Here is a 54,289-nt window from a genome sequence, read left to right as displayed (position 1 = left end):
ACTACTTCATCATCCCTGCCCATTCCTACGGGCTGGGGGTGTCCCTCGAGCGGCTGCAGGTGCCCGACAACATCACTGTCCTCTGCATCGGCAAGTCTTCCTACGCCCGGGTGGGGCTAATTGCCAACCTGACTCCAGCGGAAGCGGGGTGGCGCGGCTACCTGACGCTAGAGTTTTCCAACGCCTCCAGCGCTGACTGCCGGGTGTATGCCAACGAAGGGGTGGTACAGCTGCTGTTTTTTGAGGGGGATCCCTGTCAAATTACCTATGCCGACCGCCAAGGCAAGTACCAGGATCAGCCGCAGCGGGTGGTGGTGGCTAGGGTTTAGCTGTCTGCCCCAGTCTATCGTTCAGACTGGCCGCCCAGCAGGTGTTGGGCAATGAAATCCGTATGCACCTCACCCCGCAAAAAAGCCTCGTGGCGCAGGATCTGCTGGTGAAAAGGGATCGTGGTGGGCACGCCCGTGATGGCGCACTCTCCCAAAGCCCGCTGCATGCGGCGGATGGCCGCTGCTCGGTTGGGCCCCCAGACAATCAACTTGCCCAATAGCGAGTCGTAGTAAGGGGGAATGGTGTAGTCGGTGTAGATGTGGGAGTCCATGCGCACCCCTGGCCCACCGGGGGGCAAGTAGGCAGTGATGGTGCCTGTGCAAGGGCGAAACTGTTGCTTGGGATCCTCGGCATTGATGCGGCACTCAATGGCATGGCCTCGCAGTTGCACATCCTTCTGGCGAAAGGTGAGGGGCTGACCTTGGGCAATGCGAATTTGCTCGGCAATGAGATCCAGCCCCGTCACCATCTCGGTTACGGGGTGCTCTACCTGGATGCGGGTGTTCATCTCGATGAAGTAGAACTGGCCGTTTTTGTCTAGCAAAAACTCCACCGTGCCCGCTCCCACGTAGTTCACCGCCTTGGCTGCTTTCACTGCCGCAGCCCCCATGCGGGCGCGCAAGCTCGGGGTTAGAGCAGGGCTGGGGGCCTCCTCCAACAGCTTTTGGTGCCGCCGCTGGATAGAACAATCCCGCTCGTAGAGGTGCACCACATTGCCATGGCTGTCAGCCAAAATCTGAAACTCCACGTGGCGGGGGCGCTCGAGGTATTTCTCCAAATAGATGCCCCCATTGCCAAAGGCAGCCTGCGCCTCCCCCTGGGCGGTGCGCATCATCTTCCGCAATTCTTGGGGATCTCGGGCCACCCGCATACCCCGCCCCCCACCGCCGGCCGTGGCTTTGAGGATCACGGGGTAGCCGATTTTCTCAGCTAGCCGCAGCGCCTCCTCTTCAGAGGTGATCAACCCGCGGCTGCCGGGGACAGTCGGCACCCCCACCGCTTGCATGGTCTCCCGCGCGGTAGCCTTGTCACCCATCTTGCGCATGGCCTCTGGGGAAGGGCCAATGAAAATTAGGTTGTGGTCGGCACACATCTCGGCAAACTTGGCATTCTCCGCCAAGAAGCCGTAGCCCGGGTGAATGGCATTGGCCCCGCGGGTAAGGGCTGCCGAGATGATGTTGGGGATGTTGAGGTAACTTTTGGCCACAGGGGCTTCCCCGACACAGACTGCCTCATCCGCCAGTTGGACATGGAGCGAGTTCTGATCCGCAGTGGAGTAGACAGCCACTGTGCGGATCCCCATTTCCTGACAGGTGCGGATAATGCGCAGAGCAATCTCGCCCCGGTTGGCAATCAGGATCTTGGTGATGGGCGGCATAAACCCTGAGAGCCAGCAGCCTCAAGCCGACGGATACCACGATGCTAACGTACCCCAGAACGACGCCGGGCAAGAGGTTCTTGCGCCCCCCTACTTACCAATTGGGAGGTTGCTGCCCTGCCAGGCGTTCCATCTCACAGGCCGACGATCTGGGTATTTTCAAAGGTGGAGAGAATCCTGTCCAGATCGCAAGCCTGACGCAAATAGGTGGCGGTGGCGTCGCTGCCCAACTGGATTTCGTCTCCATCTTCGAGTTCTCGAAACTCTACCCGCTCCCCCCGAACGTAGAGGCCGTTAGTGCTGGGGTTGCCGTGGATGTCTCCGTCGATGATCTGGTAGGTAAACCCGTCGGGAGAGGTGGGAGATTCAGTCTTCACCAAAAGGGCGTGGTGGCGGGAGACGTACTGGGAGTCGATGCGAATGCTGTTGCTTGGATCCCGCCCCAGGGAATAGAGCTCAGCTGTCAGCCAGTAAGCCTTAGGCCCTTGGCGATCTTTGACGATGAGCAGGTGATTGAGAGTAAGTTGACGAGGGGACGGAGTCATGGGGGAACAACCACTGGCATAACACGAAACGTAGCACGGGATCCCCGGCTAGGATCCCCTGACCGGTTGGGGGGCAACGCCAGCTCCCCAGCGGGCTAGACGTGTACAAAAGCATTGCGGAGAAAGCAAGTAGATTTTTGTAACAGATCCTCTCATAATAGGATCGAGCAACGCAGACCCTTCCTCAATCAATCCATGAATGGCGCCCCCTCGCCTCTTGTCGACCCGTCCAAAGCCACCAAGGCACCCAAGCTAATCGAGCTGCCGGAGGATGAAACCGAGGCTCAGCTTGGCGATCCCCAGAGCCTGCAGCGGTACGAATGCCGCGCTTGTGGCTATGTCTACGAGCCAACCCAGGGGGATCAGCTCAATCGCATCCCGGCAGGCGTGCCCTTTGAGGAGCTGCCCCCTACCTGGAGATGTCCAGTGTGCCGAGCCGATAAGCGCCTGTTCCAAGCGGTGGGCGCCAAGGGCAAGCCTTCCGGCTTTCAGGAAAACCTGCGCTACGGTTTTGGGGTTAACGTGATGACCCCTGCGCAAAAAAACCTCCTCATCTTCCTGGGGTTGGCGCTGGGGTTTCTGTTTTTGATGAGTTTTTATTTCGTCGAGTAACAAAATGGTGAAGCTCCTGAGACTAGTGCTGTTGGCTGCCTTCTCGCTCCTGCTGATGGCAGCGGGAATGCCAGAGATGAAGGTGGTGCCCTGGGAACAGGTGGAGGTGCCCACCCAGAGCATCCTGCTGGATATTGCCTTCACCGGCACTAACCCTTCTCATGGCTGGCTGGTGGGCGACAAGGCGACCCTGCTGGAGTCCCAGGATGGCGGTCTGCACTGGCAAGTGCGCCAGTTGTCGGCTCTAGAGCCCGAGGCTTACTTGAGATCGATTAGCTTTGCCGGGGCAGAAGGGTGGGTAGTGGGGCAGCCGAAGATCCTGCTGCACACCTTGAATGAGGGAGCGGACTGGACGTTGATTCGCCTTAGCAAGCAACTGCCAGGAGAGCCCCTCTTGATCCACGCCCTCGGCCCTGGCGCTGCCGAAATGGTAACCAATGTGGGAGCCATCTACCGCACAGAAGATGGGGGACAGACCTGGCACGCCCAGGTGGAGGAGCCGATTGGGGCAATCAAAAACATTGCCCGCGGTCCTGGAGGGGAGTACCTAGCCGTTTCCTCGCGCGGCAGCTTCTACTTTTTGTACACGCCTGCAACCCAAGCTTGGAAGCCCTATCTGCGGGAGAGCTCTCGCCGCATCCAGAACATGGGCTTTGGCCCCAACGGCAGTGCCTGGAAACTGAATCAGGGGGCAGAAATTGCCTTTACCGACGACTTTACCTCTGGCAAATGGTCTAAGCCTCTGCGACCTGGGCGAGCCCTTAGCTTTGGCTATCTCGATGCAGCCTACCAAAACGACCACGATCTCTGGGTGGTGGGGGGCGGCGGCACGCTGATCCACAGCCCTGATGGCGGCAAAACCTGGGAGGAGGCCAAAAAGTTGAGCAGCATTCCCGCCAATTTCTACAGCATCGAGTTTTTCGGCCCCGACCGAGGGTTTATCCTGGGGCAGCGAGGCACGCTTCTGCGCTACGTCGGCTACGGCAGCTCCTGATCCCAGGGCAAGGGTGAAGAGAACCGGCAGGGATCCCGCTTCCCCACCGCGGCTGCTGGTGGCAGCCAGTGGCACCGGAGGTCACATCTTTCCAGCCCTAGCTGTTGCTGAGCAGTTGCCCACCTGGCAGATCGAATGGCTGGGAGTGCCGCAGCGGCTGGAGGAGAAACTGGTGCCAGAGTGCTACCCGCTGCATCGGGTCACCATGTCGGGCTGGCAGGGATCCCCTCTGCAGAAGCTGGGCTCCCTAATCCAGTTGGCCCGAGCAACGCGGCAGGTGCAGCAGATCCTCCGGGAGGGACGGTTTGACGCTGTGTTGACCACCGGCGGCTACATCGCTGCCCCGGCCATCTTGGCAGCTCGCTCGCTGGGAGTGCCGGTGCTGCTGCACGAGTCTAACCGTATCCCGGGCAAGGTAACCCGCTGGCTGGGAAGGTTTTGCCAGGTAGTAGCCTTGGGCCTGGCGGAAGCAGCGGAGCATTTGCCAGGAGTAGCTACCCGGGTGGTGGGCACGCCGGTGCGGCCAGAGTTCTATCAGCCTCAGCCCTTGCCTGCAGATCTGCCCATTCCAGAGGGGGATCCTTTGATTGTGGTGATGGGGGGGAGCCAGGGAGCGCAGGGCCTGAACCGCCTGGTGGCCGCCTGTGCCCCAGCCTGGTTGGAGGCAGGGGCCTGGATTGTGCATTTGACCGGCGGCAGTGAGGTCGGGATCCCTTCCCACCCCCGCTACCGCGCTTTTCCTTTTCGCACCGATGTGGCCGCTCTGCTGCAGCGGGCAACTTTTGCCATCAGCCGAGCTGGCGCCCTCAGCCTGGCAGAGTTGTGGGCCACCGCCACCCCCGCCATCTTGATCCCCTATCCGTTTGCCGCCGAAGACCATCAGTATCACAACGCCCTGGCTTTTGTGGAGCGGGGTGGAGGAGTGGTCCTGCGAGAGTCTGAAGAGAATTTGGACTTGCTGCGGCAAACGGCGCTGAGCTGGCTGGCTGAGCCCCAGGTGGTTGCCCAAATGGCCGCTAACTTGAAGGCGACAGCTCCTCCCCCTGCCAGCAAGGCAGTTGCCGGCCTGCTTCAGGAGATCTGCCGAGCTTCCGCCCGTTAACTTTCCCAGGAGGCCAGCCGTGGTACAGCCGAGATGGGATCGGGACCCTTTTGCCGCAGCCGTCGACACCTCAGCCCGGCTGGAGCCTCGTCCTCCCAACACCATCGCGGTGGAATTGCTGTTGGCGCGCCTGGAACAGTGCTTTGGCGTCCCCCAACGTCCTTGCAGCCCCGACGGCCTGCCTCTCTATCCCGACCTCTTGGACGAATTGGTGGGCACAATCCTCTCCCAAAACACCACCGACCACAACAGCAGCCGCGCCTTTCGCGCCCTCAAAGCCGCTTTTCCCTCCTGGGAAGCTGTCTTGGCTGCCAACCCGGCCGAGGTGGCCCAGGTGATCCGTCCTGGCGGCCTGGCCCAACTCAAAGCAGCCCGCATTCGGGAGATTCTGGCTGCCATTGTCCAGCGCCAGGGATCCCTGAGCCTCGACTTTTTGCGGGATCTCGACGACGCGGACGCTCTGGCCTATCTCCTCTCCCTGAAGGGGGTGGGACTGAAGACAGCCGCCTGTGTGCTGTTGTTTGGCCTGGGCCGAGATCTCTGCCCGGTGGATACCCATGTGCATCGGGTGGCCAACCGTCTTGGCTTGGTGCGAACCAGACATCCCGACGACACCTTTGCCCAACTGTCGCCGCGGATCCCGGCAGGCAAGGCTTATTCCCTACACGTCAACCTCATCCGGCTGGGCAAGCGCATCTGTAAGGCGCGCCTGCCCGACTGCGGTCGCTGCCCCCTGCACCACGAATGCCCCTCCGCCCTGCTGCGGCAGCGCTGATCCCTTCTCTGCCGGCCTAGGGGAAGAAGGGATCCCGTTTTCGCTCCCCTCTGAGGCAGGAACTTCCGGCTCGAGGACTTGCCGCACAGATTCAATCTCTTGGGAGAGCAACACCCGCTCCCGATCCAAGAGGCCAACCACATGCTCCGGATCCTCCCGCGAGACTACCGGCAACTGGCGCAGATCGTACTCGTACATCGGCTCGGCAGCCACCGCCACCGCCTCGTCGGGGAAAGTGGTGAGCACAGGCGACTGGCTGACCTGCTCTACCGTCAGTTCGGCCACTTCCCCGGCTCCCCTATGGGCTAAGGCCCGCTCGAGGTCTTCCAGGGTGAGGATGCCCCGCAGCCGATCTTGCCTGTCCACCACCAAAGCGCTGTGGCACTTTTGCTGCAGCAAACGCTCCAGGGCCTCTCGCAGAGGCGTATCCTGTTGCAGCAGCAGAGAAGGAGGCACCATGACCTCTTGAACTGTTAGGCCCTTGGGCTCCTGCCTGCGGCGGGCGGAAGGGTAAACGGCTGGCGGGTGCAAATGCTCCGTTAGCCAAATGCTCAAGCCCACCGCCGCCATCACCGGCAGGGCAATGTGGTAGTCCCGCGTCATCTCAAACAGCAGCAGAATTGCCGTCAGGGGAGCCCGCACGCTGGCTGCCAGTACCGCCCCCATGCCCACCATGGCGTAGGCGGCAGGGGGAGAGAGGGCAAAAGCAGGCAAAACCCTTCCCACCACCTGGCCATAGCCTGCCCCCAACACCGCCCCCAGGAACAGGGCCGGGGCAAAGGTGCCCCCGACAAAGCCGCTGCCCAAGCTCACCGCGCTGAGGAATACCTTGCCCAACAACAGCAAGCCCAACTGGCCAAGGGAAAAGGGCACCCCTTGCAAGATCGACTCAATGGTCTCGTAGCCCACCCCCAGCGCTAACGGGATCCAGAGGCCAACACCGCCGAGGATAGCACCGCCCAGAATGGGCTTGCTCCAGGTTGGCCAGGCCGCCATGCGGCTAAATAGCTGCTTGCCCCCCTCCAGGGCATAGCTAAAGGCCAGGGAGACCAAGCTGGCCAAAAAGCCCAAGCCCAAATAAAGCGGCACCTCCAGCAGACTGTGAAGCTCGTAGGCAGGCAAGACAAAAGCCGGCTGCGTAATGGTTGGCAGCAGGAAGGCCGGCTGCGCTCCCAGCCCCACTTGAGCAATTAGAGCGGAGACCACTGCCGCCAGAACCACCACGCTGACCGCAGAGGTGGTAAAGGAGCGGGCCAGGGCCAGCTCCAAGGCCAAGAACACCCCCGCAATCGGTGCGTTAAACCCCGCCGCCAAGCCCGCTGCCGCCCCGGCAGCCATCAATAGCTGCACCCGCTCCCGCGCAAGACGGAGGTTCTGCCCTACCAGGGATCCCAGCAGGGCGCCGCTTTCCACACTAGGAGCCTCCGGACCCAGAGAGGCTCCCGCCCCCAAGGAGATGGCAGCGGCCACGAGCTTAAGAGGGATCCAGCTTGGCCGAGGGAGGAAGGCTCGGCTAGGACTTACCAAGCTGGAGAGGCTGAAGTTGGGAAGAGGCAGAGCCACCTTCAGCACGCCAATCAAGAGGCCTCCCAAGAGCGGTGCCAAAGCCGGCACCCAGGATCCCAACTGCTCCAGGCCATAGGGTTGGACAGCCTTGGCAAGGTTGCCGAGCAGAAGCTCTTGGAAGAGATGGCGACACCAGCCAATCAAATAGCGAAACCCAACCACCCCTAGGCCCGTGCCCAGGCCCACGGCTGCTGCCAACAGCAGCACCAGATTCTCAGAGGAGAGGCGCAGGCGGGGATCCGCACTCATAGGGAGCCTAACTGGAGGAAGGCAACGTCAGGATCTCCACGCCGGTTTCAGTGACAGCAACAGTATGCTCAAACTGGGCAGAAAGCTTGCCGTCTGCCGTCACCACTGTCCACCCGTCGGAGAGCACCCTCACCTCCCAAGTGCCCTCGTTGATCATTGGCTCAATGGTAAACACCATGCCCGGGCGGAGCTTTTCCCCCTTTCCTCGCTCGCCGTAGTGAGGGATCTGGGGGGCGGTGTGGAACTGCCGTCCCACCCCGTGGCCGACAAAGTCCCGCACCACGCTGTAGCCCTGGGACTCGGCGTACTCCTGGATGGCTGCTCCAATGTCCCCCACGCGGCCCCCGGGTCTTACCGCAGCAATGCCCCGCCGCAGGCATTCTTCGGCCACCTCCACCAGGCGCCGGGCTCGCTCGGAGGGCTTGCCCACAAAGAAGGTTTTGGAGGCATCGCCGTGGTAGCCATCCAAAACGGGAGTGACATCGATATTAATAATGTCCCCTTCGCGCAGGATTTGCTTGGGGCTAGGAATGCCGTGGCAGACAACGTGGTTGACACTGGTGCAGATGGACTTGGGAAAGCCGTGGTAGCCCAGTGGGGCGCTTCTAGCACCCTGGGCCCGCGTCCAGCGCTCGGCCTCGTCGTTGAGCTCTTGCGTGGTTACTCCCGGCTGCACCATCGGCTCCAGGTGCTTGAGCAAATCCGCCGCCAGGCGGCAGGCCCGCCGCATCTTCTCCAGCTCCCGCGGCGAGAGCAATACAATTGGCTGTGCAGCTTGGGCAAGCTGGCTCATGCCTGTCTGGAGGGCAGATCCCAACTGTTGCCTCCAGCGCTGAGAGCGGCGGCCCAGGTTGGTTAACAGCGACCGCATATCTTCCATCGTCAAACCCTTCCCTTCTCTAACACTCCCTCAATTCCTAGGCTGGGACAGGCAGGGATCTCTGCCTGACTTAGCATTGACCGCCTTCTAGCCCCTCACAGACTCTGCCCCCATCGGCTTATTCTCCGCCGCTGGCGGATCCGGCGTACCAGCCACAGCCCAAGAAAATAGCTGGCCAAAGCTCCCCAAAACCCAACAAAGGCGCAGCCAACAAAAAGCGTGCCCGACACCTCCAGGCCCCACTGCATCCAGTTTTGGGGTGCCGCCAGTTCCGCAGGGGCAAAGGCCGTCGTGGATCCCAGTAGCCATTGCCCAACCCGGTAGTTAAACGCATAGATGGGCACATAGGTAAGAGGGTTGCTCACCCAGGTTCCTGCAGCCGCTACCAGCTTGTTGCCCCGCAGGGGAACTGCCAGCAGCAGGGCAGCTAGGGTTTGGAAGCCGAAGATGGGAAAACAACCGGCAAAGACCCCTGCCGCCAGGCCCCGGGCAATTTCTTCGGGAGAAGATTGCATCCGCAGCAGGCGCAAATACAGGTAGCGCAACCAGCGCCTCCAGCCCGCCTCTTGGCGGGGCAAAGTCAGCCTAGGGGGAGATTCCAGATAGGGCATGGCGGATCCCGCTGAACTGGCAAACCAAAAAGGGGGGCTCATGGACAGTCACTGAGAAAAGGTGTTAAGCCTTGTAAATCCAGTGTATCTTTCCCAGTGCCCAAGACAAAAGGCTCTTGGAGAGTCTGCTAGCTGAGCTTGCTCACCAAAGCCAGGAGGAAGTTAAGGCTTAAGTAGGAAACCAGCACCAACAAAAAGAAAAACAGGGCAAGGTTCAACGCAGCTCGCAGGGATCCCAAGTTAGGCTTTTCAGGCGGAGGGGTCATGTCAGCTTAAGGTGTAGGGGTTGGTGTAGCTGCTTGGGGGGAAGCTGAGGATCTTTTTTGTTGGAGGAGCTCTTGCAGGCGCACCCGCACTCGCTGATTTAGGGTGGGATCCTCGTTGGCCAAGGTCATCAGCTCACGGTATTTGGCCACCGTCAGCCCCTGCTTCTCGACAATGCGGCTGGCCTGGGCCTCAGTACGCTGCATAATCTTCTCATACTCAGCTTCGTTTTGGGTTTCTCGCAGCTGGGCGCTAGCTTCGCGAATCAGAGGATCCAGCTCCAACAAAATGCGCGCCAACTGCTCCACCTGCGCGTCAGTGACCTGAGCTGCAGTCAAAGAGGGAGAAACCTGCGGGCTGGGAGCCGCTCCTCTAGCCGGGGTAGCTGTTGCAGTAGGACTGGGGATCGGGGTAGAGCCTTTGGATCCCTGGGCCCAAACGGTCAGGGCACCAAAGCTGAGTCCCAAACCCACTAGAAACGTCAATTTCCTCATGGCCAAAATTCCTTAGTAGACCGAAGACAGCCCGAAACCCTACTGGCACAGTCCTGCCTGGAGACAGGGTAGCAGGAGGTTTGGTCTCTGCACTAAGGGTTTAGCGCAAGGCAGGAGACCTGGACTAGTATCTTGTATAAAGTAGGGGATTGGTTGTAGAATCGTGAGGAAGTCCGCCAAGGATTACTCCTTTCGGCGAAGCTAGGTTTGCCGGTCTACAGTCAGCTGCTCCCCTTCTAAGCTGGGGAGTTGCCCATAGTGGGGCTTGGCTATTTGCTCTGCTGGGGTTGTTCTTTGCATTTTAGGGCTCTTGGGCAGCAATGAAGGTAGGTTGCTGTACAAGACCTCTTAGTGCAAGCTTTTTGCCTCTGCAAAAGATGACGGCAAAAAACGGCGAGGACTATTGATTTTCTTAAGCAATCTTGATATATTCTTTGCGACTGTTTCGTAATCTTTCTGTGGGAGGCTTACATTGGTCAGGAAAAGAAAGCGTAAGAGCCGCCGCCGCTTGGAAGGGCGCAAAATTTTAGATCTTGTTCCTCAGTATAAGCTAGACAGTGGTGAAGAAAAGTCTGTTACTGCGGCTCGAAGGTACATTCAGGAAAACTCTATTCAGCCGCCAGCGCTTATCTTGGTTCGACGAAATGAACATACCGTTGACCGCTTCTTTTGGGCAGAGAAAGGACTATTTGGTGCCCAGTACGTTGAAGAAAATCACTTCCTTTTTCCCAGCTTGCGCTCTCTCTTAGCAAAAGTTGCAGCGGAGAAACCAGAGAGGAAGTCTTCTAAAGCTCTAGCCGCTGCCCCTCAGTAGCCTCTCTAGAAGCTGAGATCCCCCTTTTGGGGGGTTTGTTTTTCAGATCCCTTCTGTTCCTGGCCTGGCAAGCTCTCAAGGTTCTGCAGCGTTAACCTTTTTTGCGGCAGGGCAGCCAAGTGTTTTCTTGATTGAGCTAGCAGTAGACCTTTGCCCAACTAACTTTGAAGATCTGGGCGGCTACGGTGGGGCTGCTCGGCAGAGCTGACAACCTTGAGCTGGAGCGCCGTCTCATTGTGAGAATAGGAGCTAGAGGGCTAGTCTCGCCTCTCACCTAGAAAGCCAATCCTGGGGTAGTAAAGTCAGAACACGGGAACCCGGAGGAGGGACAAAGGCATGAAAGCCATGATCCTGGCAGCCGGCAAGGGAACGCGGGTACGGCCCATTACCTACATGATGCCGAAGCCGATGATTCCCATTTTGCACAAGCCTGTCATGGAGTTTTTGGTGGAGCTGCTGCGGGAACATGGCTTTGACCAGATCATGATTAACACTAGCCACCTCGCCCACCAAATTGAGGACTACTTCCGGGATGGCCAGCAGTGGGGAGTACACATTGGCTTTTCCTTCGAGGGCCATTTTGAGAACGGCCAGCCGGTAGCCGAGCCCCTGGGATCTGCTGGCGGTATGCGCAAGATCCAGGATTTCTCCGGCTTTTTCGACAGCACCTTCGTGGTGCTCTGCGGCGATGCCTTGATTGACCTCAACCTAACTGAGGTGGTCAATTTCCACAAGTCTAAGGGGGCGCTGGCCACGGTAGTGCTGCGGGAGGTGGATCCCAGCCAGGTCTCCAGCTATGGGGTGGTGGTTACTGATGAAACGGGTCGGGTTACGGCTTTCCAGGAAAAGCCAAGGCGAGAAGAGGCCCTTAGCAACACCATCAACACAGGCATCTATGTCTTTGAGCCGGAGGTGTTTGACTATATTCCCCCTGGCCGTCCCTACGACATTGGCGGCGATCTCTTCCCTACTTTGGTCAAAGTCGGCGCCCCCTTCTACGGCGTCAAGGCTGACTTCCAATGGGTGGACATTGGCCGTACCCACGATTACTGGCTGGCTGTGCAAAAGGTGCTGCGCGGGGAGATCAAGGGCGTCAAGGTACCGGGGATCCAGATTCGGCCCGGCGTCTGGACAGGGATCAACATCCGTGCCAACTGGGATCGCATCCACATCGAGCCGCCAGTCTACATCGGGGCCAGCACCTACCTGGCAGACGGGGTAAAGCTCATCGGCCCCACGGCCATTGGCTACGGCTGTGTCTTAAACGAGGGGTGTACGCTGGATGCCAGCCTCATCTTCAACTACACCCAAATTGCTGCAGGGGTAACCCTGCGCCACCAGATGGTGATGGGCCGCTACTGCATTTCCTCAGACGGCAATGCCATCGACACGGAGGAGTCCAACCTTACCTGGCTCATTGGAGATGCCCGCAGCCATGGCAACGGCAAGTCCCAACCCCGCTAGCGCCCTCTACCTCTACGGGATCGTTGCCGCCCCTGGCCCGCGCCACCTGAATGTAGTCGGCTTGGACGGGCAGCCGGTGCGGGTTCACGTGCTCGGATCCCTGGCCTTCCTCTATTCCCAAACCTGCCAGGAGCGTTACCTGGCTAGCCGGGCCAACCTGCTGGCTCATGAGGCCGTTTTGGAAAGCGTCATGAATGAGGGCCATCGCACCCTACTGCCACTGCAGTTTGGCCTAGTAGTGAGCAGTTGGGATCAGGTGGAGCAGGATCTGGTCAAGCCACGCCTGGCCGAGCTCTTGGCCTTGCTGCAGCGCCTAGAGGGCAAGCGGGAGGTGGGGGTAAAAGTCTTCTGGGATCCCGAGCGAGAGCTCCAGTTGGGGTTAGAAGAAAACCCCGCCCTGAAAGCCCGCCGCGACGAGCTGGCTGGCACTCCGCTGGGACTGGAGGCCGTCGTGGAAATGGGACGGGCTTTGGAGCAACTTTTGGAGCAGCGACGCCAGCATATTGCCCACACCTTCACGGCTGCCCTTGCTCCCCTTGCCAGCGATTGTGTGGAAGGAAAGCTGCTTACCGAGAACATGGCCTACAACAGCGCTTTTCTCATTAACTGGGAAGATGAGCCGGCTTTTGCCCAAAAAGTGGAGGAGCTGGATCAAGCTTTTCAGGGACGGCTGCGCATCCGCTACAACAATTTCACTGCTCCCTACAATTTCGTCAAGCTTTGACCGGCCTGTATTCCTCCCCAGGATTGATAACATGGGCTTGCAATTTAGGGCGGAGCCATTTCAGGCCAGATTCATATCGGCATCTGGGGAAGGCTATTCAACATCGTTGCCCAGAGTGATCACTCCCAAGGAGTCTTTCGATGGCCGCAGTAACCGAAGCCAAAAAAGAAGTCCAACAGGAAAAAAAGATTTGGGCTGATGAGGAACTCATGGCGCTGCCTAAAGATGGGCACCGCTATGAGGTTGTCAATGGAAAACTGGTAGACATGGGAAGTGCAGGGGCACTGCATGGAAATCTTACTATCACTCTAAGTTCAGCTCTTTTTGCAGTTGTCAAGGCCAAGAAGCTAGGCGCCCTGTTCGATTCCAGCACCGCTTTCAGGATGAGGAGTGGAAATCTGCGATCGCCCGATATTTCCTTCTTTGCCAGGGAACGCTTACAAGGGATGGCCGAGCTGCCCACTGGCTTTTTGGAAGGAGCTCCGGATCTGGCCGTTGAAGTGCTATCTCCTAGCAACACCGTAGAGGAAATCGAGGGGAAAATTGCCGACTATTTCGAGAACGGTGCCCGCTTGGTCTGGGTCATCAGCCCAACTCAGCGCTACGTGTTGGTCTATCGCTCTGCTCACGAGCCAGATCGCCTGCTAAAGTCCGCAGATATCCTCGATGGGGAGGAGGTGATCCCTGGCTTCCAGTTGCCGCTTGCCGAGCTCTTCCAGAAGCTGTCTTTCTAGCCTGCCCTTAGATTGTCCCAAAATTAAGAGGTGGCGATGGCCACCCCAAGAAAAAGACTTTCCCAGCCAATGTCAAACCAGCGCCGGCACCCGCGCGCCAGCCAGAGCCTCCTTGAGCGCCCGCACCTGGGCCACCATGGCTACCTCGTCCTGGAGGCGGCTGACAGCTTTGCCCACCCCCACCGCCGAGGCCCCAGCAGCGATGGCTAGAGGTACCGTTACCGTCGAGAGGCCGGAGGCGCAGATGACCGGCACGGAAAGTACTCGGCTAATCTCATAGGTGGCAGCTAGGGTGGGGGCAGCTTTCTCAATGAGGCCCAGGGATCCGCTATGGCGCGGCTCAGCGCTGGTGCTGCCCTCGGTTTGGATGAAGTCAGCCCCCAGGTCTTCCAGTTTCTCCGCCAGCTCCGCCTGCTGATCCAAAGGCAGCGTGTGGGGAACGGTTACCGATAGAAGGGTGCGCGGCAGGAGGGAGCGGGTTTGGCGAGTGAGCTCCAAAACCTCTTCTGCGGAGAAGACGCGGCCTGAGGGGTAAAAGCTGTCATAGTTGCCAATTTCGGCCATGTCAGCCCCTGCTTGCACCGCAACAGCCAACTGCTGCGGATTCACTGCCGACACGCAGATGGGCAGATCTACTTGAGCCCGCACCGCCTGCACCAACTCGGGACTGGCAGCAATATCTACCCAGGTGGCCCCTCCCTGCTGGGCAGCACGGGCAATTTTCAGCACGGACTCCAGGTCAAAGTTCTGCAGGCCGCTGATGATCTTGAGGGCACGGCGCTGGGCAAGAGCGTCAAAAAGAGCAGCTTGAGAGGCAGGTGTCATAGAAGCGTCAGGTCAGTTTGTCCAAAGAGACAGAATGGAGAGAGAGCCAAGGAGCCGCTGTCTAGCCACTAGTGTAGGGGTTTTGTCTTCATCCCACAAGGGATCTTCGTTCAATACAATAGGAATCCCTTCCTGTACCTTTGCTATGTATCGCTCCCCCCTGCCTTTTCTGGGCCTGCCCGAGTCGGATCCAGAGGTAGCCCACGCCATTCTCTTGCCTGTCCCCTACGAGGCCACCACCTCCTACGGAAAAGGCACCGCCAAGGGCCCCCAAGCGCTCCTAGAGGCTTCGGCCTACGTGGAGATCTACGACGAGCTGAGGGACTGCCAGCCGGCCCTCCGCCCCGACTGTCGCGAAGAGATCTCCCGCTACTGGACGGCGCCGCCGGTAGAGTTCGAGGGGCTGGATACCCACGAGCTGGCCATGGCCGAAATTCAGCGCCGCGCTGCCGAGTGGGTTAGGCCGGGGCGGTTTTTGCTCTCCATTGGCGGCGAGCACTCCATCACTGGCCCCTTGATTGCTGCCCACTTGGTGCATTACCCCGAGCTGCATGTGCTGCAGATCGACGCCCACTGCGACCTTAGAGATAGCTACGAGGGATCCCGCTACTCCCACGCCTCGGCCATGGCTCGGGTAGTCGAGCAAGTGGGCAGCCGCCTTACCCAGGTGGGGATCCGTTCTATCTGCGCCGAAGACCGCCAGGCCATCCGCAAGTACCGCCTGCACACCTTCTTTGCCCACAGCCTGCACAGCAAGCCAGCTCAGGAGTGGATCCCAGAGGTGATTGCCACGCTGGGAGCCCAGGTTTACCTGACGGTGGATGTAGACGGCCTCGATCCCGCGGTCGTGCCGGCCACCGGCACCCCTGAGCCCGGTGGGCTGAGCTGGTGGGAAACCGTGGAGCTGATCCGAGCGCTGGGGCAGCAGCGGCAGATTGTTGGCGCCGACGTGGTGGAGCTGGCCGTTACCGGGGAGCGAGAAACCGATCGCCGCAGCGCTTTTACCGTCGCCAAGCTGGCCTATCAGATCCTAGCCGCCGCTTTGGGTTAAGCTCCCCTAAAGACTGGACTCTCGGTGTTGCCAGCTTCCTAATGCCCCCAGCCATGTCCTCGCCTTCTTTGCCGCCGCCCCTAGTTGACGAGGAGCTCATCCACAGCCGCATTCAGGCTGTCCGAGCCCAGATCCCAGAGCAGGTGGAGATCATGGCGGTGAGCAAGGGCTACAGCGTCAACCACATCCGCGCCGCCTATCGAGCCGGGATCCGCCACTTCGGCGAGAGTCGGGTGCAAGAGGCAGCCGTCAAACAGGCGCAGCTGCAGGATTTGACCGACATTGTCTGGCACCTGATTGGACACCTCCAGACCAATAAAGTAAAGCCAGCCCTCAAGCAATTTGCCTGGATTGACAGCGTCGACAGCCTGCGCCTGGCCAAGCTGATTGACCAAAAAGCGGGGGAGCTCCACCTCACCCCCAAGCTTTGCCTGCAAGTGAAATTGGCACCGGATCCCAACAAATTCGGCTGGCTTGTCCCCGACCTGCTGCAGAGCCTGCCTCAGCTCAATCAGCTGCTGCAGGTGGAAATTGTGGGCCTGATGACCATTCTGCCGCTCGGCCTTAGCTCAGAGGCCGCCTTGGAACTGTTTCGTAAACTCGCTGAGCTTGCTGAGTCCATTCGGCAAAGCGGCTACGAGCGCCTGCAGCTACGCACCCTCTCGATGGGGATGTCCGACGACTACCTGCTGGCAGTGGCGGCAGGCTCCAACTTGATTCGGCTGGGACGCGCTCTGTTTGCCAATGCCGAGCGTCGGTAGATGCAAACTTTATGAAGCCCTTGAGTTGTGATTAAATTCTTCTGAAGCTGTGCCCCTCTAGGATTGCTCTGCAGGGCTCTTTAGAGGGGGAGACCTGCGTTACTTGGCTGGCGTTGGCAGCTTCTTGCCCAAAGGCCTCCTCAGTCTCTTGAAAGAGAATATGAAGGACGTTTCCTAGCTTGGGCCTCTGCTCAACAAGATCGCGGGTCTAAACGCCGAGCTTGCTGTAGATGTAGGGTAGGTAGTGAGGATGCAAGGGATGAATGTCAGTGGAATCTGGAGCAGGGTAAAGGACTTTGTGGGCTTAAATGATCCCGCGGATAACCTGGAGGAGTACTCTGAATCGGAGATGGAGGGGCAGGACGACTACCAACTTCTCTACGAAAGACACCGTTCTGCATCGGCCACCTCTAGTGAGGAGGAGGTAGAGCACCCCTGGCGGGGACGGCGGCAGCGCTCAGTAGAAGCTGGCGAAGGGCCTGTCCATCGGGAAGAGTCGCGTGGCCATCGGCGCAGTCAGCCTCCTCGGGAGCGCTCAGGAGGGAGTAGTATGGGGAGCAAGGTGATTGGATTGCCTGGCGTCAGCCAGCCGACCAATGAAGTAGTGGTGCTGGAGCCGCGCAGCTTTGATGAAATGGCCCAGGTTATCCAATACCTGCGCGAGCGCAAAACGGTGATCATGAACTTAAGCCTGATGGATCCCGCCGAGGCGCAGCGTTCGGTGGACTTTGTTGCCGGCGGCACCTACGCTATTGACGGCCATCAGGAGCGTATTGGGGAGAATATTTTTTTATTCACCCCCAGCACCGTCACCATCTCCACCCCCAGTAGCCAAGTTATGCAGCCGCTGCAGCGCCCTTTGCAAAGCCCTACCCCTCTCTGGCCCAGCGGCTATGAGCACCTGCAGGCGGTAGGCCAGCACTAGCTGCGATGGAGCAACCGCTGCTGAGTGTCATTGGGGGCGGAGCTATGGGATCTGCCCTGCTGCGCCGCTGGGTGGCGGCAGGGGTTTATTCTCCAAAGCAGATGGCGCTGCGGGAGGTCGATAAGGACAGGGCCACCGCTCTCCAGCAAGAGCTTGGCATTCGTCTATTGGCCGATCCCTCGGAGGCGGGGGAGGCCGAGATTTTATTTTTGGCCGTCAAGCCCCAGGTCTTTCCGCAGGTAGTGGCAGAGATAGGGCAGCCGGCGGCCACAGAGTTGGTCATTTCTATTATGGCCGGGATCCCTTTGCAGCAGTTGCAGCAGGCTTTTCCCCGGCAAAAGGTGGTGCGCACCATGCCCAACACACCGGCACTGGTGGGGGCAGGGATCACGGCTATCTGCTACGGGCCAGGGGTGACGCCTCAGCAAAGGGATCTGGTGGAAAGGTTGTTTCGGGCTGTAGGCCAGGTGGTGACGGTGCCGGAGAGCCAGATGGATGCGGTAACCGCCCTGTCAGGATCGGGGCCAGGGTATTTGGCAGTGATCCTGGAAGCGCTCATCGACGGCGGCGTAGGGGTGGGCCTACCGCGCCCCATCGCCACCCAACTGGCGGTGCAGACCCTGGCAGGCACTGCTGCCCTCCTGCAGCAGGAGCAGCTGCACCCCGCCCTGCTCAAAGACCAGGTCACTAGCCCCGGCGGCACCACCATTGCCGGCCTCCAAGTCCTGGAACAGGCAGGGGTGCGAGGGGCCCTAATGCAGGCGGTGCGGGCGGCCTACGAGCGCTCCCGTCAGCTCCAGGGATCCTAGCGCCTGCCACAGCGGGCGGGTCATCCAGCTCCACCCCACCCTGAGCTGGTGCTCTAGAGTGGGCAGGCGGAAGAGGTAGGCAACTCGCCGCGCTAGGTAGCCCAGGGGGCCGGTTAGGGTAAGGCCGCCCAAGGCCGAGACTACTGCCGTATCCGCCCCTAGGCTGAGCATCTCCCCCAGCGAAAAGTAGCGAAACGGCAACAGCGGCCGCTCCTGGGTGAGCAGAGCCCACAGGTTCCAAGCGCAGTAGCCCGCTTCTTGGAAAGCTGCCTGTGCAGTTGCAGGTACGGGCTGTCCTGTGGCATCCACCACCGCTGCTCCGTCGCCCAGGGCAAATACTTCGGGAAAGGTGGGCGTTTGGAGAGTGGGCAGAACCTGCAGGCGGCCCCGCTCGTTTTTGGGCAAATCCAAGTTAGCAATGGCCGCCGCTGGTTGGGTGCCGACTGTCCAAAGCACAGCATCGACCAAGTCAACAGCCATCTCCTGAGTTGCCAGGCGCTGCCGCTGCAGACGAAAGGGAGGAGCGCCGTTTTCTCCCGTAGCCTCGATCCCAAGTACCTTGGTCTGCAGCTCCACCTGCACCCGCCGTTGGGCCAGCGCCGCCTGGGCTGCCTTCCGGCTTGAGGGAGCAAAACCCGGCAAAATCTGGGATCCCACCTCAATAAGACGGATCTGGCCGCGCGATCCCAGCCGGTCAGCCAATTTGCAGGCTAGCTCTACGCCGCTGGCCCCCGCCCCCACAATAGCTAGGTAAATGGCCTGAGCCGGATCCCGCGCTTCTAGGGTCTGCAAGTGGGCCCGCAGCCGTTGGGCATCGGCTAGGGTGCGGAAGGGAAAGGCAAACTCCGCTGCTCCCGGCACGCCCTGCAGAGGAGTTTCCCCTCCCAGCGCCAGCACCAGGGCGTCGTACTCCAAGGTCTGCCCCTCTGCCAGGAAGACGCAGTGGTCTTGGAGGTCAACCGACTGCACCGCGCCGCGGCGAAACGCTACCCCTTCCGGCAGCAAATCCTGGAAACGGGGGGCCACCTCCCACTCTTCCATCTCGCCGGTGAGCAGCTCGTAGAGCAAAGGAGCAAAAACAAAGCGCTCCTGACGATCCACCAGGGTAATCTGCGGCGGCTCCGGCCAAGGCCGGCGGATGAGCTCCAGGGCTGTATACAGCCCGCCAAAGCCGCCCCCAAGGATGCAAATGCGACGCATGCTTCGAGGGTTGAAGGTAACATCAGCTTAACAAACCGACCGGGATCCAGCCTCAGGGCTCTGCGTTGTGCAGGGGAACAGCCGCTGGCGGCGGAGAGACCGTTGCCGCATTGACTCTGCAGGGTAGGATGCTGTCCAAAAAGCTAAGGATTCCCCAAACCAGGCCGACGCTGGCCACCCAAAAGAGCCACAGCCCACCCGCCCAAGGAGGTGGCAGATCCAGAGCCACCCCCCCGATTAGCGGCCCAACGGCAAAGCCTGCTGCCCAGCAGAGGGAGTTGATCGATAGATAAACCCCCCGCAGATGCTCTGGGGCCAAATCTGCCACCAGCGCCGAAGCTGAGGGGTTGTAGCTCGCCAGGGCCAAGGAGAGCACCGCCAAGGCCAAGGCCGCCATCCCTATGGCCGGCATCGCTCCCAACTGTGCTGCTGGGCCGCTGAGCCAAACCAACCCAAATCCCAGCCCCCACATCAGGGCGGATCCCTGTAAACCCTGGATGCGGGTGAGGCGGTTCAGCCGGCGGGCCACTGGTATCTGCAGCAGGGCAACGATGGCTCCGTGCAGAGCAAACAACGGGCCAATCTGCACCTCAGGGATCCCAGCTCCCTTGCGCAAGTAAAGGGGCAAGCTGCTGCTGAGTTGGGCAATGTAGGTGGTGAAGAAAATGTTGGCCAGGGCGAACACCCATAGGGGGCGATCCCGCAGGGCAACTTTCCAGCCTGCCAACAGAGGCTCTGCCGCCGGCTGAGCTACTCGAGTCTCCTGAACGCAAAGCCAGAGCAGGGCTAGAAAAGCCAAGTACGTGAGGCCCTCGATAACAAACAGGAGGCGGTAGTTCTTCGTCAGAGCTACCAGGACGCTGGCCATGGCGGCGCCAAGGCTCAGGCCCAAGTTATCCCCCAGGCGGTTTAGGGCATAGGCTTCGTTGCGCTGCTCGCGCGTGGTTAGATCCGCTACCACTGCCTCCACCGGCGGCCAATAGAGGCCCTGCCCAAACCCTGCCGCCAGGTTGGCCAGGGCAAAGCTCCAGAAGCCATGGGAAAGGGCAAAGCCAAAGGAGCCCAGAGCGGAAATGGCCAGCGAGAGGATCAAAGTGGAGCGGCGGCCCCAAGCTCCGTCTGCCATGGATCCCCCGAGGAGGCGGCCAAGCACGCCAGCAAAGGCCATCATGCCCCGGCCCAAACCTACCTGAGTGGCCGTTAGCCCTACCTGATTGACGAAAAAGAGGGTGGTGTAGAACAGAGTAAAACCGGTTCCAGTTTGGGAGAGCAGCCGACCAATAAAGATCAGCCAGAACTGAAAGCCGAGCTGTGGCCACCAGTAAGGGATCCGCATAGGGGAGGCAACGGGAGACAGGTTACCTAGCCTAGGGGATCCCAGTCGCTGACGCCAGATCCGGTTCAGCAGGCAGAAAACTGAGTGGGAGCCAGCGGCTCCTCTTCCAGGGATCCGGTGGAAACCGCAACCAACTCCCCCAAATTCAGGTATTCGCTCAGCAGCCGCGCCAGCCGGTACACCCAGTAGTCGAGCTGGGCCAAGTCATTTCCCATCGCCTTCGTCACCACCAAACACCTGCTTTCCCAAACTGCCTGGCAGCACTCTCTCGACCTAAACCCCGCCGGCTCGCCTTTTCTTTTGGTCGGCCCACCCATCGGCACCGAGACAGACCTTGGGGGCCAGGGCTTGGAGGGCTGGCTGCAACAAACTGTAGCAAAAATTAAACAAGCATTGAGAACCAAGACCCGCCGGCCAGCAAGGCGGCTTGCCAACCCCTAGCATCCGTGGGCCAGCAGGAGAGGATCCAACTGGCTGTTACCTGACAGCCACTGGCGACTTGGCTGCCACAGCGCGCTCTTCCTCTTCTTCCTCAGGAGGAACAGCCACAAACTCGATGTGGTTGAGCAATGTTGTCACGAAGGCAAAGAGCAGAAAAGGCAGGGAGATGACCAAGATCAACGCGATGGTGAGGAAGGCGTAGAGAGGGCTATTCATCAGAGAGAGGGCGGCGCCCAGGCCAGCAAAAATCACGATTAGCCAAACAATGATCTGGCCGTAGATATCCCCAAAGGAGAGGGTACAGATAAAGCGGTAGCGGGTGTGGGTGTTCATGGCAATTCCTCGGGATAGCCTGGCTGGCTTGATCCTGACCGGGAACCAAGCCTTAGCCTCACGGGTGGATATGAGTATCTTGAGATTTTAGACGAGAGAAGGGGAGACGCCTCTCTTTCCTAAGAAATGTCTCAAGAATCGGCTGAGCAAGCCGGATCCTCCGTCTTCCCGAAGACAGGATGCTATCGTCGAGATCGCAGACTCTTTCTGGTAGGCAGCAGCCATGTGTATTTGTATTCACTGCTACTACGTGGATCGCTGCACCACCTATCACGCCGTGGAAGCGCAGCACCAACAGCCCCACCTCACCCTGACGCCAGATTTTGAGCCGCAAGGGCCCCAGATCAACGTCAACATCCGCAACGGCGGCACTGAGATGGAATGGGATGTGGTGGCCTGCCAGAGCTTTCGTGAGGAGCGGAACAAGTGGGCAAGGCTCCGCCCCCACGAGGTCGTTCCCACTTAAAATCTAGAGATGGCCTAGATGCCAAAAGGGTTCTCCGCGCCTGGGGGCTTGAGACTTAGGTCTGCTGCAGGCAAAAGCCTTAGTTCGTTTATTTCGAGAGATTGGGAAGACTACGATGCTAACCGCAAGCCCGACAGCACCACCAACGGATGCTCGTCAACGGGTAGGCCAGTTTATGCGGTATCTCCAGGACGAGATCTGTGCTCGTCTGGAAGCGCTGGATGGCAAAGCCAAGTTTCGGGAAGACAGCTGGGAACGCCCTGGAGGGGGAGGCGGTCGCTCGCGGGTCATCCAGCAAGGAGGCGTGTTCGAGCAAGGAGGGGTCAATTTTTCCGAGGTATTTGGCTCCCAGCTGCCCCCTTCGATTTTGAAACATCGCCCCGAGGCAGCGGGGCATCCCTTTTACGCCACCGGTACCTCCATGGTGTTGCATCCCCGCAACCCCTATGTGCCGACGGTTCACCTCAACTACCGCTATTTCGAGGCGGGGCCGGTTTGGTGGTTTGGCGGCGGCATGGATCTCACCCCCTACTACTTGTTTGAGGAGGATGCGGCTCATTTTCACCGCACCGCCAAAGCGGCCTGCGACCGTCTGGATCCGGTCTACTACCCAACTTTCAAGATCTGGTGCGACCGCTACTTCTTCTTGCCCCATCGGGGCGAGGCCCGCGGCGTTGGCGGCATTTTCTTTGACTATCAAGACGACCGGCCCGGGCTGCTCTACCGCCCTGAGGGTGAGGCAGAGGCGGATCCCGAACAGCTTGTGGCTGAGCCGCTGCCACTCCAGGCGCGGGTGGGATCCCGCAGTTGGGAGCATCTCTTTGAGCTGGTGCAAGCCTGTGCCGAGGCGTTCTTGCCTGCCTATGTGCCGATTGTGGAGCGGCGGCAGGGGATGGAATGGGGGGAACGGGAGCGACAGTTCCAACTCTACCGGCGCGGGCGCTATGTGGAGTTTAACCTCGTCTACGACCGGGGCACGGTCTTTGGTCTCCAGACCCAAGGTCGTGCCGAGTCGATCCTGATGTCGTTGCCGCCATTGGTGCGCTGGGAATACGGCTACGAGCCGCCGCCCGATAGCTGGGAAGCCAAGCTCTACGAAGTGCTGCGCCAGCCTCGGGATTGGGCCTAGGCGGTATTGGTCTCAATTTTTGAGGATCGCGTTGTCTTCCCCTCTGCCCCTTGTCTACCGCTTTCAACCGCCCCGCCAGGCCGGGCCGGGATCTGCTCCTGTGTTGGTGATGCTGCACGGGATCGGCAGCCATGAGGGGGATCTCCTCCAGTTGGCCCCTTACTTGGATCCCCGCCTAGCGGTGATTAGCCTAAGGGCGCCGCTTCCCTGGGGGGCGGGTGGCTTTGCCTGGTTTGAAATGGCCTGGACGCCGGAAGGGCTGGTGGGGGATCCCGAGCAAGCCCGCCGCAGCCGGGAGCTTGTCAGCCACTTTCTGGAGCAGGTTCTGTCCCAGGGGATGGCCGACATTTCTCTAGATCCGGCCCGGGTCTATTTGCTGGGGTTTAGCCAGGGGGCGATCATGAGCCTATATCTGGCTCTAACCCGGCCGGAGAAGCTGGCTGGCGTAGTGGCCATAAGCGGTCGCCTTTCACCGGAGATCCTAGCCGAGGCGGTGGAGCCAGCCCGGATGCAACACTTGAGCGTCCTCGTGGTTCACGGCACCGCCGATACCGTTTTGCCTGTGGCTTTCGGCCGCCAGATCCGCGACTACTTTGCCTTGCTGCCCCTGCGCTTGACCTATCGGGAGTACGAAATGGGCCACGAGGTTTCCCCAGAAAGTTTGCGGGATATCCAAGGGTGGTTGCAAAGTCAGCTGGACAAAAGCTGTGGCCCTCCTTGGAGTTGAACCCTGGGCAAGGGCTGGGAGCCGTTGGGATCCCCTACAATAGCGGCAAAGTTTTTGCCCCCTGAGGGTCTCAGTGAACGGCGGCCAGCCTCCCTACGACATCCTCATCCTCTCCAACGGCCCCGGCGAGCTGCTCACCTGGGTGCGGCCAGTTGTCCTAGAGTTGCGTCAGCAACTGCCCCAGGCGCGTCTTTCCCTGGTGCTCTCTCCTTGTCCGCACGCTTCTGGGCAAGAGGTGAAGATAGCAGAGGAATTTATCCAGGTCGATCGGGTTCAGGATCCCGATTTTTTTCTAGCTTTTTTGCTCACGGGTCAGACCGAAGAAGCCTGGGATTGGGCCAAGCGGGGGGTGGTGCTGTTCCTAGGAGGGGATCAGTTTTTTGCGCTCTGGATTGCCCGCCGTCTGCGCTACCGTCTGGTAGTGTATGCGGAGCGTCGGCCCCGCTGGCGACCCTGGGTAGACGTTTTTGCGGTGCGGACGGAGGAGATCAAACGCCGCTACGACGGGGGACGCCTCTTGGGCCACCGCTGGGCTGCCAAGATGCAGGTGGTCGGGGATCTGATGGCCGATGGAGTGGCCAGTGCTGTCTACTTGCCGGGGATCCCTCTTCCCGGCTGGCTCAGCAGTCGCTTTCTCCCCCCGCCGGCTTCTAGCGTTGCTCCTGAAGCGACGGCAGGCTTTTCCACCCTCCTCCAGCCCCTCCCCGATCCCATCGAGGAGCCGGAATCGGGGCAAACGGCACCGGAAAGGGTGGAACCCCCCCCTGCCGACGAAGCCTTGCTGCCGCGTGGCTGGCAACGTCTTGGCGACCGCAACCGCACCCACTACCAGGTGGGGCTGCTCCCCGGCTCCAAGCCAGCCAAGCTCTCCCTGGGAGTGCCGCTGGTGCTGGCGGTGGCCGATGAGTTGCGCCAGTTGTTGCCCAACGTCCGCTTCGTGATCCCAGTGGCTCCTGGCCAGACCCCTCAGTCGCTGGCGGCTTACGCCCATCCCAAGCTCAACCCCGATATGGCCGTGATCTACGGCACCTCCGCCACCCTGGAACAAACCAACCTAGGCTCCCACTTCGTCACTCCCTTTGGCACCACGGTACAGCTGTGGACCCGTTTCCCCGCCTATTCTGTGCTAGCCAATTGCGACCTCTGCCTGACTACAGTTGGAGCCAACACCGCTGAACTGGCCTATCTGGGGGTGCCCATGGTGGTGGCGATCCCCACCAACAAGCTGGAGGCGATGCGCGCCTGGGACGGGATCCCTGGCCTGTTGGCCCGCTTGCCTGGCCTGGGCACTTGGATAGCTCGCCTCATCAACACAATTGCCCTGCGGTGGCTGGGTTACCTGGCTTGGCCAAACATCTGGGCAGGACGGGAGGTGGTGCCGGAGCTGCGAGGCCATTTGCGCCCGATCCAGGTAGCCGAACAGATGCGAACCTTGCTGGCAGACCCCCAACGGCGCCAGCGGATGCAGAGGGAATTGCAACAGCTAGGGGGCAGACCGGGTGCGGCCCAGGCCATCGTGCAACTCGTGGCCCAGCAGTTGAGCAAAAGCTAAATGAGGCGACCGAGGCGCTCCCGCAGCTCGGCGGCAGCCTGCTCTAGATGCTCGGGAGTATAGCCGGTGGTCTCTACCCGGACGGCAAGGTGGGTGCCCTGGCTCTCGTGCAGATGGATCCACAGAATGTGGCGGCCATCTTCGGTTTTGCGGTTGGCGGCTTTGACGCCGTTTTTGGGGGCAGCGTAGGCGTTTGGGTCGTAGCGAACCAGATCCACCCAGGGAAGGTCGCGCAGGAGCTTTTCCACCTTGGCCCAGCTGCGAGGGCGGTGGTGGCTACTCTCGCTTCGCAATTGGATGACCTCGGCGCGATCGCGGCCAGAATCTGGCAAGCTTGCCCGCGGGATCCGAGGCTGGACTGGCGGTTGCAGATGGGGCAGATACACCAAAGACTTGTATTGCTCGTGGATGTAGCAGACCGGGATCCCCAGTTGGCTGCCCACCACGGCCATAACCATGGCCTGGGCTTTGAACCCCCCAGTGGCGGCGAAGGTGACGAGCCCTCTAGCGCTCTCCGCCAACTGTTTCAACAGCTCGGCCATCCGCTCTAGGGAGGATTCCTCCAGCTCGTAGTTGATGCCGGGGAGGGGCACCAGGGAAACCCCTTGTTGGCCCAGGGCTTCCTCAAAAAAGAGCTTCAAAATCTGGGCACACTCTTGGCCTTCAGGAGTTTCTGAGTAAAGCAAAATCAAGGCATCCTGGGGGGTGGGGTCCAGCCGGTAGTAGGTGTTGGTTTCGGCGCTGATCAGTTCCAGGTCGGTCTTTCTCATCCAGGCTAAGGCCCGTTCTGGATCCCCAATGGTCTTTTGCCCTAGCCACGGCCGCGGCGGCTGTAGGTTTTTGTCCGGGTTGGTGAGCAAAGAGGTGCCCACGGTCATGATGATGGTCTGCATGAGTTCCCCGCAAATGAAGCCCAAAGCTATAGCTCTTAGCGCCGGCGGGAGTAGGGACGAGGATAGGGCTGACGCATTTGCCGAGCCAGGTACACCTGAAAGGTCTGCGCCACTGCACCCGCCCGCCGCAGAGGGATCTCGGCCACCGGTTCAATGTGTTCAAAATAGTTGCCGTAGGTGGCTGGGATCCCTGCTTTTGGCTGGAACAGCGTGGAGGTGACTAGCAGTCCGTCTTTTCCCAGCCAGTCTTCCGGCTGAGACCAAAAGGCAAAGCCCCGCGGATCTTCATCTAGGCAGGTGAGGGGCTTCTCCGTCAGCGGTGCCAAGGCCATGCCGATCTGCCCGCCCAGGAAGTAGGTATTGGTGAAGATGAAGTCTACTGCCTCCAGGGCCTGAGTCAGGCGGGGATCCGTCTGAAACTGGCGGCGCAACTGCTCAATTTCAATGAGCTGAGTGGAGGGATCCCGTTCCACTGGCCACAGGCCCAAGCCGCCGGGCGCCTGCAGCAACCCGTAGCGCACATGGGCTAGCCCCACCCCCACCAACAGACCCACCGCCACCGCCGTCCCCGCCAAGAGCCGCTTTGCTCCTGGCCATCCTTCCCAGCGGGATCCTAAAAGCAGGCTCAGCACCCAAAACCCCGGCATGGGCCAGGTGGGGAGGATGGGGCGGTAGCCCCCCATCAAGGTAAAAGCCAGCACTAGCGGCAGCCCACAGGCCAGGATTAAAAGGTGCCTCAGCTCCTGATCCGCGAGGCGTCTTCTCTGGAAGAGAGCTAGCCCCAGCCGCCCGCCCTCAGCCAAGCTCAGCCCCAGCAGAGGGATCCCCAAGGTTGGGAAAAGATAAAAAACTTCCTGCAGCACCGTCAGAGCCAGATCCTGCAGGCGGTAGCCTGTCTCCGGCACCGCTCGCCCCCCTTGGAAGCGAAAGGAGATCCAATCCTGCTGGGCGTTCCAGAGCAACACTGGGCTAAAGACTGCCAAGAACCCCAGCGCCGCCAAAAGCGCCCAGCCGGATCTAAAGGCACAGCGGTGGGCCGGGCTGAGCAGGCAAAAGAGCACCAGGCCAAACCCCAACGCCAGGCCGTGGTATTTGCCCAGAGAGGCCAGCCCCACCAACAGCCCAATCAGCGCCAAGCGCGGTCCCGGTCGGTAGCGAGCCGACCCGTAGACCCCCGGTTTGGGAGCCGGAAAAAACTCCTGGGCAGCCACCCACAGCGTTGCCGCCGTAAACAACGTCAGCGGGCTGTCCGGCAGGGTTAGCACCCCAAACCCAATCCAGAAAATGGGTGCGATGCTAACGGTTGCCAGGCTAATCAGCCCCGCCTGCACCGAAAAGAGCCGCGCTCCGGTGAGGTAAAGCAACAGCGAAGAGCCGCTGTAGGCCAATAGGGATCCCAGTCGGATGGAAAAAGCCGACACCTGACCTGTCAAAACAGGCCCCAAACCCGTCGTCCAGGCCACCAGCGGCGGATGGTCAAAATAGCTCCAGTCCAGATGACGAGTGTAGAGGTAGTAGTAGGCTTCGTCAAAGCCTGGCGGCAACAGAGCCGCGACCAGACAGCGCAGAAGCAGGCTCAGCCCCAGAATCCACAGAACAGCCCGCGGCAGCACAGGGGATCGCTTTGAGCGCGTGGGCAGATGCCATTATCTCAGCTTTGGCAAATCTTGCCTCCCCCACCTTCCCCAAAAACCAAGGGGGGTCTAGTCTAGGCCTAAGGCGTTGTCTCCGGCAGCCTTACTGGACACCTCAAAAGCTGGCCCAATTGTTCTGCTTCCGCCCTTGCCTTGCTATCGTCAGTACCAAAACTCAGGTACAACAAGGGTTCTCCTGCTTGCAACTGCACCTCCACCGAAAAAAGGTATCGCCATCAGAGTCTGTTGTGCTCTGAACCACAACTTGCTGCACGTCTCTGAAGGAGTAAGTTTTCCTCCTCCTTATCCCAAAGGGAGTGAGGTACTCCTCCAAGATCTGGTCTAGGGAGCGGTCAAAGGTCAGCCGGCATCTCGGCAGCGCAACTGTTCGCAATAGACCTAAAAGAAATAACATTCCTGAGAGAAAAAGCACAATCAGAAGTACAGACAAACTTCCTAAGTTGAGAGTATTGCCGTCCACCAATAGCTGACTCTCTGCACTCACCCGAAACGATTGGATCTTTGTTGCCAGTTGTCGGGCTTTGCTCTCGCTGGCGGTTGACCAGGCTTCCTTTTCTCCTGCAGAAGTTATGAGAGTGACGTAGTAATAGGTTCTCTTGTCTCCCTCAAAGTCTATTTGAACTTCAGTTTTGGTTCTGGCCCCTCTTACGTTATAGTAAGACCTGACCCATTTTGGTAAGAGCAGTGGCTGGAAGACCACTTCGCAGTTGACCATATCCTGATCAAGGCGATAGCAAGTGAAGCTGCGATCTACCAGAAAACGCCAAGTCAGGGAACAAAGACACAGCACCAAAAAGAGAGCAAAGATAGCACTAACCGACAAAACTCCAAGCCCCCTTAGATAAACACGCTTGCTGGGGGTCTGCTCCACACACCTCATCTCCATAGGCTTACCTCCGTCGGGATCCTAGGCTTTGCCCTCATTATTGCTTGCTGCCGTGATACCTGACCGTTTTCCACAATTTTGAGAGCGGAGTTTGGTTTTTTATGCCCAAATTAGACTGAGATCCAGGGCAAAGCCAGGGAGGAGAGGATCCCCCTGCAGGTAAGCTGGGCGCTCCAGGACTTGTAATGGCTGGCTAGGACGATAGACACGGGTCAATTAGCCAGCCCAGTTAGTGCAGCTTGACTTGCAAAGCAACTAGATCGCTCGGAGGGATCGCAACTCCAAAACAAAGCTCCCTAAGCGCTCCCGGCAGCATCCAGCAAGAGGTGAAGGGTCGAAGACCAAGCGATTTTCCTTTTCAGCTTTTGGGGATCAGCCGCTTCGGACAGGCGGCGCGGATATGGGACTTGCTCAGGTCAGGCATGAGGGCCAAGGCTCGTTCGGCATCAATTTGTGCTTCGCACACTGCCTCCAGCACCTGCTCTGCCAGCAGGGAAAGGGGCATGTCAGCAGTCTCCTCTGGATTGGTTTTTTCAGAGATTTGCCGAACTCCCTGGGGCGGAGGGGGTAAGGTCGGCTCTGCTCGGGGAGGCAAGGTAGTGGAGGTGCCCACTGTCAGTTGGGTTTCGGCAAAGGTTGCGCCAATCCTCCCCAGCAGTAGGGATCCCAGCAGCAACACCAGCCCAGCCATCCCCTGTGCTGGCCAACGCCTTGGTCTCTGGGCAAGGCTACGGCTGCCCACCCCCTTGTCCAAGCTCCTACCGAGCCCCCGGCTGCTCATTTCACCCCTCCAAGACCACCTTCTTCCTCAAGCCTCAGGATATCCAACAGACTCAGAATTTGCAGTAGGCTAGGCCTTGGTCAACCTTTCCTGCTATGGCACGTCTATCCCAAGAGCTAGCCCGCTTAGCCGGCCTTGCTAACAGCTCGGAGCAGGCCGAGGGATCCCCACCAGAGGCGATCCGCATTGAAGAGATTCTCAAACTGGCGCGCGAGCGCAGCTTTGGCTTGTTTTTGGCAGTGCTGTCTTTTCCCTCGGCTTTGCCTCTGCCCGCTCCTGGCTATTCCACTCCCTTTGGCGTGGTTATTCTGCTGCTGGCCCTACAAATGCTGTCAGGGCGAGCTACTCCCTGGCTGCCGCCATGGGTGCTGCAGACATCCATTGAACGGAAGCAATTTCAAAAATGGGTGCAGGTCGGGATCCCTTGGTTGCAGCGCCTTGAACAAGTCGCCCGCCCCCGTTGGAACCCAGTCTGCACCAGTCGCCTGGGCCAGGTCTGGCTAGGCACCTGGATTGGTTTGATGGGCATTTCCATGATCATCCCTGTGCCCGGCACCAACACCCTGCCAGCGATGGGGGTATTCGTCACCGCCTTCGGCCTCCTGGAAGAAGATGGGATCCTCTGCAGCTTGGGATCCCTGATCTGTGTGGCAGCGGGGCTGCTGACCACTTCCATTTTGGTAGGCTTGGGGCTGGGGGGAACGACCTTGTTGGATTGGCTGCGAAGATAGCGCCCTACCAGCCTCTCTCCCAGAGGGAGTTGGGGATCCCAGCTTCACTGACAAGCTGTATCGCCTACACCTTGCTGCAATCTAGAGCTCCGCGCCGCTAGCGGGAGATCCTGGCTGAGGTGTTCAACACCCCTACCTCTGGCGGCGTGACATTGCCGCAGCCCCCAGCACTGCTTCTGTAGCAATGGGGCGAGATTGAGGGATCCAAAAAGCTCGGCCTGGAGCGCCTCGGCAGGCGGCATGGGTTAAATGACCTCGCCCTCGGACGTGATTCTCCCCTTGAGTTTGCCGGCTCGTTTTTCAGCTTCCTCAAGAACAAGAGGCAGTTGCTCCAACACCTCGCCAGGGTACTTCTCCAACACTCTCAAGGAGAGGGCGACCCGCCCCTTGGTCTCATCCACATCGATGACCACTGCTTTGATGGGCTGCCCAGGCTGGAACAAGTCGGAGAGAGAGGCAACAAAGCGTTGGCTGACCTGCTTGATGGGCAACAGCCCGCTGGCCCCTTCCTCCAGCTCTACAAAGACGCCAAAGGGCTTGAGGGCGCTGACCTTGCCCCGCACCACTTGGCCGGTGGTATAGCTCCCCAAGCTCTCCACTTGTCGGGCCACTCGCTGGGAGAGCACCAGCTTGTTGGCTGCGGGGTTGACCTCCAGCAAACTGGCAGTGAGGAATTGGCCCACTAGCTCCTCCAGAGCTTCCCGCTGGATGAGATGGGAGCGCGGAATGAAGCCGCGCAGGCCCTGCACATCCACCACCACCCCGCCCTTGTTGATGCCAATCACCGGCGCTGTGACCACCTCGCCTCTGGCTTGCTTTTCGGCCAGCTCTTCCCAGAGCCGCTTCAGCCGCAGCCGCCGCACCGAGAGCAGGATCTGCCCTTCTGCGTCTTCTCGCAAGATGAGAAACTCGGCTTCGCTTTTGAGGGGAAACACCTGGCTTAAGTCTTCCTCTGAGCCAATCCCAGCTTCCTTGAGAGGCAAAAAGGCTGGCGACTTGGCGCCAATATCCACCAAAACGCCGTCGCTCTGGTGCTGGAAGATGCGACCTCGCACTACCTGGCCCGGTCGGAAGTCAAGGCTTTGGGCCGCTAGAGCCTGGGCAAAGTCTTCTGCGGAAAAGATCTCGGCAGCGGGCGGGCGGGGGGAGTGCAAGGTCATGGCCAGGGTAGCGATGTGAAGCAGTGCGCTCTAGAATAACCCAAAACAGAGTCAGGATCCCAGCCCTTCCCGCCCACCGTGGACTTTGCTGGCTGCAGCTTAGATGTAGTACATCAGCCTGGCCTGTTGCCCTTGGGCCTGCCGGTCACAGAGATCTTGCAAGGTTGTCTTTTGGAGAATGTCCACTGCCGCTGCTTGGGCCTCTTGCCAAGCCTGCAGAAGCACCTGGCGCTCTGGAGTGAGATCGCTGCTGGGCAAGGTGCGGGAGCGGCTCAGCTCCTCGCCCTCGATGGCCTGAATGACGTCTAATAGGGAAATCTGCCAGGGCGGTCGAGCCAGAAAATAACCCCCTTTGGCCCCCCGCTGGCTGCGCACCAGCCCCTGCCGGCGCAAGGTGGCCAACAGTTGCTCCAGGTAGCGGTCGGGAATGGACTGATGGGCTGCAATCTCCCTAATCTGCAACACCCGGCCGTCGTTGTAGTGCTGGGCCAATTCCAGCAGCGCCAGGAGCGCGTACTCGCTTTTGCAGGACAGCTCCAAAATACCCATCCTTAGCTGTAGGGATGAGATCTATGATATTCCGGTTTTCCGCCGGGGTTTTGTGGGATCCTGCTCTGGGCTGGGATTGGGCTTGTATGGTGGAATAGGCCTCTTTGGATCGATCTATGGTGGGTGCGGGCACCCGGATCCCGGCGGAGCGACTGCAAACTTTGCAGCAGCAGATCGGCAGGCTGATGGCCAACGTCGAATCGGTATTCCAGGGCAAGTCGCAGGTGGTGCAGGCGGTGGTGACAGCCCTGGTGGCAGAAGGTCATGTCCTGCTAGAGGATGTGCCGGGAGTGGGCAAGACCACGTTGGCGCGGGCCATAGCCCGCAGTTTGGGGGCCAAGTTTCAGCGAATTCAATTTACCAGCGACCTCTTGCCGACTGACATTCTTGGCCTCACTCTTTTCAACAAGGAAAAAGGGGAGTTTGAGTTTCGCCCCGGCCCTATTTTTGCCCATGTCATCCTAGCCGACGAGATTAACCGCACCTCGCCCCGCACCCAGAGCGCCCTGCTAGAGGCGATGGCGGAAAAGCAGGTTTCGCTGGACGACCGCACCTACCCGCTGCCCCGCCCCTTCATCGTGCTAGCCACCCAAAACCCTTTGGAGTACCACGGCACCTATCCCCTGCCAGAAAGCCAGTTGGATCGGTTCTTGGTGCGGCTGTCGATTGGCTACCCCAGCCCTGAAGTTGAGCGATCCCTCCTGTTGCATCGGCAACAGGCGGATCCCGTGGAGGCTCTGCAGCCCGTGCTTTCACTGGCCGAGTTACGGGAGATTCAGGCGGCGGTGGATCAGGTGTACTTGGAGGGATCCCTGGCCGACTACCTTCTCCAGGTAGTCCAGGCTACACGCACCTCCAAGCTGCTGCGGGCTGGGGTCTCCACTCGAGGAGCGTTGGCTTTGGCAAGGGCAGCGCGAGCCAGGGCCCTCGTAAAGGGACGCGGCTTCTGCCTGCCCGAGGATCTACAGGCCTTGTTCGTGCCGGTGCTGGCCCATCGTGTTTCCCTAGCTGGAGGGGGAGAGATGGCAAGTAACCGCCGGCAGGAAGCCGAAGCCATCATCCGCGACATTGTGGCCACGGTCGAGCCCCCGGTTTGATATTCCAGAAGACAGTCGAGGGGGTTGCCCTGCCTGAGGCTTGCGCTTCTCTGGCCCAGGGGCTGGCTAAATTGGGGGCTGGCAGAGCTAGTGGGCCTTTGCGCCGCTTTTATGGAGAATAGGGGATAGATTCTCACGGCTTCAGGATGAGCCAGCTACCTCAGACCACTGCCCATGTGCAGATTACCCGCCGCTCCTGGCAGGAGGGTGCCATTGAAGGGGAAGTCAGCGCTAACGGCTGGGTTTGGCACTTTTGCTGGCGCTTTCGAGGTGGAGGGCTTAGGGTGGAGCCCTCAGTGGGGCGAGCCTTGATTTGCGATCCCTTGAGCCGTTTTTTGGAGAAATCGGATTACCTGCTAGAGCCCGGCAGCAACTACTCATTTGTTATTCGTAGCCGCCTCTAAATAGCCATTTGGAATCCTCAAGCGGGAGAGGCTGGCGCTGAGCAGACCTCCCTTTCCTCGTCATGTCGGCTACCTCTGTGCTGCCGGCGGACAAGTTCTAATATTGGGATGGTCGTTCTAGGAGCTGCCTTCATGACCTCTTCCTCCCACCTAGCGGCTGCAGAGCAGGCCAGTGGTTCTGCTAACGGCCTGAAGGAGGCCTCTCTCCTGGCGCAACGGGATTCCTTGGACCGGGCCCTCCCTAGGGACGAGGTGCTCGATCGCCGGAACACCTTGTTGAACCAGCGCCTGCAACTTGTTGAAGAACTTTGGGAATCGGTAATCCTGCGGGAGTGTGGGCAGCCGTTGGTGGATCTGCTGCGGCGGCTGCGTTCCCTGTGTTCTCCTGAAGGGCAGACTCTAGAATATCCAATCCCAGAAGTCTTCCAAATTGTTGAGAACCTTAGCCTTGAGGAAGCCATTCAAGCAGCGCGCGCCTTTGCCTTGTTCTTTCAGCTCATCAACATTGTTGAACAAAATTACGAGCGAGCAGAAGACTCGGATATGCGCATGGTGGACAGCCAACAGCGCACCGTGCGGGAAAACGAAAAATTTGAACGGCTCTTCCCCTACCTCCGGGCTCAGGGAGTGCCGCCTGGCTTGCTGCGCCGCCTGCTGGAGCGGCTGCACATCCGCTTGGTGTTTACCGCCCACCCCACTGAGATTGTCCGCCACACCATCCGCGAAAAACAACGGGTCTTCTCCCGTCTGCTCAGCCAACTGGACTGGGCAGAGCAGTTCGACCCTCTGCAAGCTCAGATGTTGAGAGAACAGCTGGCAGAGGAAGTTTTGCTCTGGTGGCGCACCGACGAGTTGCACCAAACCAAGCCGACGGTGCTCAACGAAGTCGATTACACCCTGCACTATTTTGAAGAGGTACTGTTTCAGGCTATCCCTCTACTGCACGAGCGCCTCAGGCGCAGCCTGAAAAAGTCCTTTCCCACCGTCGAGCCGCCCCCTGCAGGATTTTGCAACTTCGGCTCCTGGGTGGGCGGGGATCGCGACGGCAACCCTTCAGTGACTGCCGACGTAACCTGGCAAACAGCCCGCTACCAGCGCAACCTCATTTTGGGCAAATACATTGAGTCGGTGAAAGCGCTCACCAAAACCCTAAGCGTCTCTTTGCACTGGGGAGATGTGGACAGCCAACTGCTGGACGCCCTCGAGCAGGATCGCCGCCTCATGCCTGAGGTTTACGAGACCTTTTCCTTGCAATACCGCCAGGAGCCCTACCGACTGAAGCTCAGCTACATCCTGCGGCGGCTAGAGTTGACGCGGGAGCGCAACCGCAACTTGGCTGATTCCGCCTGTCTGCCCGCTCCTCCTTCCTTGGGCAACGCTTACGCCAGCGCCGAGGAGTTTTTGGCCGACTTGCAACTCATCCAAAGAAGCTTGAAAAACAGCGGCCTTTCCTGCCGCCAGTTGGACTACCTCATCGAACAGGTACAGGTCTTTGGCTTTCACCTGGCTCACCTAGATATCCGCCAAGACAGCAGCTACCACGAGGCCGCGCTCACGGAGATCTGCGAGTACTTGCGCATCTTGCCGCGGCCTTATAGCCAGATGACGGAGGAGGAAAAAACGGCTTTTCTCCTGCAGGAGCTGCAAACCCGGCGGCCCCTGATTCCGCTGGAGGCTCCTTTTTCTGAGAAAACGGCGGAGCTGATTGCCACCTTGCGTACCCTGCGCCGCCTGCAGCAGGAGTTTGGTCGAGACATCTGCCAGACCTACATCATCAGCATGAGCCGCCAGCTGAGCGATCTGCTAGAAGTTTTACTGCTGGCCAAGGAGGTGGGCCTTTATGATCCCATTAGCGGGCGCGGGTCTCTAGCGGTAGTGCCGCTGTTTGAGACGGTGGAAGACCTGCAGCGGGCGCCGGAGATCTTGCGGCAGTTGCTGGAGATCCCCTTCTATCGCCAGTACCTGGCCCAGCAGGAGAATTTACAGGAGGTGATGCTGGGCTACTCCGATAGCAACAAGGATGCCGGCTTTTTGAGCAGCAACTGGGAGATCTACAAGGCCCAGCAGCGGCTCCAGGCGGTGGCCGAGGCGTGTGGGGTAAAGTTGCAGATCTTCCATGGGCGGGGTGGCTCGGTGGGTCGCGGCGGCGGGCCGGCTTACGAGGCCATCTTGGCCCAGCCTGGGCGCAGCGTGGGGGGCCGCATCAAGATTACCGAACAGGGAGAGGTGCTGGCTTCTAAGTATTCCCTCCAGGATCTGGCCCTTTTCAACCTAGAGACGGTTACTAGCGCTGTCATTGAGGCCAGCCTGCTGCGCACTTACCCCAATGACCTGCACGAGTGGTCGCGCCTGATGGAGTCCCTAGCGGAGCGCTCGCGGCAGGTGTACCGCAACCTGGTCTACGAGCAGGAGGGCTTTGAGGAGTTTTTCCACGAGGTCACTCCTATCGAAGAGATTAGCCAACTGCAGATTAGCTCTCGCCCAGCCCGCCGTAGCGATGGCTCAAAGGATATCCGATCCCTGCGGGCCATCCCTTGGGTATTTAGCTGGACGCAAAGCCGTTTTCTCCTGCCAGCCTGGTATGGAGTGGGCACTGCCCTCCAGGAATACGCCGCCCAAGGCGAGCACCATCTCACCCACCTGCAACACCTCTACCGCGAGTGGCCCTTCTTCCGCATGGTGATCTCCAAGGTGGAGATGACTCTGGCTAAAGCGGATTTGCAGATTGCTCGCCACTATGTCCAGGAAATGAGCTCCCCCGAGCGTTTGCTGCGGGCAATGGAGCTGTTTGAGCTCATTGCCCAAGAAATGCACCGCACCCGCGAGATGGTTTTAAAAATTACCGGCCATAGGGAGCTGTTGGAAAGTGACCCCTACCTAAGACGCTCAATCCAGTTGCGCAACCGCTCCATTGTGCCCCTGGGCTTTATTCAGATCTCGCTGCTCAAGCGCCTGCGCGGCAAGCAAAGACCCCCCCTTCACCCCAGCCAGCACAGCCGCGCTGAGCTGCTGCGCGGAGCCCTTCTCACCATCAATGGCATTGCCGCTGGCATGCGCAATACCGGCTAAAGGCTTCTAGGGGTCTGCTGGGTCAGCTAAAACAAGTCATCCTCGGATTCGTCCGGCTCTACCTCCTGAACCTCCACTGACTCCACCTCGACGACGCGGCGAGAGGAAGGGCGAGGCTTTTCTTCGGCGTAGCTCTCCTCTTGAGTTTGGGGTAGACGGGGAGGACGACGTCGGCTACCGACGTCAGTGCTTTGCTCCTCCTGGGTATCGTCCCGATACTCCTCAGGGGTTGGGCGACGAGGGCGACGGGCGGAAGGCGGAGGGGAAGACTCAGCCTCCTGCTGCAAGGTTGTCTCTAGCTCTTCCTCGTCATCCTCCGAACGACGACGCGGGCGCACCTGCGTACTGCTGGTCAACTGTGGCCGCGGGCGGCGCGCTGGTTCCTCGCTGCGCTCAGGAATGGAGCGGCTAGAGGAGGAGGCATCGCGAATGCGGGATCCGCTGGCCGCGCTGGCAACGGCACGTCCTTGGCCATAGCCATCGGGCGGATAGGTGCGGCTAAAGCCTTGGCGCCGCATAGCTGGACGAACTCCAGTTATCTGGCGCACCTTCTCGTTTAGGAGAATGCGCAGGCGGAAGGTCTGGATGGCAAACCAGCCCGCCATCACCGCCAACAGCACCTGGGCAAAAAACAGCAAGGGGATTAGGCGCTGACCTTCCAGGAGCAGAGAGATGGAGTAGATCAGGCCCATCGTAGCGAAGATTACATCTGACTCTTCCGAGGCTTCGGGCTTGACAAAGCGGACGGCAAAGATGGCTCCACTGGCAATTGCCACCAGGGCTGCCATCAAAAAGTAGGGGCTTTGGGTGAGAAACATGCCAGGGATCCCCAAACGATAGGAGCGGGAAAGCTGTAAGCTTTACCCCTTTCAGAGCCGATCCTAACACCAATCCTTCTGCTGGCACGGCCCAGGATCAGGATGCTTTGGTAGGGAGGGGTTGGTGCTAGAATCGACGGCAGCTCCCAGTAGGCTCCATGCTGTACCTGGCACGGGTAGACAAGAAAAGTCTTTTTGGCCCAGCGGAGTTACAGCTTCTAGCCCAACAGGGCGAGAAGGGGATTTGGACACCGCTGCCTCAGCCGGAGCGGATTACTCTCAAGGAGGCAGCCCCTTACAACGTTGGGGTGTTGCTGCTGGTCGAGCTGGGAGAAAACCGGCAGGTGCAGCAGGTGGAAGAGGCGGCGATGAAGCTGGTGGAGATGCTGCACAGCCTCTCCCAAGCCTACAGCCTAGTTGACTGGACGGAGATTGAAAACTGGCGTTTTTCCCTAACTCGGCAAAGCCAAGAGTTAAGCCGTCGCGAAGCGGAGATAGCTGCCCGTCAGGAGCAGCTGCAACAGTGGGAAGCTCAACTGCGGCAAAAGCAATCTTCCTAGACGGGGCTGAGATCGGGCCGTAACTCGCGAGCGCCTCTTAGATAAACGTGGTGCATCTCCGCCTGGGTCAGGGGAGTGTTCAGTTGGATTAAAACACGGATGCAGCGGGGCAAAGCGCCATTGACCTCCATCTGTTGCACGTCCAGCAGAGGCACTGCCTCCCAGCCAGGACGGCGGCGGGCAAATTGGGCAGGAAAGGCGGCATCTAGGTCAGGGGTAACGGAGAAAATGACGCTCACTACCTCTGCCGGATCAATGGCGTTGCGATGTTCTAGGGCATCCAGCAGCTCGTTGACTGCCGCACCAATGGCCTCGGCAGTGTTGGCCGGCACGGTGATGGCTCCTCGAATTGCTCTCACCCGCCACCCCAATGGCTTGGCCCTCGTGCCTTTGAGCTCGTCTTGCTTTCACAAGATTATACAGTTTGTCTCTTTGGGATCCCACCCCCTCCTTGCAAGCTAGGGGGCAGGCTGCAACACCTTCTCTAGGATCTGCTCGTGGCTAAGGCCCGCGTCCACCCAGGTTTCTGCCTCCTTGAGGCGGTTGGCAGCCGTCAAGATAAACAAGTTGCTTTTTGCCCCCAGAGCCTCGCTGGTGGTTTGCACGCAGGCCAAGTCCTGGCCAGTCAATTGGCTAAACCAAGTGGCCAATAGCCCTGCCTCCAAGAAGCCCATTGGGCGCTTAAAGTGGGAAGGCGTGGCAGCGGCGAAGGGAGAGTTGCGAATCGACACCACCACTACCCCCTGGTCTTTGTAGGTCCAGTCGAGGTCGATCAACCCCCAGCCGTGGGTTTTCCAAGCCTGTTTGAGATTCTGGAGAAAAAGGCCCATCTCCAGCTCAGCTAGGGGCTTTTGGTAGTAGTCGGAGAGCTCCTGGGCAAAGCGGCGGAAAAACTCCTTGCCCCACATGCGGCCACAGTGGCGCAGCACCAGACGGGCCGCTTGTCCTGTCTCGTATTCCAGGCCAGTGTAGATGGCTCGCAATAAGGTTTCTGGAAGGGCTAGGAGACGGTCGCCGTGGCGACTCTCTAGCAAACCCGACTCCAGATCGCTTTGCAGGTAGAGGCTGGGCGCGTAGTAGTTGGCCAGAACCGGCGTGTAGGGATCAAAGCCGGCAGAGCTGTTGGCAAGGGAAACGGTGTCAGCCATAGGGGATCCCTGGGTTGGCGAATGGAAGCCACCGCTAGGCGGCTGGGAGGCCGCTTAAAGCTAGCAAAGCTGCCTGCACGCGGGTAATCAAGGGACGGATGAACTCGAGTTCGCCAGGTTGTAGGCAGTCTTTGAGCTCCTGCTGGAAAAGCCGATGGGCAACTTCGTAGACGTTCTGCAGCCCATACAGGCGCACTTCCTCTTCCATCCAGTCGATGAGCCGCTCTTTGAGGAGGTTTTCGTCCTGCAGCAACATGGCCAGGGCGCTGTGCCGCAGCAACAGCGACAGGTGCCGACGGCACAGATCCACGACCTGGGGGGAGAGGTTGGGCATCTCCTTCTGCAGAGCCTCCAAGGTGCGGCCCACCATCTGAGCCTCCCCCTCCCGCAGAGCCCGGTACACGTGCTGCCGTTTTGGCCAGCCGAGGACATAGGCTTTCAGCTGATCCAGCTGCTCCGAGGTGAGGTAGCGAGCCTCTGCCTCGATTAGCATTTGCTCCAAGGGGCTGACCATCTCGCTTCTCCTAGAAGGCTGGCGTTCAAAACAGGCTGAATAGGTTGTCCAAGGTGATCTGCTCTTCCTCTGGCCCAGCTTCCGGTACCGACCCCAGGGATTGCCAAGAACGGGCCGCCAAGGCCAGGGGATCCCCGGGCCAGGGGATGGAGTTAAGGTACTCCCGCACTTGTAAGAAGGGCATTGGCAGCAAGCGGCTTTGCCGTGGACGGTTATCCCAGTTCAAGCGGGCAAAAAAGCTCTGCACCGACTCCTCTAGAAAGCTCTCTGGCGTCATGCCTTGGCCACCCCTTGACCAGAGCGCAACTTTTGGGCAATTTCACTAGCCGTGGCCCCCTCGTTGAGCCAAAAGGCAGCCGCGTCAATGCGCTCTTTGCTGCCGAGCAAAAACTTGCAGTAGCTTTCCCCCATGGAGTAGCACTGGATCTCGATGCAGTTGAGCTGCCGCTCTACCATCGTGCTGAAAAAACCGGCAAATAGGCCGGCGTAGAGGTGGCAAACGGGTTTGCCCACATCCCCCAAGGTGCGGGCCACAGCCGAGTCGAACAGGTTGATGAAAATAAACCCCTGCCGCCGGCTTTCGAGCTCGACTTCCCAGCGCCCCCAGCCTTGCGAGGTCAGAGGCCACCACCAGGTTTCCAGGAGAAACATGAGGTGGGTCTGCTTGGGCTTGCGCCGGTACTCCTCCTCGAACCAGCGGGAGAAGTGGAGAGCATCGTTGCGCCCCCACTCGCGGCCAATGGTATACATCAAAGAAGCAGAGGCATCCCCCACCTCTTCTTCCAGCCCCTGCTGCAAGCCGAGGATAAAGTCTTCGCTGACCAAGACGTTGCGCGCGCCCGTCCAGTCCACTAGAGATCCCCGCGAGGGGTCGAAGCGGTAGAAGTCCTCACGGCTGTAGTGGTTGTGTCGCTGGGCAGCGGGCTGCAGGGCGAGCTCTAGGGTGCCGGTTGTCATGGCTGGAGGCGAGGAAGGTCAAGTTTTTCACTCTTCTTGTTGCTGAATCATAACCTTTCTGCTAGGAGCTTTGGCTAGAGCTGTCGATGGATGCGCCAAAAGGCCCCTGCCGCTGGGAAGCCAGCGACAACAAAGAGGCTAGGGGAATTGGGGTTTAGGGGTGAGGTCGGACTTTGACAAAGGCGATGGCGGAGCGCCATAGCAGCGATTCTTGCCCCTCCGCGTCTGCTAGGCAGAGACAGTCTGGATCCTGCCAGCGTAGCTGGCCGATGAAGACATCTCCCGTATTGAGCTTAACCTCCAGGATTTCTCCATCCCGAATCACCTGCTGTAGGCGACGCACACTCGGGATCCCAGTGTCAAAGTCGGTCACGGCAGTCCTCTTGGCCAGTGAACGGACGGCGTATCGGCAAGCGCACTGCTCTCAGTATAGGGGATCCCTGCCGGCCCGCACCTTGGCTTAGCCAACGCTAAAAAGCGCTCTCGCCCTTTGACCCACTTTTTCTGCCAGCGGCTACTATGTAGGGGGGGTGCGCTTAGAGAAGACGGCAAGCCTTGTCGACCTGCCGTGTTCTTCTGTTCTCCCCGGAAAAAGCTAGCGGAATAGCGCTGGGGTGGCAGAACGTGCACCTGTCGCCCTAGGGAGGGCTAATCCCGTTTGGGATCCCTTCTATCTACCGCTTTGCCACCGAATTGTTGTCCTTTTCAACCATCATCCTTGCAGGAGAGAGGCTATGGCAGTTGAGAAAGTGAACTCTTCTTCGAGCTTGGCCGAGGTGATCGATCGCATCTTGGACAAGGGCATTGTGGTCGATGCCTGGGTGCGGGTTTCGCTGGTGGGGATCGAGCTGTTGGCCATTGAAGCGCGCGTCGTCGTGGCTTCGGTGGAGACCTACCTGAAGTACGCCGAGGCTGTGGGCCTAACGGCTACTGCTGCCGCTCCCGCTGTCCAAACCTCCTAATCGACTTCCCAGCTCCCAACAAAGCCTCAGCCTTTAACTAAGAGAAATGCAGTCGGCAAGTGAGGCAGGGGTTCAAAAGAATCTCTGCCTCCTCCCCCTTCAAGCGATTGGCTTGCGGTTTGAGGGGAAGTAAAAAACTGCCAAGGAGAGAACGCCATGAGTTTGCAGGAGCAGTGGGCCGAAGCCCGCAGCCGACGGGTGGCTCAAAACCTAAGTTTGTTGAGCAGATCCCGGCAGCAGCTCCTGGAGCAGCACCGCGCTCTGATGGCCGAGCTGAGACAACGTCGCCAGGAACGCCAAGAGGCAGTACGGCAGCAGAGGGAGCAAACCCGCAGCCAACTGCGCAGCCTGGAGCAGAACCGAGCGGCGCAGCGGGCTTTGGACAAACATGCCCGTTTAGAGGCTGCAGCGCAGCGGGCCCAAGGAGTGGCGGTGCTTCTCTCTCGCCTGGCCCAAGAACGGGCCGCCCAATCACAGGCGCAGCGGCAGGAGCTAGAGACTTTTCAAGCCGACTTGACAGCGATGGTGAAGAGCTTGCTAGCCACCTATGCCCAGGCGCGGCAGGCCATGGCCAATCAAACCCGACAAGTGCGGCAGGCTTTCTATGCCGACTTGCGGCAACGGGTACGGCAGGAGCTGGCTCGGATTGCCCAAGAACAGCGGGCAGAAGCCCAAGCGCTCCGCCAGGCTTTGGCAGCTTTCCGCAGGGCGTTGTGCGAGCAGGTGTGGGGGGATGGGATCCCTGTCCTCCTACCTGAAGATTCTGGGGCTGTTGAGAAGCAGTTAGAGCGTTGGGACAAACCCCCAGAAATAGCTCCAGGCGAAGCTCCTCAGCCAGAGGCTACAAGCAAGAGCGAACCCCCAGGGGATACTCCTGTAGCGCCGCCACCCCCTGAGCCCTCTCAAGATCGAGTTGCACCCCCACTTGCTGGCGAGGAGCAGCCGGATCCAATCCTGAACTACGTCAACAACTATGTGGCAGCCCTGCAGGCGCAGGATCCCAACCTAACCTTGCTGCAGGTGATTGGCGATCGGGAGCGGGTGCGGGATCTGCTGGCCCGCGGTGCCGTGGATCTGGGGGTGGATCCCTCGGAAATCTTGGCCACCTTGCGGCGTATGGTGTCAGCGACGGCTGTGATCTCAGCTCCGCCCCCGTCTCCGTAAGCGCAAGAAGACGGTTACGGCTTACGGCTATAGTCCAGGCAAGTTAAGCGTTGGGTATTGAATATGGCTACGGTTTTGCAAGCGCGTCCCCGCCAGTTTGTAAGCACTCCCTACATTGAGCGGATTACCCGCCGCGCCTTGCGCTATCTGCAATCCGGTTTTGCCGTGCATCTGCGGGGGCCTTCGGGCACAGGCAAGACCACCCTGGCAATGCATTTGGCCAGCCTTCTAGGTCGCCCCATCATGCTGATCTACGGCGACGATCGCTTTGATTCTTCCGACCTCATCGGGGGGCGCACTGGCTTTACCCATCGGCGGGTGGTGGATAACTTCATCCATTCAGTGGTGAAGGTAGAGGAAGATGTGCAGCAGCGCTGGGTAGATGCCCGCCTCACCTTGGCCTGCCGGGAGGGGTTTACCCTCATCTACGACGAGTTCAACCGCTCCCGCCCCGAGGCCAACAACGCCCTCCTAAGTGCCTTGGAAGAAAGGCTGCTGGTTTTGCCGCCGGGCAGCCACCGCTCCGAATATCTGCGGGTGCATCCCCAGTTTCGGGCCATCTTCACCTCCAACCCCGAGGAATACACGGGGGTTCACAGGGCTCAGGATGCGCTGCTGGATCGGATGATTACCATCGATATTGGGGAGCCCGACATCGAGACGGAAAAGGAGATCCTCATTTCCCGCATTGGCCTATCGGCTTCCGACGCGCTTAAGATTGTCCACCTTGTCCGTACCTTCCGCCGCAGGTTGGATCTGACTCGCCAACCCAGCCTGCGCAGTTGTCTGATGATTGGACGCATCGTCAGGGAGCACGAGCTGGCGGTGAGTAAGAACGATGCCGACTTTCGTGCTCTGTGTGCCGACGTGCTGTTGCCCAGGGCCGGCAAGCGCTACGAGGAAGGAGCCCAGGTGCTCAACTACTTGCTGGATCAACTGCCCAACTGATATTGGTTTGCACGCTTTGGAGGAGAATTCCCAGTGCCCATTGCCTCTCAACCCCTGGCCACGGCAACGCATGGCTCTTCTCTGGCCGATGTCCTGGAGCGGGTTCTGGACAAGGGCATTGTCATCGCTGGAGATATCACCGTTTCCGTGGGCAATGTGGAGCTGCTCAGGGTGCGCATTCGGCTGCTGATCTCTTCGGTGGACAAGGCCAAGGAGATTGGGATCAACTGGTGGGAATCGGATCCCTATCTCAGCAGCCAGGCGCGGGAGCTGCTGGAGACCAACCGCCAGTTGCTGCAGCGGGTTAGCGAGTTGGAAAAGCAACTGGCTCAAGTCCTGCCCAGGGGAGGGGATGGCAAGGGCTAACAGGCTGCCCCAGCAGCGGGATCAGGGATCCCAGGCTAGACTGGCTGCTGGAGTGGTTTAACCAGGGGAGGGAATGGCGAGGGGGATCGACCTTGACCAAAGGAGCTTGGGCCGCCAGAGGAAGGTGGGTTGGGCGGTGGGCATAGGGTTGGCCCTTGCGATCCCCGGCCCAGCGTGGGGGCAAAATCCACGCGCCATCAGCATTAGCGCCGATGTTCAGGAGGCCAACGCCAATACAGGGGTGTTCGTAGCCACTGGCAATGTTACCCTCCGCTTCCCTGCTGAGCGCCTCACGGCCCGCGCTCACAAGGCGGTCTACTACAGCCAAGAGCAGCGGATTGAGCTGGAAGGCCGGGTCACCGTCCGCCAAGGAGAAAATCAACTCCAGGCCGAGAAAGTCATCTATCACATTGGAAAAGGGATCATTCAAGCTGTCCCCTCGCCAGGCCAGCAGGTGGAGTCTATCTACGTGTTGCCAGCGCCCACCGCCAGCCCTTGACCCAATCCCAACTAACGCCCACGAAAGGATTCGAACCTCCGACCCCTGGGACCGGAACCCAGTGCTCTAGTCCGCTGAGCTACGTGGGCAGCCTTCAGACCTTATCCTACCCTCCCACTGGCCTGCTTGCAAGTCCCGGACAGGGGCAAAGCTATGGCGATGCTGGGGGCTTGGCCCCAAGCGCTGCAGCGCTAGCCAGTGCTCCCGTGTCCCATAGCCGACGTTGGTGCGCCAGCCGTAGCCGGGGTACTGGGAGTCCCAGCTCTGCATCAGGGCATCCCGCCAGACCTTGGCCACGATGGAGGCAGCGGCGATGGAGAGGCTGAGCTGATCCCCTTGGACCAGCGCCGTCTGCTGGGATCCCAGCTCCGCCAGCGGCAGTCCATCCAGCAGGATGTGCTCCACTTCCCCCACTTGGGCCAGAGCTCGCTGCATGGCCAGCAATGTTGCCTGGCGAATGTTGAGTTGGTCAATTTCGGCAGCAGAAGCACTGCCAATGCCTACGGCCAGGGCCACTTGGCGAATCCGCTCTGCCCACTGGGCACGCTGCCGTGGGCGCAGTTGCTTGCCATCCTTTACCCCTGCCAGTACCTCGGGATCGAGGTAGGGTGGCAGGATGACCGCCGCTGCCACCACCGGCCCCGCCAGGGCTCCCCGCCCCACTTCATCCACGCCTGCTACCCGCAGGATCCCCTCTTGCCACAGGGATTCCTCCCAGCTCAAGCTGGGCTTCGTTGCTCTGTCCATACGGCCCCAGCGCTATCTCAAGCAAGAGCGCTAACCGGCTTGGCTAGCTGCTGCGAGAGCGCCGTCGTCTGGAGGCTGCTGGAGACTGGTGAGAGGGATCAATGACCACTTCTGGCGGCGCCCCTGTTGCCGGTGGCTTTGCTATTGATTCTGTAGGCAACCGTTCAGGCTGGGCAACTTCCGCCAAAGGCGCGCCGTTGGCAGAAGTTGTGTCGGTTTTTGCCTCCACCGGGCTGTCCACCTTGGCCGTGCCTGGCAAAATGACCCTAACCACCGTGTCTCGGCCCGCCGGCGGCGGCTGATCCAAAAGCAACAGGGGTGACAGACCCAGCTCCGAATAGACCCGCTGCTGGAGAGGAGTCATCTCCACAGTGATGGTTTGTCGAGCTGGCTGGCTCTCTGGGGACTCTATCCCACTGGCGCGCCCAGCATCCTCCCCCCGGCCAGGGCGATGGACTTCCTTGCGCTTCTGCTCTGCCCCTGCCACCGGCAGTGGCTGCGGGCTTTCCTCTTCTACTGCTCCCTCTTCGCGAGGCCGTTTGCGCACCGGCTCAGCCCTGGCTTCCTCTGGCTCCAGTCGCTCTCCTTGAGCCAGCCGAGAGCGGTCTAGACTTGGTGGCAATGCCCCATTGCTTCCTAGCTGCAGGCGCGCCCGCTGGGAATCACCATTCCGGGGCAGAATTGGAGCGCCCTCCTCTTCGCCCTCCTCAGCCTCGCCAGGCAGCGTTACCGGTCGTCCACTTTCGACAGTTAACAGCCGCCCCGGCTCGGATCCCGGCAGTCGGGCCAGGATCCCTAGCCCCTCACAGGTGGGGCAGGGGTGGCCAAAGATCTCATAGAGGCTCTGCCCCTGCCGCTTGCGGGTGAGTTCCACTAGCCCCAACTCTGAGAGCTGAACCACCTGGGGTCGGGCCTTGTCATGGGCAAGGGCTTTGTTGAAGTGTTCCAAAACCAGCAGCTGATCCTGGCGGGAGTCCATGTCGATGAAATCCACCACGATCACGCCGGCAATGTTGCGCAGCCTCAGTTGGCGGGCAATCTCGGTGGCAGCCTCGCAGTTGGTCCACAGCACCGTCTCGCGGGAAGTGGCCGACTGGGTGAAAGAGCCAGAGTTGACATCGATCACGGTCAGGGCCTCCGTGGGCTCGATGACGATATAGCCCCCGGAGGGTAGATCCACCCGCGGCCGCAGTGCCTGGCGAATAACCGCATTGACCCGGAAATACTCCAAGATGGGGGTGGGCTCACGGTGAACCTCGACAACAACGCCGGGCGGCATTTTTCCTTTGTTCCAGCCTTGCAGATAGCTGCGCACCCGCTTCGCACCGGCCACCGAGTCAGTAACGATGCGGTTGACATCGTCTGAGTAGACGTCCCGCAGCACCCGCTGGATAAAATCCTCGTCTCGTCTCAGTAGACCCGGCCCCCGTGCCGCCTGGTACTGCTGTTGAATCTCTTCCCAGAGCTTTTTCAATTGCTCCAGGTCATCGATCATCGCCTCTTCGGCTACTCCCTCGGCCTCAGTGCGCACCAACAGGCCCATCTGGGGAGGCTTAATCAAGATGGCTAGCGATTTCAGGCGATTGCGTTCTTCTCGATCCTCGATGCGGCGAGACAAATACACCCCTTTGCCGTAAGGTCGCAGCACCAGGTAGCGTCCTGGAAGAGCCAGGTCTCCCGTAAGACGCGGCCCTTTGTTGCCAGTGGGCTCTTTCATGACCTGCACCAGCACTTTCTGTTGCGGCAGGACCAGTTCGGAAATGGGAGCCTGGTTGCGTTTGAGGCGCAGCGGGCCTAGGTCACTGACGTGAATAAACCCGTTGCGTTCTCCAGAGCCGATGTTGACAAAGGCGGCATCGATGCTGGGCAGGACGTTCTCGATGACACCCACGTAGATATCCCCCACCTGGTGGGTGCCACTGGCGATGATCAGCTCTTGGACTTGGTCTTCGGCAAAGACAGCGGCAATGCGGTGTTGCTCAGCAATAACGATCTGCCTAGGCATGCATTTTCCTCCCCGCCCCCACGGCCTGCGGTTTTGGATTTGCCCTCGTCTCGGAGAAGTGGTGTTCTAGGATTGGCTCGATTTGACAACAAAATTGACTCATCGTGCAGCTGTCCATTACCCTAAGCTCTGCTCCAATGGCCAACGACGAACTTTATAGACAGGCAGCAGGAAAAAAGTAGCCCAGCAGAGGAGCCTGTGGCAGCCTAGCCACCTCTTGCCCGTAACTTGCCTGCAGGAAAGAAGCCTGTCCTCGGGAGAAATGAAAAGCTAGGTCTAACTGGAAGAGGCACACCTCTTTGTAGCACCTGGCGCCTGGGCCCTGTTGCGGCTGCTGCCTGCTCTAGATAGTGAGCTCAAATTTGGCCCGACTTTTGCTGGCTGCTCATCTTGCCTTGGGTTAGGTTGAGGGCTAGCAAGGGTGGCAGCGGCAGAAGCCAGGGGTAGCAAAATTATAGCGCTTGCGGGATCCCTCAGCCCAGCTGACCCTGATACCGCAGCCTGACTGGGGATTTGTCCAGGGGATCCTGCCACCCGTCCTCAGTCGGAATTCAAGGTGCCGTCCTCCCACAACAAGCGCAGCCGTTTGGACGCCTGCAGCGTCCAGCGAGGCAAGCCCAGGGCCTCGGCCATTTGCAGCAGTTGGTTGGGCCGCAGGTAGGCGCCGTTGTTGCGGCAACTGCCGCGGTAGAAGAGGTAGGCGCTGCCGTCGGGGGCCAAGCCCTGAAACTCCAGGTAGTATAGCAGGGGACGGGCATTGAAGAGAGAAGCTTTGCCCGACTTGGAGACTTTTTCAATCCAGATCTCGCGCGCATCCAGGATCTGGGTGACCCAGGCTGGCCAGTCAGCAGTGGGCGACTCGCAACTTACAGTGAGCTGATACTCAGCGGCATAGACGGCTTCGGTAGCCGAGGGATCTCGCAGGCCAATCTCTTGGATGGCCCGGATGGAGATTTCTGGCGGCAGTTGTTCGACAAGCAGGGCGCGCAGTTCGTCAGGGGTGACGGGCCCCTCGGGGCGCTTTAGCAACTCCAGATCGAGGACTTCGCCGTAGCCTTCCTGGCCGATGGGCAGGGCGTTGGCGTTGGCTAGTCGAGGCATGGGGTGGTAGCCGCCGCTGAAGGCTAGGGGCAAGCCGGCGCGCCGACAGGCCCGCTCCCATAGGCGCATGAGATCCAGGTGGCCTAGCCAACGCAGATCCCCGGTTTTGCTGTAGGTGATGCGGAAACGCTGGGCAGGCGGCTCTGGCTCGAGAGGATCGGGGGTGGGGGTGGGGCGGCTTTGCAAGGGCGGAACGGGCGGGGGCGGGATGACAATGTTGTGACCAAAGCCGGGACCGCAGACGCCGCAGGCGGAGCACTTCTCGAAGGAGCAGTCTTCTACCGTGATCGCTTCTAGGGCGCGGCGGTAGTCTTTCTGCAGCCATTTCTTGTCGATGCCGGTATCGATGTGATCCCAGGGCAAGGGATCCTCCAGGCCAAATTCGCGCATCGGGAGATAGGCGCAGAGGGCCACTGGATCGGCGCTGGGATCTACCGCCTCGCCGCAGTAGGCCTTCACCCAGGCGGCATAGGCGGCGTCGATGTTTTCCCACCAGGCATCCAAGCCGGCGCCAGCTCGCCAGGCCTGCTCGATCATGCGGCCCAGGGAGCGATCCCCTTTGCCAATCAAGTCCTCCAGGATGCTAAAGCGAATATCGGTAAAGTGGGCCTTGACTCCCCGCAGCCGCCGCAGTTCCCTTTGCAGCAGATCCTGCTTGCGCCGCACGTCAGCGTAGTCCACCCGGTGCCACTGGAAGGGCGTGTGGGGCTTGGGGACAAAGTTGGAGAGGGTGAGGGTAAACTCCACCCGCTTGCGGCCCAGGGCCGCACATTCTCGCTGCAGCATCTCGACCGTGCGGGCAATCCCAATCACATCGTCGTCAGTCTCGCCGGGCAGGCCAATCATGAAGTAGAGCTTAATTTTGTCCCAGCCCTCCTGGACTGCAGTGCGAATGCCGCGAATGAGGTCAGCATCGCTAAGGCCCTTGTTGATGATGTCCCGCAGCCGTTGCGTGCCGGCCTCCGGAGCAAAGGTCAGCCCCGAGCGGCGGGATCCCTTCATGATGGCGGAAATGTTCTCATCAAAGCGATCCACCCGCTGGCTGGGCAGGGAAAGGGCAATGTGCTGGCCAAGGAGACGGTTATGTAGCTCTGCTCCCACCGCTGGCAGGGAAAGGTAGTCAGAGCAGCTGAGAGAAGAAAGAGAAAACTCGTTGTAGCCGGTCTTGCGCAAGCCCTGCACCACCGCCTCCACTACCGCTTCCGGATCGACATCGCGGGCAGGGCGGGTGAGCATGCCGGGTTGGCAAAAGCGACAGCCGCGGGTACAGCCACGTCGCACTTCCACCACCAGGCGGTCGTGGACAGTGGCCACCAGCGGTACTAGACCAATGGAGTACTGCAGTTGGGGCAGCGCTACGCGGCGGCGAATGCGCTCCGGCACCCCAGGCACGATGGGCCGCGGGGGGATCCCCTCGTAAAACTGCGGCACATACACTCCTGGCACCTGGGCCAGCTCCAAGAGCACCTCCCGGCGGGGCTTGTGCAGGGATCCGGCCAGCACCTGACCAATTTCCGGCAGCACCTCTTCCCCATCCCCGAAGACGAAGAAATCAAAAAAGTCGGCAAAGGGCTCTGGGTTGGAGGTGGCAGTCGGCCCACCGGCAAAGATGAGGGGACACTCTTGTGGGGTAAAGGCTTGCCGTTCCCACCACTTGAGCGGGATCCCGGCCAGATCCAGCATCTCTAGGATGTTGGTGCCCCCCAGCTCATAGGCCAGGCTGAAGCCGACAATGTGGAAAGCGCGCAGGGGGCGACGCGATTCTACGGCAAACAGCGGGATCCCCAGCTGCCGCATCCGAGCCGCCAGATCCGGACCTGGCAAGTAGGTGCGGTCGCACAACTGGTCTGGCTGGGCGTTGAGGATGTTGTAGAGGATGATGTGGCCCAGGTTGGAAGCCCCCACCTCGTACAGCTCCGGGTAACTTAGCACCCAACGCACCCGTGCCGAGTCCCAAGGGCGATGGACAGCCCCGAATTCTTTGCCCAAGTAGCGAGCTGGCCGCTGGATTTCAGGCGTGAGCAAGCGATCCAAATCAACGGGTTCTAGGTGTGCTTCCGTGGCAGCCGCAGCAAGCATGGGGATCCTGGCAAGAAGTAAACGCAGCTACTAATTCTGACTCTAGCCGAACTTTTCCAGCAGCCCAAACCCGGCGTGGTTTCTGTGTAGGCAACGGGCGCAACCCTCAAGAAAAGGACAGCTCGACGGGAAGTGATCCCGTAAAGATCCCTCCAGTGGGGCAGTGGAGATAAACCCCGCTCCTAGCTAGGGGTCGTGGAAAAAGTCCGCCTTTGTCCAGTGTTGTATCAGTCTTCAGAGCGGTCAATCCTGCTCTTCCTCTGCCTTGAGGGAGTACCCAGAAGCTACTGCCAAAGCTTCCAGCGAGCGGAGTCCCACGTAACTGCGGCCATTGATAATCCAAGTGGGATAGCTGGTGATCCCTGCCTTCGTACATTCCTCAACCTGAGGCGTGCCGGGCCCGTTGGGCGAGCACTCCACGTAGGGTATCTGGGCAAAGGCCGACCCAAACAAGGCCTTCTGCTCTTGGCAGTGGGGGCACCAATAGGCCCCGTACATGGTGGCGCCAATCTTGCGCAGGTGGGCTGCTAAGCCTGCCGCTAGGGGGCTGGGCGGAGGAGCCTGCTTGGCGTACACCCCAAGGGTAACTACCAACGTAAACAGGCCCACGAGAATGTAACTGAAAGCCAGCTTGGCCCAGTCCAGCCAGCGGTGGCCAAACACCGTGACGAGCCACAGCCCCGCTACCAACCCCATCGCTGCCGTGCAGTACAGGCAGAATTGCCGTAGCACCGCCACCATCAGGTAAAGCATGTACAGCTCAAAGGCAGTCATGGCGGAAACCAAGCCAAATAGGGCTGGCCACCGCCACCGCTTCACTCCCGGAATCCCCTCCGGCAGCCCTGCCAGGGCCAAGACGGCTAGAAACCCCAGCAGGCCAATGGCTGCGGTTGGGATCCCCAAAAACTCTGCCCACCGACTGGAGAGCACCAGGTTACACCCCCCATCCCCCCCACAGAAGGCAGCAGGCTGCTCCGTCAGCTTGGTGTAGGTAAGGTAGGCTGTTAACAGAACTCCCAAGCTGGACAAGAAGACCAAGATTGGGCGCGCATGGCGCTGCAGCCAGGTTTCTTCTGGGGTTCTGAGATAGGAAGCCATAGGATCGTTCCAGCAGCTTGACACCCCTGAAATTATAGAGGGGCAGAATTGACCTCGTCCGTGGGATCTAACACCGGCAAGCCGGCTGAGCGACGCACTTGGGCAGCCAAACTGTCTCCCAGCCGCAGGGATCCCAGCTTGGGGTCAGAGAGGGGGCGGTCGCAGATCCCCCAGCGGCGGCGAAAGTAGCGGGCCAAGTCGGCTTCGGCCAAAACTAGATAAACTGGACGGCCATGGGGACAGGTGTGGGGGTTAGCCGTGCGCTGCCAGGCATCCAGCAACTGCTGCATCTGCTCCAGGGTAAGCGGGATCCCGTTGCGCAAGGCACCACGACAGGCCAGGGTTACCTGAGCTGCTTCTAGATCCGCACAGCGGCTGAGTTCCAGAAGGGATCCCTGCACCTCTTCGGGATCTTCAGAGCAGAGAGCTAGCGGCAGGCGGCGCACCAAATACGTAGCGGGGCCAAAGGGTTCCGGCTCTAGCCCCAGCTGTTCCAGCTGCTCCACGGCTTGGGAAGACAATCCCTGCAACATGACTGGTGTCTCGAGCTCCACTAGCTGCCAGTGCCGTTGGATCTCCTCGTAGCGCACTCGCTCGTGGGCCAGGTGTTGCTCCACTAGCCACAGCCCCTGGGGGTGCTCCGCTAGAATGTAGGTTCGGTGCAGTTGGGCTAGCGCCTTCAGGGGAGGCAGGGAGCAGCCGGCGGCGGAGGGAGCTGAAACCTTGTAGAGCGACTTGGACTCGCTGGCGCGGAGGAGATGGAGAGAGCGGCGGCTGGACTGGGCAGAGCCTGCGCGCAGAAGATCCTGCAGGTACTGGCGCAATTGCTCCTGTCGCTTCTGCGGCTTTTGTAGATAGAGCTCGCTCTTAGCCGGATGGCGGTTCCAGTCCACTTGTTCCGGTGGCAGGCGCAGGTGCACCACTACCAGAGGATGGCGGTGGCGGGGCAAAGCGTGTTGAAAGACTGACTGGATTAGCCGTTGCCACTCCAGCATCTGCACAAAGCGACCATTGACGGCCACCCGGATCCAATCGGGGCGAGGGCGATGCAGGCGATCCGGCAAGCCCACCACCAACTCCCAGTCGCTATCCCCCTCTTGAATGCGCCGGTAGCGCAGATCGGAAGGCTCCACCTGCGGCAACATTTGCAGGAGCAGATCCTGCAGAGATTGGCCCGGCCAAAGACTAAGTAGCAGCTGCCCCTCCTGGCAGACTTGCCAGCTAACCTCTGGATGGGCTAGCGCAGCGTTCTGGACCAAGGTTAGGAGTGAGCGCGTCTGGGGCGGGGGACAGCGGCGCAGGGGCCAGCTAGCAAACAAATCCGCCACCGTCACGACTGTCCCCAGAGCGGTGGCTGCTGGCTGCTTGTGGATCAACTCCCCCTGCTGGTCGTAGGTAGCCAGCCAGCCATGCTCATCGGTGGCATGACGGGTCTGGATGGTCAGGGATCCCAAGCGGGCTAGGCTGTGCAGAGCTTCTCCGCGAAACCCCAAGCTGCCCCCATCCCACTTGCTCGTGGTATGGCGACGGGCTACCTGCTCCAACTCCGAGCCTGGGATCCCTTGGCCGTTATCGGCTACCCGCACCTGCCAGCGGCTGGGCCAAAGATCTACCTGAACGCGGCTGGCCTGGGCATCGAGGGCGTTTTCTATCAATTCCCGCAGGGCTGCCTCCAGGGAGTCGATCACCTCTCCCGCCGCCATTTGGGCAACTCGTTCCGGACTTAGAGGCCGAATCTTGACCATGGGAATATCTAGCACTGCTCCGCGGGGAGTCCTCTTTGCTCAATACGCCCAGTATGTCCTGAAAGAAAAACCCCTGGCGCTGAGGCCAGGGGGAGGAGGGTTAGGAAACCTGGGGAGGCACTAGCCCCGCACAGCCGGCGCTACCTCCACCGCCGCCAAGTCCAGCGGGAAGTTGTGCGCATTCCGCTCGTGCATCACTTCCATCCCCAGGTTGGCACGGTTGAGCACGTCCGCCCACGTCCCAACCACGCGCCCATTGCTGTCCACAATCGACTGGTTGAAGTTAAACCCATTCAGGTTGAACGCCATGATGCTGATGCCCAACGCCGCAAACCAAATCCCCACCACCGGCCAGGCCGCCAGGAAAAAGTGCAGGCTGCGGCTGTTGTTGAACGACGCATACCGGAAAATCAACCGGCCAAAATACCCATGCGCCGCCACAATGTTGTAGGTCTCTTCCTCTTGACCAAACTTGTACCCCAGATTCTGCGACTCCTCCTCCGAAGTCTCCCGAATCAGGGTGCTGGTCACCAAAGACCCGTGCATCGCACTAAACAGCGCACCCCCAAACACGCCAGCCACGCCCAGCTGGTGGAACGGGTGCATCAAAATGTTGTGCTCCGCCTGGAACACCAACATGAAGTTGAACGTCCCAGAAATCCCCAGGGGCATCCCATCAGAGAACGACCCCTGCCCAATCGGGTAAATCAAAAACACCGCTGTTGCCGCTGCCACCGGCGCCGAGTAGGCCACCGCAATCCAGGGACGCATCCCCAAGCGGTAGCTCAGCTCCCACTCGCGCCCCATGTAGCAGTACACCCCAATCAAAAAGTGCAGCACAATCAGCTGGTAGGGGCCGCCGTTGTACAGCCACTCGTCCAAAGAGGCGGCTTCCCAAATCGGATAAAAGTGCAAGCCAATGGCGGCCGACGAGGGCACCACTGCGCCGGTGATGATGTTGTTCCCGTACAGCAGTGAACCCGAAACCGGCTCGCGGATGCCGTCGATGTCAACTGGAGGAGCACCAATGAAGGCAATGATGAAGCAGGTGGTGGCAGTCAGCAGGGTGGGGATCATCAACACGCCAAACCAGCCGATGTAAAGCCGGTTGTCGGTAGAAGTCACCCACTCGCAGAACTGCTCCCACACGTTGCTAGCTGAGCGACGTTGGAGAACAGTGGTCATAAAGCCTAACTTCCCTGTGGAAGTGCGAAGATGGACAACCTAACCTTAATCCAACCGTTAAGTTCTGTCAACTCTCC

At 59.9% G+C, this 54,289-nt stretch carries 57 protein-coding genes and 1 tRNA gene (1 of these 58 cut by a window edge); 27 read left to right on the top strand and 31 right to left on the bottom strand.

The features are described 5' to 3' along the window. A protein-coding gene (gene dcd / locus NW804_RS06345) for a dCTP deaminase (RefSeq protein WP_414395239.1) crosses the window boundary here: on the top strand, positions 1-329 show its 3' portion. 265 nt of this gene lie to the left of the window's left edge; the window shows 329 of its 594 coding nt (coding positions 266-594); the start codon falls outside the window, past its left edge; its stop codon occupies positions 327-329. Positions 330-343: 14 nt separating this feature from the next. On the opposite strand, the gene accC is transcribed toward dcd, so the two are convergent. Then, positions 344-1,708, bottom strand: a complete 1,365-nt coding sequence (gene accC, locus NW804_RS06340; protein WP_414420939.1) for an acetyl-CoA carboxylase biotin carboxylase subunit — start codon at positions 1,706-1,708, stop codon at positions 344-346. 134 nt (positions 1,709-1,842) lie between these two features. After that, complete coding sequence (locus NW804_RS06335) at positions 1,843-2,253, bottom strand: FHA domain-containing protein (RefSeq protein ID WP_414395235.1); 411 nt, start codon at positions 2,251-2,253, stop codon at positions 1,843-1,845. Between the two features lie 195 nt (positions 2,254-2,448). Between NW804_RS06335 and NW804_RS06330 the strand changes: the two genes are divergently transcribed. From NW804_RS06330 to NW804_RS06315, 4 genes are read left to right on the top strand one after another with little or no spacing between them, the layout of a single operon-like run. Next, a complete protein-coding gene (locus NW804_RS06330) occupies positions 2,449-2,865 on the top strand; it encodes a rubredoxin (RefSeq protein WP_414423130.1) in 417 nt (138 codons plus the stop codon). 4 nt (positions 2,866-2,869) lie between these two features. Continuing rightward, positions 2,870-3,859: a photosynthesis system II assembly factor Ycf48 gene (locus NW804_RS06325; protein ID WP_414405768.1), complete on the top strand. Its 990-nt coding sequence runs from the start codon at positions 2,870-2,872 to the stop codon at positions 3,857-3,859. A gap of 13 nt (positions 3,860-3,872) precedes the next feature. After that, positions 3,873-4,961, top strand: coding sequence for an undecaprenyldiphospho-muramoylpentapeptide beta-N-acetylglucosaminyltransferase (murG, locus tag NW804_RS06320; protein ID WP_414423129.1), 1,089 nt, complete (start codon positions 3,873-3,875; stop codon positions 4,959-4,961). 19 nt (positions 4,962-4,980) lie between these two features. Then, positions 4,981-5,736, top strand: a complete 756-nt coding sequence (locus NW804_RS06315; protein WP_414423128.1) for an endonuclease III domain-containing protein — start codon at positions 4,981-4,983, stop codon at positions 5,734-5,736. Here the strand turns inward: NW804_RS06315 and NW804_RS06310 are convergent. The 5 genes from NW804_RS06310 to NW804_RS06290 form a co-directional block, all read right to left on the bottom strand. Continuing rightward, positions 5,623-7,551, bottom strand: coding sequence for a chloride channel protein (locus NW804_RS06310; protein ID WP_414423127.1), 1,929 nt, complete (start codon positions 7,549-7,551; stop codon positions 5,623-5,625). The genes NW804_RS06315 and NW804_RS06310 overlap by 114 nt on opposite strands. A gap of 7 nt (positions 7,552-7,558) precedes the next feature. Beyond that, positions 7,559-8,344 (bottom strand): type I methionyl aminopeptidase, encoded by a 786-nt coding sequence (map, locus tag NW804_RS06305; protein WP_414395566.1) that lies wholly within the window; start codon positions 8,342-8,344, stop codon positions 7,559-7,561. Positions 8,345-8,526: 182 nt separating this feature from the next. Beyond that, positions 8,527-9,042 (bottom strand): DUF2062 domain-containing protein, encoded by a 516-nt coding sequence (locus tag NW804_RS06300; protein ID WP_414405764.1) that lies wholly within the window; start codon positions 9,040-9,042, stop codon positions 8,527-8,529. Positions 9,043-9,170: 128 nt separating this feature from the next. Continuing rightward, positions 9,171-9,308 (bottom strand): hypothetical protein, encoded by a 138-nt coding sequence (locus tag NW804_RS06295; protein WP_414410136.1) that lies wholly within the window; start codon positions 9,306-9,308, stop codon positions 9,171-9,173. Positions 9,309-9,314: 6 nt separating this feature from the next. Continuing rightward, positions 9,315-9,800: a DUF4168 domain-containing protein gene (locus tag NW804_RS06290; RefSeq protein ID WP_414410137.1), complete on the bottom strand. Its 486-nt coding sequence runs from the start codon at positions 9,798-9,800 to the stop codon at positions 9,315-9,317. A gap of 472 nt (positions 9,801-10,272) precedes the next feature. Between NW804_RS06290 and NW804_RS06285 the strand changes: the two genes are divergently transcribed. The 4 genes from NW804_RS06285 to NW804_RS06270 all read left to right on the top strand — a co-directional run bounded on the left by NW804_RS06285 (position 10,273) and on the right by NW804_RS06270 (position 13,536). Beyond that, positions 10,273-10,614 (top strand): DUF3155 domain-containing protein, encoded by a 342-nt coding sequence (locus NW804_RS06285; RefSeq protein WP_414405762.1) that lies wholly within the window; start codon positions 10,273-10,275, stop codon positions 10,612-10,614. A gap of 336 nt (positions 10,615-10,950) precedes the next feature. After that, positions 10,951-12,078, top strand: a complete 1,128-nt coding sequence (locus NW804_RS06280) for a sugar phosphate nucleotidyltransferase (RefSeq protein ID WP_414395220.1) — start codon at positions 10,951-10,953, stop codon at positions 12,076-12,078. Next, positions 12,050-12,802, top strand: a complete 753-nt coding sequence (locus tag NW804_RS06275) for a GvpL/GvpF family gas vesicle protein (protein ID WP_414420944.1) — start codon at positions 12,050-12,052, stop codon at positions 12,800-12,802. Before NW804_RS06280 ends, NW804_RS06275 begins: the two co-directional genes overlap by 29 nt. 140 nt (positions 12,803-12,942) lie before the next feature. Continuing rightward, the gene (locus tag NW804_RS06270; protein ID WP_414423126.1) at positions 12,943-13,536 is read left to right on the top strand and encodes a Uma2 family endonuclease; all 594 of its coding nucleotides are present in this window, start codon (positions 12,943-12,945) and stop codon (positions 13,534-13,536) included. A 72-nt stretch (positions 13,537-13,608) separates the two neighbouring features. On the opposite strand, the gene NW804_RS06265 is transcribed toward NW804_RS06270, so the two are convergent. Beyond that, the gene (locus NW804_RS06265) at positions 13,609-14,361 is read right to left on the bottom strand and encodes a DUF561 domain-containing protein (protein ID WP_414423125.1); all 753 of its coding nucleotides are present in this window, start codon (positions 14,359-14,361) and stop codon (positions 13,609-13,611) included. Positions 14,362-14,506: 145 nt separating this feature from the next. On the opposite strand from NW804_RS06265, the gene speB reads away from it, so the two are divergent. From speB to proC, 4 genes are all read left to right on the top strand, one after another. Continuing rightward, positions 14,507-15,412 carry an agmatinase gene (gene speB / locus NW804_RS06260; protein ID WP_414410141.1) on the top strand — a complete coding sequence of 302 codons (906 nt, stop codon included), beginning with the start codon at positions 14,507-14,509 and terminating at the stop codon, positions 15,410-15,412. A gap of 53 nt (positions 15,413-15,465) precedes the next feature. After that, a complete protein-coding gene (locus NW804_RS06255) occupies positions 15,466-16,173 on the top strand; it encodes a YggS family pyridoxal phosphate-dependent enzyme (RefSeq protein ID WP_414405757.1) in 708 nt (235 codons plus the stop codon). A 349-nt stretch (positions 16,174-16,522) separates the two neighbouring features. Beyond that, positions 16,523-17,098: a cell division protein SepF gene (locus NW804_RS06250; RefSeq protein ID WP_414423147.1), complete on the top strand. Its 576-nt coding sequence runs from the start codon at positions 16,523-16,525 to the stop codon at positions 17,096-17,098. Positions 17,099-17,103: 5 nt separating this feature from the next. Beyond that, positions 17,104-17,907, top strand: coding sequence for a pyrroline-5-carboxylate reductase (gene proC / locus NW804_RS06245; RefSeq protein ID WP_414411525.1), 804 nt, complete (start codon positions 17,104-17,106; stop codon positions 17,905-17,907). On the opposite strand, the gene NW804_RS06240 is transcribed toward proC, so the two are convergent. From NW804_RS06240 to NW804_RS06225, 4 genes are all read right to left on the bottom strand, one after another. Beyond that, the gene (locus tag NW804_RS06240; protein WP_414423124.1) at positions 17,851-19,107 is read right to left on the bottom strand and encodes an NAD(P)/FAD-dependent oxidoreductase; all 1,257 of its coding nucleotides are present in this window, start codon (positions 19,105-19,107) and stop codon (positions 17,851-17,853) included. The two genes, proC and NW804_RS06240, sit on opposite strands and share 57 nt — an antisense overlap. Before the next feature lie 52 nt (positions 19,108-19,159). Beyond that, positions 19,160-20,443, bottom strand: a complete 1,284-nt coding sequence (locus NW804_RS06235; RefSeq protein ID WP_414420946.1) for an MDR family MFS transporter — start codon at positions 20,441-20,443, stop codon at positions 19,160-19,162. Between the two features lie 65 nt (positions 20,444-20,508). Then, positions 20,509-20,658 carry a hypothetical protein gene (locus tag NW804_RS06230; RefSeq protein ID WP_414420947.1) on the bottom strand — a complete coding sequence of 50 codons (150 nt, stop codon included), beginning with the start codon at positions 20,656-20,658 and terminating at the stop codon, positions 20,509-20,511. 262 nt (positions 20,659-20,920) lie between these two features. Then, positions 20,921-21,217 (bottom strand): hypothetical protein, encoded by a 297-nt coding sequence (locus tag NW804_RS06225; protein WP_414395562.1) that lies wholly within the window; start codon positions 21,215-21,217, stop codon positions 20,921-20,923. Between the two features lie 223 nt (positions 21,218-21,440). Between NW804_RS06225 and NW804_RS06220 the strand changes: the two genes are divergently transcribed. The 4 genes from NW804_RS06220 (at position 21,441) to NW804_RS06205 (ending at position 25,091) form a co-directional block, all read left to right on the top strand. Continuing rightward, positions 21,441-21,683: a Ycf34 family protein gene (locus NW804_RS06220; RefSeq protein ID WP_414395204.1), complete on the top strand. Its 243-nt coding sequence runs from the start codon at positions 21,441-21,443 to the stop codon at positions 21,681-21,683. A 115-nt stretch (positions 21,684-21,798) separates the two neighbouring features. Beyond that, complete coding sequence (hemF, locus tag NW804_RS06215) at positions 21,799-22,812, top strand: oxygen-dependent coproporphyrinogen oxidase (protein ID WP_414410146.1); 1,014 nt, start codon at positions 21,799-21,801, stop codon at positions 22,810-22,812. Positions 22,813-22,843: 31 nt separating this feature from the next. Next, entirely contained in the window at positions 22,844-23,539 is a 696-nt protein-coding gene (locus tag NW804_RS06210) for an alpha/beta hydrolase (RefSeq protein WP_414410147.1), read from the top strand. Between the two features lie 73 nt (positions 23,540-23,612). Next, positions 23,613-25,091 carry a hypothetical protein gene (locus NW804_RS06205; protein ID WP_414420950.1) on the top strand — a complete coding sequence of 493 codons (1,479 nt, stop codon included), beginning with the start codon at positions 23,613-23,615 and terminating at the stop codon, positions 25,089-25,091. On the opposite strand, the gene NW804_RS06200 is transcribed toward NW804_RS06205, so the two are convergent. From NW804_RS06200 to NW804_RS06190, 3 genes are all read right to left on the bottom strand, one after another. Next, on the bottom strand, positions 25,088-25,984 hold the full coding sequence (locus tag NW804_RS06200; RefSeq protein WP_414420951.1) for a putative CRISPR-associated protein: 897 nt from the start codon (positions 25,982-25,984) through the stop codon (positions 25,088-25,090). The genes NW804_RS06205 and NW804_RS06200 overlap by 4 nt on opposite strands. A 35-nt stretch (positions 25,985-26,019) precedes the next feature. Further along, positions 26,020-27,597, bottom strand: a complete 1,578-nt coding sequence (locus NW804_RS06195; protein ID WP_414423123.1) for an ArnT family glycosyltransferase — start codon at positions 27,595-27,597, stop codon at positions 26,020-26,022. A 1,286-nt stretch (positions 27,598-28,883) separates the two neighbouring features. Further along, positions 28,884-29,216 carry a hypothetical protein gene (locus NW804_RS06190; protein WP_414420953.1) on the bottom strand — a complete coding sequence of 111 codons (333 nt, stop codon included), beginning with the start codon at positions 29,214-29,216 and terminating at the stop codon, positions 28,884-28,886. Between the two features lie 185 nt (positions 29,217-29,401). Between NW804_RS06190 and NW804_RS06185 the strand changes: the two genes are divergently transcribed. Then, positions 29,402-30,037, top strand: a complete 636-nt coding sequence (locus NW804_RS06185; protein ID WP_414423122.1) for an exopolysaccharide biosynthesis protein — start codon at positions 29,402-29,404, stop codon at positions 30,035-30,037. Positions 30,038-30,282: 245 nt separating this feature from the next. Here NW804_RS06185 and NW804_RS06180 read toward each other — a convergent pair whose 3' ends face one another. Together NW804_RS06180 and NW804_RS06175 are read right to left on the bottom strand one after the other, a co-directional pair. Beyond that, positions 30,283-31,197: a S1 RNA-binding domain-containing protein gene (locus NW804_RS06180; protein WP_414423121.1), complete on the bottom strand. Its 915-nt coding sequence runs from the start codon at positions 31,195-31,197 to the stop codon at positions 30,283-30,285. A gap of 99 nt (positions 31,198-31,296) precedes the next feature. Beyond that, complete coding sequence (locus NW804_RS06175; protein ID WP_414395560.1) at positions 31,297-31,737, bottom strand: RrF2 family transcriptional regulator; 441 nt, start codon at positions 31,735-31,737, stop codon at positions 31,297-31,299. A 125-nt stretch (positions 31,738-31,862) separates the two neighbouring features. Here NW804_RS06175 and NW804_RS06170 point away from each other — a divergent pair, with 125 nt between their 5' ends. From NW804_RS06170 to ppc, 3 genes are all read left to right on the top strand, one after another. Continuing rightward, on the top strand, positions 31,863-32,843 hold the full coding sequence (locus NW804_RS06170; protein ID WP_414405744.1) for an AAA family ATPase: 981 nt from the start codon (positions 31,863-31,865) through the stop codon (positions 32,841-32,843). A gap of 146 nt (positions 32,844-32,989) precedes the next feature. Further along, complete coding sequence (locus tag NW804_RS06165) at positions 32,990-33,247, top strand: DUF3146 family protein (RefSeq protein WP_414395189.1); 258 nt, start codon at positions 32,990-32,992, stop codon at positions 33,245-33,247. Positions 33,248-33,379: 132 nt separating this feature from the next. After that, complete coding sequence (ppc, locus tag NW804_RS06160) at positions 33,380-36,316, top strand: phosphoenolpyruvate carboxylase (RefSeq protein WP_414423120.1); 2,937 nt, start codon at positions 33,380-33,382, stop codon at positions 36,314-36,316. A gap of 26 nt (positions 36,317-36,342) precedes the next feature. Here ppc and NW804_RS06155 read toward each other — a convergent pair whose 3' ends face one another. Then, entirely contained in the window at positions 36,343-37,134 is a 792-nt protein-coding gene (locus NW804_RS06155; protein WP_414423119.1) for a Ycf66 family protein, read from the bottom strand. 158 nt (positions 37,135-37,292) lie between these two features. Between NW804_RS06155 and NW804_RS06150 the strand changes: the two genes are divergently transcribed. Then, positions 37,293-37,694 carry a hypothetical protein gene (locus tag NW804_RS06150; RefSeq protein WP_414395183.1) on the top strand — a complete coding sequence of 134 codons (402 nt, stop codon included), beginning with the start codon at positions 37,293-37,295 and terminating at the stop codon, positions 37,692-37,694. Here NW804_RS06150 and aroH read toward each other — a convergent pair. The 6 genes from aroH to NW804_RS06120 all read right to left on the bottom strand — a co-directional run bounded on the left by aroH (position 37,691) and on the right by NW804_RS06120 (position 40,686). Further along, complete coding sequence (gene aroH, locus NW804_RS06145; RefSeq protein ID WP_414395182.1) at positions 37,691-38,065, bottom strand: chorismate mutase; 375 nt, start codon at positions 38,063-38,065, stop codon at positions 37,691-37,693. The two genes, NW804_RS06150 and aroH, sit on opposite strands and share 4 nt — an antisense overlap. Positions 38,066-38,152: 87 nt before the next feature. Continuing rightward, positions 38,153-38,842, bottom strand: a complete 690-nt coding sequence (locus NW804_RS06140; protein WP_414410157.1) for a V4R domain-containing protein — start codon at positions 38,840-38,842, stop codon at positions 38,153-38,155. Between the two features lie 34 nt (positions 38,843-38,876). Next, on the bottom strand, positions 38,877-39,356 hold the full coding sequence (locus NW804_RS06135) for a hypothetical protein (protein WP_414410158.1): 480 nt from the start codon (positions 39,354-39,356) through the stop codon (positions 38,877-38,879). Positions 39,357-39,381: 25 nt separating this feature from the next. After that, on the bottom strand, positions 39,382-39,633 hold the full coding sequence (locus NW804_RS06130) for a hypothetical protein (protein WP_414412451.1): 252 nt from the start codon (positions 39,631-39,633) through the stop codon (positions 39,382-39,384). After that, a complete protein-coding gene (locus NW804_RS06125) occupies positions 39,630-40,313 on the bottom strand; it encodes a V4R domain-containing protein (RefSeq protein ID WP_414405737.1) in 684 nt (227 codons plus the stop codon). Before NW804_RS06125 ends, NW804_RS06130 begins: the two co-directional genes overlap by 4 nt. Positions 40,314-40,467: 154 nt before the next feature. Further along, complete coding sequence (locus tag NW804_RS06120) at positions 40,468-40,686, bottom strand: Hfq-related RNA-binding protein (protein ID WP_414420959.1); 219 nt, start codon at positions 40,684-40,686, stop codon at positions 40,468-40,470. A 361-nt stretch (positions 40,687-41,047) separates the two neighbouring features. Between NW804_RS06120 and gvpA the strand changes: the two genes are divergently transcribed. The 5 genes from gvpA to NW804_RS06095 all read left to right on the top strand — a co-directional run bounded on the left by gvpA (position 41,048) and on the right by NW804_RS06095 (position 44,252). Continuing rightward, entirely contained in the window at positions 41,048-41,275 is a 228-nt protein-coding gene (gvpA, locus tag NW804_RS06115; RefSeq protein ID WP_414404485.1) for a gas vesicle structural protein GvpA, read from the top strand. 156 nt (positions 41,276-41,431) lie between these two features. After that, on the top strand, positions 41,432-42,439 hold the full coding sequence (gvpC, locus tag NW804_RS06110; RefSeq protein ID WP_414423118.1) for a gas vesicle protein GvpC: 1,008 nt from the start codon (positions 41,432-41,434) through the stop codon (positions 42,437-42,439). 63 nt (positions 42,440-42,502) lie between these two features. Next, positions 42,503-43,387 carry a gas vesicle protein GvpN gene (gene gvpN / locus NW804_RS06105; protein WP_414405735.1) on the top strand — a complete coding sequence of 295 codons (885 nt, stop codon included), beginning with the start codon at positions 42,503-42,505 and terminating at the stop codon, positions 43,385-43,387. Positions 43,388-43,420: 33 nt separating this feature from the next. After that, entirely contained in the window at positions 43,421-43,753 is a 333-nt protein-coding gene (locus NW804_RS06100) for a gas vesicle protein (protein WP_414395170.1), read from the top strand. A gap of 73 nt (positions 43,754-43,826) precedes the next feature. Further along, positions 43,827-44,252, top strand: coding sequence for an LptA/OstA family protein (locus NW804_RS06095; protein WP_414410163.1), 426 nt, complete (start codon positions 43,827-43,829; stop codon positions 44,250-44,252). A 15-nt stretch (positions 44,253-44,267) separates the two neighbouring features. Here the strand turns inward: NW804_RS06095 and NW804_RS06090 are convergent. The 7 genes from NW804_RS06090 to psbA all read right to left on the bottom strand — a co-directional run bounded on the left by NW804_RS06090 (position 44,268) and on the right by psbA (position 54,212). Beyond that, positions 44,268-44,341, bottom strand: a tRNA-Arg gene (locus tag NW804_RS06090). Then, on the bottom strand, positions 44,319-44,999 hold the full coding sequence (locus NW804_RS06085; protein WP_414423117.1) for a ribonuclease HII: 681 nt from the start codon (positions 44,997-44,999) through the stop codon (positions 44,319-44,321). The genes NW804_RS06090 and NW804_RS06085 overlap by 23 nt, the downstream gene beginning before the upstream one ends. A 43-nt stretch (positions 45,000-45,042) precedes the next feature. Continuing rightward, positions 45,043-47,004 carry an Rne/Rng family ribonuclease gene (locus tag NW804_RS06080; protein WP_414423116.1) on the bottom strand — a complete coding sequence of 654 codons (1,962 nt, stop codon included), beginning with the start codon at positions 47,002-47,004 and terminating at the stop codon, positions 45,043-45,045. 540 nt (positions 47,005-47,544) lie between these two features. Then, positions 47,545-50,184 (bottom strand): TIGR03960 family B12-binding radical SAM protein, encoded by a 2,640-nt coding sequence (locus NW804_RS06075; protein ID WP_414410166.1) that lies wholly within the window; start codon positions 50,182-50,184, stop codon positions 47,545-47,547. 243 nt (positions 50,185-50,427) lie between these two features. After that, positions 50,428-51,282 (bottom strand): vitamin K epoxide reductase family protein, encoded by an 855-nt coding sequence (locus NW804_RS06070; protein WP_414423115.1) that lies wholly within the window; start codon positions 51,280-51,282, stop codon positions 50,428-50,430. A gap of 32 nt (positions 51,283-51,314) precedes the next feature. Next, positions 51,315-53,027 carry a DNA mismatch repair endonuclease MutL gene (mutL, locus tag NW804_RS06065; protein WP_414423114.1) on the bottom strand — a complete coding sequence of 571 codons (1,713 nt, stop codon included), beginning with the start codon at positions 53,025-53,027 and terminating at the stop codon, positions 51,315-51,317. Between the two features lie 120 nt (positions 53,028-53,147). Continuing rightward, complete coding sequence (psbA, locus tag NW804_RS06060) at positions 53,148-54,212, bottom strand: photosystem II q(b) protein (RefSeq protein ID WP_414420358.1); 1,065 nt, start codon at positions 54,210-54,212, stop codon at positions 53,148-53,150. Between the last annotated feature and the right edge of the window lie 77 nt (positions 54,213-54,289).

The sequence above is a fragment of the Synechococcus sp. WC10meta genome, assembly GCF_047461475.1.
This window is presented reverse-complemented; position numbering and strand designations above follow the sequence as displayed.

What these genes read in the sequence shown, in the direction of transcription:
- NW804_RS06300 (WP_414405764.1), bottom strand. Translation starts at nt 9,042, where the DNA reads ATGCCCTATCTGGAATCTCCCCCTAGGCTGACTTTGCCCCGCCAAGAG.
- NW804_RS06135 (WP_414410158.1), bottom strand. Translation starts at nt 39,356, where the DNA reads ATGGTCAGCCCCTTGGAGCAAATGCTAATCGAGGCAGAGGCTCGCTAC.
- NW804_RS06250 (WP_414423147.1), top strand. Translation starts at nt 16,523, where the DNA reads ATGGAGGGGCAGGACGACTACCAACTTCTCTACGAAAGACACCGTTCT.
- NW804_RS06140 (WP_414410157.1), bottom strand. Translation starts at nt 38,842, where the DNA reads ATGGCTGACACCGTTTCCCTTGCCAACAGCTCTGCCGGCTTTGATCCC.
- map (WP_414395566.1), bottom strand. Translation starts at nt 8,344, where the DNA reads ATGAGCCAGCTTGCCCAAGCTGCACAGCCAATTGTATTGCTCTCGCCG.
- NW804_RS06230 (WP_414420947.1), bottom strand. Translation starts at nt 20,658, where the DNA reads ATGGGAAATGACTTGGCCCAGCTCGACTACTGGGTGTACCGGCTGGCG.
- mutL (WP_414423114.1), bottom strand. Translation starts at nt 53,027, where the DNA reads ATGGTCAAGATTCGGCCTCTAAGTCCGGAACGAGTTGCCCAAATGGCG.
- NW804_RS06235 (WP_414420946.1), bottom strand. Translation starts at nt 20,443, where the DNA reads ATGCGGATCCCTTACTGGTGGCCACAGCTCGGCTTTCAGTTCTGGCTG.
- gvpN (WP_414405735.1), top strand. Translation starts at nt 42,503, where the DNA reads ATGGCTACGGTTTTGCAAGCGCGTCCCCGCCAGTTTGTAAGCACTCCC.
- NW804_RS06150 (WP_414395183.1), top strand. Translation starts at nt 37,293, where the DNA reads ATGCTGTACCTGGCACGGGTAGACAAGAAAAGTCTTTTTGGCCCAGCG.
- NW804_RS06095 (WP_414410163.1), top strand. Translation starts at nt 43,827, where the DNA reads ATGGCGAGGGGGATCGACCTTGACCAAAGGAGCTTGGGCCGCCAGAGG.
- NW804_RS06225 (WP_414395562.1), bottom strand. Translation starts at nt 21,217, where the DNA reads ATGAACACCCACACCCGCTACCGCTTTATCTGTACCCTCTCCTTTGGG.
- speB (WP_414410141.1), top strand. Translation starts at nt 14,507, where the DNA reads ATGTATCGCTCCCCCCTGCCTTTTCTGGGCCTGCCCGAGTCGGATCCA.
- NW804_RS06130 (WP_414412451.1), bottom strand. Translation starts at nt 39,633, where the DNA reads ATGACGCCAGAGAGCTTTCTAGAGGAGTCGGTGCAGAGCTTTTTTGCC.
- NW804_RS06265 (WP_414423125.1), bottom strand. Translation starts at nt 14,361, where the DNA reads ATGACACCTGCCTCTCAAGCTGCTCTTTTTGACGCTCTTGCCCAGCGC.
- NW804_RS06290 (WP_414410137.1), bottom strand. Translation starts at nt 9,800, where the DNA reads ATGAGGAAATTGACGTTTCTAGTGGGTTTGGGACTCAGCTTTGGTGCC.
- NW804_RS06165 (WP_414395189.1), top strand. Translation starts at nt 32,990, where the DNA reads ATGAGCCAGCTACCTCAGACCACTGCCCATGTGCAGATTACCCGCCGC.
- NW804_RS06070 (WP_414423115.1), bottom strand. Translation starts at nt 51,282, where the DNA reads ATGGCTTCCTATCTCAGAACCCCAGAAGAAACCTGGCTGCAGCGCCAT.
- gvpA (WP_414404485.1), top strand. Translation starts at nt 41,048, where the DNA reads ATGGCAGTTGAGAAAGTGAACTCTTCTTCGAGCTTGGCCGAGGTGATC.
- psbA (WP_414420358.1), bottom strand. Translation starts at nt 54,212, where the DNA reads ATGACCACTGTTCTCCAACGTCGCTCAGCTAGCAACGTGTGGGAGCAG.
- NW804_RS06080 (WP_414423116.1), bottom strand. Translation starts at nt 47,004, where the DNA reads ATGCCTAGGCAGATCGTTATTGCTGAGCAACACCGCATTGCCGCTGTC.
- NW804_RS06125 (WP_414405737.1), bottom strand. Translation starts at nt 40,313, where the DNA reads ATGACAACCGGCACCCTAGAGCTCGCCCTGCAGCCCGCTGCCCAGCGA.
- NW804_RS06180 (WP_414423121.1), bottom strand. Translation starts at nt 31,197, where the DNA reads ATGACCTTGCACTCCCCCCGCCCGCCCGCTGCCGAGATCTTTTCCGCA.
- ppc (WP_414423120.1), top strand. Translation starts at nt 33,380, where the DNA reads ATGACCTCTTCCTCCCACCTAGCGGCTGCAGAGCAGGCCAGTGGTTCT.
- proC (WP_414411525.1), top strand. Translation starts at nt 17,104, where the DNA reads ATGGAGCAACCGCTGCTGAGTGTCATTGGGGGCGGAGCTATGGGATCT.
- NW804_RS06275 (WP_414420944.1), top strand. Translation starts at nt 12,050, where the DNA reads ATGGCAACGGCAAGTCCCAACCCCGCTAGCGCCCTCTACCTCTACGGG.
- NW804_RS06240 (WP_414423124.1), bottom strand. Translation starts at nt 19,107, where the DNA reads ATGCGTCGCATTTGCATCCTTGGGGGCGGCTTTGGCGGGCTGTATACA.
- NW804_RS06270 (WP_414423126.1), top strand. Translation starts at nt 12,943, where the DNA reads ATGGCCGCAGTAACCGAAGCCAAAAAAGAAGTCCAACAGGAAAAAAAG.
- NW804_RS06220 (WP_414395204.1), top strand. Translation starts at nt 21,441, where the DNA reads ATGTGTATTTGTATTCACTGCTACTACGTGGATCGCTGCACCACCTAT.
- NW804_RS06075 (WP_414410166.1), bottom strand. Translation starts at nt 50,184, where the DNA reads ATGCTTGCTGCGGCTGCCACGGAAGCACACCTAGAACCCGTTGATTTG.
- gvpC (WP_414423118.1), top strand. Translation starts at nt 41,432, where the DNA reads ATGAGTTTGCAGGAGCAGTGGGCCGAAGCCCGCAGCCGACGGGTGGCT.
- NW804_RS06170 (WP_414405744.1), top strand. Translation starts at nt 31,863, where the DNA reads ATGGTGGGTGCGGGCACCCGGATCCCGGCGGAGCGACTGCAAACTTTG.
- NW804_RS06190 (WP_414420953.1), bottom strand. Translation starts at nt 29,216, where the DNA reads ATGGCTGGGCTGGTGTTGCTGCTGGGATCCCTACTGCTGGGGAGGATT.
- accC (WP_414420939.1), bottom strand. Translation starts at nt 1,708, where the DNA reads ATGCCGCCCATCACCAAGATCCTGATTGCCAACCGGGGCGAGATTGCT.
- NW804_RS06155 (WP_414423119.1), bottom strand. Translation starts at nt 37,134, where the DNA reads ATGTTTCTCACCCAAAGCCCCTACTTTTTGATGGCAGCCCTGGTGGCA.
- NW804_RS06280 (WP_414395220.1), top strand. Translation starts at nt 10,951, where the DNA reads ATGAAAGCCATGATCCTGGCAGCCGGCAAGGGAACGCGGGTACGGCCC.
- NW804_RS06185 (WP_414423122.1), top strand. Translation starts at nt 29,402, where the DNA reads ATGGCACGTCTATCCCAAGAGCTAGCCCGCTTAGCCGGCCTTGCTAAC.
- NW804_RS06295 (WP_414410136.1), bottom strand. Translation starts at nt 9,308, where the DNA reads ATGACCCCTCCGCCTGAAAAGCCTAACTTGGGATCCCTGCGAGCTGCG.
- NW804_RS06330 (WP_414423130.1), top strand. Translation starts at nt 2,449, where the DNA reads ATGAATGGCGCCCCCTCGCCTCTTGTCGACCCGTCCAAAGCCACCAAG.
- NW804_RS06085 (WP_414423117.1), bottom strand. Translation starts at nt 44,999, where the DNA reads ATGGACAGAGCAACGAAGCCCAGCTTGAGCTGGGAGGAATCCCTGTGG.
- NW804_RS06200 (WP_414420951.1), bottom strand. Translation starts at nt 25,984, where the DNA reads ATGCAGACCATCATCATGACCGTGGGCACCTCTTTGCTCACCAACCCG.
- hemF (WP_414410146.1), top strand. Translation starts at nt 21,799, where the DNA reads ATGCTAACCGCAAGCCCGACAGCACCACCAACGGATGCTCGTCAACGG.
- NW804_RS06335 (WP_414395235.1), bottom strand. Translation starts at nt 2,253, where the DNA reads ATGACTCCGTCCCCTCGTCAACTTACTCTCAATCACCTGCTCATCGTC.
- NW804_RS06255 (WP_414405757.1), top strand. Translation starts at nt 15,466, where the DNA reads ATGTCCTCGCCTTCTTTGCCGCCGCCCCTAGTTGACGAGGAGCTCATC.
- NW804_RS06310 (WP_414423127.1), bottom strand. Translation starts at nt 7,551, where the DNA reads ATGAGTGCGGATCCCCGCCTGCGCCTCTCCTCTGAGAATCTGGTGCTG.
- NW804_RS06325 (WP_414405768.1), top strand. Translation starts at nt 2,870, where the DNA reads ATGGTGAAGCTCCTGAGACTAGTGCTGTTGGCTGCCTTCTCGCTCCTG.